Here is a 57,671-nt window from a genome sequence, read left to right as displayed (position 1 = left end):
ATAATACCCGATATTTATTCAGATGTTATTTCAATAGGGGAGACCCAACTTATTGATGATGTACGTGGAATTCAATACATCATAGTGGGGTTATTAATTATTTTGTTATTCGAAAATTCGGAACAACTGCGAGAGAAATTTAAGCCAACATGGTACACGGCATTGTTTACAATAATTATTTTTATGTATGCACTATTGAGTTTAACAAAAGAAAGTATATTCCTATACTTTAATTTTTAGAGGTGGATATGAAAAAAAAATACAGAACTTGGAACTTAGCGGTAATTATACTATGTATGTTGACAATAGTATTCATCGTTGCAGTGAATTATCTAGTGAATCCTTATAATATTTTCGAATCTCCTACTTACGAAGGATTTAATGAACAAAAAATAGAAACAAAGGAATACATATTGAAGGAAAAAGATCTTGTTAACCAGAAACCTGATACGATATTTTTAGGGTCCTCTCGAACGTTTCTAGGATTAGATCCTAGTTATTATAAAAAAATGGTTGGAGAAAAAGCTTATAATGTTGGACTTGCGGGTGCGTCTATGGATGTGGAGTTGAAATACTTTGAGTATGTATTAAAAAGTAATCCTAAGTTAAAAAGGGTGATAATTGGCTTAGATTTTGAAGCCTTTAATATATTCGGTACTACCCCACTCGGGTTTAGTGAGGAACGTTTATCAAGTAAACGATGGATAAAAGAAGATTTGTTTTTAAACTTATTTACAATTCAAGCGTTTATCGATAGTATGCGAGTAATTCATGAAAATAGGAATAATATTTCTAATTTAACTCAAGATACTTTATTAGAAGATGGTAGTTTTAACGAATCAGTTCAATTGAATATTCATCAAGAAATGCTCAACAGTGGGCACAATCGTTTTTATGAACATCTACAAGAGTATTTAGTAAGTGAGCAATTATTAGCGAAATATGAATTGTCAAATAAAAATATTAGTTACTTTAAGCAATTAGTTGATTTATGTGAGGAAAATCAAATTGAATTAATTGCTTTTATTCAGCCAGCGCATGCTCTCCAATGGACAGGTATTGAAAAGGCTGGTCTTTGGGAGCAGTTGGAGCAATGGAAAAAGGAAATTGTTCATATAACACCTGTTTGGGATTTTTCGGGCTATAATTCAATTACAACGACTTCAGCGGAAAATTTTGATGTTTATTTTGATCAAGCACATTATCGGAAGAAGGTTGGTAATCTTATATTGCATAAGACTTTACAAATAGATGCTGAAAAAGTACCATCCGACTTTGGCGTATATTTGACAGAGGAAAATATACAGTCTCATTTATATAAAATAAGAGCAGATCGTGATGCGTGGATGGCAGATAATCCTCTTATTATGCAAAGAATTGACGAACTATTACCAGAGTGAAGATGGTTCTGCCTTTATAATGGTGCTATAATAACGTTACAGTATTCGTTTTGAAAGGAATGTTCCAATGTTTAAGCCAAATAAAGCATCTCAATCAAAGGCATCAAATACATCAAAAACAATGTTAGAGTTTAGTGATCTGTGGAATCTGAATGAGCAAGAACGCTATGCTTTCGAAGTTGCTCACAATAAGTTAAAAGGTCTAATTCCAAACCAGCTTAGTATTCACGGAGTTAAGCTTCACAAAACAAACGATGGATTTATCCTTACAGCAATCATTCGCCAGTCTTTGCAAAAGAATTTAGCTTTAGGTGATATCCGTTTAATTGTTCGTGATACAGCTGGAAAGGAAATTGCAAAGAAAGAATTTAATATGGAATATTTCGGTGAGTTAGGTCCACTAAGAGCTCGTCCATGGATGTTCGAGTTCGATCCTGAATCTTTATTCGTACCCCATGATGAAATAGTGGATCAAATGGAATTCGAAGTAGTGTTCGAATACGAACAAAAATCTGTATCTGAATTCACTTTACAATTAGATGAAAAGTCGTCTAAAGAATTAACAGACGTTCAAAAAGAATCTTTAAAGAAAATGCTTGATTCTTTAGGTCCACTAGCAGTTAACGATGTATCATTTTCTGCCGTTAGCTTAGTAGAACAAGACAGTGGTGTTACCATCAAATTGCTAATACGCAATTCTTTCGATAAGGTAGCGACGATTAACAATCTGCCTTTACAATTGTCCGATGCGACTGAAAATGTAGTAGTACAACATGATTTCCAATTAGAAAAATTTGACGTTCATGCAAGTCATGGTCGACTGGTGAGTTTGTTCTTCCCTAAAAAACTATTTAAAAAAGCAAATCCAGACTGGTCAAAATGGAATGTGAAAACTGTTTCGAATTAATAATGAATCCCCTACAATCGTGTAATTTTGATTGTGGGGGTTTTTAGTTTTCACTAGTATAAATCCTGTTTTGAATTCTTTCAGATTTCTTTCATTGGACTATGTTAAAATGTTTTTATAGTAACTATTCGAATCAATTACGACATGATAGATAATAATAACAAGGCGTGATACACATATATGAATAATATAAGAAATTTAATAAAGCTGTTTAGTAAAAGAGAGAAACGCAATCTCTTTTTTTTATTTTTGCTAATGTTAATAGCTGCTCTTTTGGAAACGATTGGTATTGGGTTAATTGTCCCATTTATAGGAATTGTGACGAATCCAAATATAATGGAAGAACAAGAGGTATTGTTGTTTGTATACGAACTATTTAATTTTCAATCATCAAATGGATTTTTAATCTTTGCAACTATTTGTTTGATTCTTGTGTTCGTTATAAAAAACTTCTATTTATTATTGTTTTATTATATCCAATATCGTTTTATCAATAATCAGCGTGTAAAAAAATCACAAAAGTTATTAAACTCTTATTTAACGAAGCCATATGAGTTTCACTTGCAACGAAATACTGCTGAGCTTCTTAGAAATGTTAATCATGAAGTGAATCGGGTGTTCGAACATGTGATGATTCCTTATTTTTTACTTGCAACTGAAGCTTTAGTTATCGTTTGTATTTTAGCATTACTAATTATTATTGAACCTATCGCAACTATTTTTTCCGTCATCTTACTTGGTGCAAGCGTAGTTGTTTTTTTTAAAGTGTTTCGCACTAAAATAGGTAAACTAGGACAAATTCAACAACAGTCGAATGGACAAATGATTAAATGGATTAACCAAGGACTTGGTGCTAGTAAGGAAGTGAAAGTTTCCGGGAAAGAGAGTTTTTTTATAAATGCATTCACTATGCAAAGTCAAACATATGCAAAGGCTCAACGCTTTTTTCAAATGCTAACTCAAGTGCCTCGAATGTTTATTGAAACGATCATAGTAGCAACTATACTTGGAATGATGCTGCTAATTATCTTACGCGGTGAGGAGTTGTCTGCGTTAATTTCAACGATGGCACTTTTTGCAATGGCTGCTTTCAGACTTATGCCGTCGATTAACCGTATAGTAGGAGCTTTAACAACGATTAAATACAATTCACCAGCATTAGATGTAATTTATGAGGATTTAAGCAGTAATGAAGAAATAAAACAAAATATGAATGTGAGAACTAGTAAACTGCAAAATAAATCGTCACGAGCATATAACCAGAGCATTGAATTAAAAAATGTTTATTATCGTTATTCTAATCAATCTAACTATAATATTCAAAATGTTTCTCTTCAAATCCCAATTGGAAGTTCGGTTGCTTTTATAGGAACTTCGGGCGCTGGGAAGACAACAATTGTGGATATTATTCTTGGTTTGTTAGAACCAGAAAAAGGAACAGTACTAATAGACGGTAAGAATTTGAAAACAGAGTTATCACTTTGGCAAAAGAAGATTGGCTATATTCCACAAACAATCTATTTATCTGATGATTCTATTCGTCATAATGTAGCTTTTGGAATTGATGACAAAGAAATTGATGATGCGGCAGTGTGGCGAGCAATTGAAGATGCGCAAATGAAAGAGTTTATTGAAGAAATGCCAGATAAACTAGATACTTTTGTAGGGGAACGTGGGGTAAGATTGTCGGGAGGTCAGCGCCAAAGAATTGGTATTGCACGCGCACTTTACCATGATCCAGAAATTTTATTTCTCGATGAAGCAACTTCAGCTTTAGATAATGATACCGAAAAGGAAATTATGAAAGCCATCAATCAATTAAAAGGGCAAAAAACCCTTATTATTATTGCACATAGACTTAGTACGATTGAGAATTGCGATATTGTGTTTGAGATGGAGGCTGGAAGACTTATTGCACAGAAAGTTTAGAGTGAAGGTTTAATTTTTTTATAAAAAGATGGAGGAAATTATGAGTGAAATCATTTCAGTTATAGTACCTATATATAAAGTTGAAGACTATTTAAATCGTTGTGTTGATTCTATTTTAAAGCAAACTTATAAGAATCTTGAAGTTATCTTAATAGATGATGGTTCCCCTGATAAATGCGGAGAAATCTGTGATGAATATGCAAAAATAGATGAAAGAGTAAAAGTAATTCATAAAAGAAATGGTGGTATTTCAAATGCTCGAAATGCAGGGCTTGAAATTGCTAAAGGTGAGTATATTTCGTTTATTGATGGTGATGATTGGATACATGTTGAATACTTTGAGAAGCTATACCAACTACTAAGAAAAACGGATTCAGACATTTCAGTATGTTGTTTCATCAAAACTTCAACAGAAGATACTCAAGGTGAAAATTCGAAGGAAATAATTTATGAGTATTCCAATATTGATGCATTAGGGCAGTTTTCAGATAGATTCAATGTGGAGATGGTTGTAGTATGGGGTAAATTATTTAAAAGAAAGTTACTAGAGGAAATACGATTTCCAGTAGAAAGGGTACACGAAGATGAGTTTACGACTTACAAATTGATTTATAAGGCTAAGAAAATTGTACTAACTACGGAGCAGTTACTATATTATTGGCAAAGAAAAGATAGTTTTATGGGAGTTGGATTTAAAATTAAGCATCGACTAGATGCAATAGATGCCTTTAAGGAGAGAGCTGAATTTTTTGAAGAGATTGGTTTGGAGGATTTAAGTTATAAAACATATAGGCAATTGTTTTTTATTTATATGGATGTAAAAAAAAGAAAGAATGTATTTGAAAGCGAATTAATGAAAGACAACTTTGATAGAAACTTCAAAGGCTTGAGGGAGAATCTAAGGAAAAATAAAAAGAATACGAAATTTAGAATGTTCTACGAGTTGTATTATATACAACCAAAAATAATGAGTTTATTTTTAGAGGTTTATGGAAAAGTAAGGGGAATTTAAGTGGAATTCTAACCTTAGGGGTGTTTTTTAATTCTTTCAGATTTCTTTCATTGGATTATGTTAAAATATTTTTATATAGCAACTATTTGACTACATAAAGTGACGGTAGAAATTAAGCATTTTTTAGGAGCAAAATTAATGACGAATATGATGGTTAGTATTAATTGTGTTACTTATAATCATGAAAATCATATTGCTAAAGCGATAGAAAGTTTTTTAATGCAAAAGACTAACTTTGACTTTGAAATTCTAATCCATGATGACGCTTCTAGTGATAATACCCCAGAAATTATTAAAGAGTATGCTACAAAGTATCCTGGAAAAATCAATATTATTTATCAAACAGAAAATCAGTACAGTAAAGGAAAGCGTATATTTAGTCTAAATGCATTAAGAGCTACTGGTAAATATATTGCTATTTGTGAAGGAGATGATTATTGGATTAGTCCTTATAAACTACAAAAACAAGTAGATTATATGGAACAAAACAGTAATTGTAGTTTATGTGTACATGCGGGGAACATTATGAATTCTTTAACTGGAGAAATTATTAAGCCTCATCATGATTATTTTGAGAATAAATACTTTTCTGTAGAAGAAGTAATAAAAGGAGCAGGGGCAAATTTTTTAACAAATTCTATGTTCTACCGTGCTGAATATAAGGACGATAGCCCATCTTTTTTAACAAATGCACCTGTTGGAGATTATCCTCTAGCTATTAACTTGGCATTAAAGGGCGATGTTTATTATATAAATGAAATCTTGTCTGCTTATAATGTAAATGTTGAAAATTCTTGGACTAATCGAGTCTCCAATAATAGATCTAAGCGGATTTCGCATTATTACAAACTTCTCAATATGTACGAAGAGCTCGATGCATATACAAAATATCATTATAAAAAAACTATTAGAAAAATGAAGTTTAAATATTATATTCATTTATTGTATTTTACTTTTGGGGGACCTTTCTTTTTAAGAAATCTCTTTGTGAAAAGAAAATCCCAAAAAATTTAACTGTTTGAAGGACTGAACGATTTGATTTTAAAAATACTTATAAAATTAAAACGTATTTCTGTCAATTATTTATTTATGATATATGAAATGATTACTTTTAAAAAGTTTATAAAGAGAAATATGCCTATTTTTACGTATGATATACGGCAAGCAAAAAATTATGCCGAACAATTTTGGGCTACCAAAAATTCAAAATATCCTTATTTTGAAGAAAATGATTGTATAAACTTTGTATCCCAAATATTAGTCGCTGGTGGAGTATCTATGACAAAACCTGCTTCGAATATAAAAAAAGGAGTTAATCTTCTCCATACAAATTATTGGTATAGTACAAGCGATTCGATAAATTTTTCTTGTTCTTCATCGTTTACAAGTATTCGACAATTTAATAATTACTGGTCAAAATATGTTCAAACATACATATGTCAAAATATCGCGGAAGCTATTAATGTTGCAGATACTGGCGACGTTATTTTAATGCAGCAAGATGATCTACCTTATTATGCGCATGCGGTATTCGTATTTTCAAAAGAACATAATACTTTAAAGCTATCTAGCCATACGAAAAATTATTTAGACAAAGATATAACAACTCTGGATCGGTATTTGGAGTTCAAAATTTTTAAATTTAGTATACATTAAAGTTAGTACATGGAGGAAATATGGAATTATTTGCATTACTACTATTATCATCTGTAAGTATAATGTACCTTTACAGCAGCTTTTTAATAATAAAAAGTGCAAAAACGACAGCTGATGGGGAATTTGAGTATGTAATTATTTTAGGCGCTAAAATTTTAGCAGGAGGCATACCTACATATTCGCTTAAAAACCGCTTAGATGTAGCAATACCCTATTTAACAAAATATCAACATATTAAAGTAATTGTATCCGGTGGCCAAGGAAGTGATGAAGATCAGCCGGAAGCTTTAGCAATGCAAAATTATTTATTGAATGCTGGAATTGAGCCATCAAGAATTATTTTAGAAGATAAAGCGATAACTACATATGAAAGCTTTCAATTTTCTAAAGGTTTATTGCCAAATAACATCCATGAAATTACAATCATTTCTAATGACTATCACTTAAGGAGATCAAAATATTTAGCAAAACTGAACGGCTTTGAATCAGATGCAATTGCTGCTAAGACACCCAATTCTGTAAAATTAAAAAGTTGGCTAAGAGAAGGTATAGCACTAATAAAATCTTACCTTTTAAAAAATTAATCGTGAGGATATTAAACATGAACATTGCAATTATGCAACCGTATTTCTTCCCTTATCTTGGCTATTGGCAACTAATTAATCATGTGGACGAATTCGTCATTCTCGATGACGTGAATTTCATAAAAAAGGGTTGGATTAATCGAAATCACATTTTAATTAATGAAAAAAAAAAATGATAAACTTACCTTTAAAAAAGATAAGTCAAAACAAAAAAATTAACGAATTATCTATTTTGAAAGGTGAAGACTATAATAAAAAAATTTTGAAAAAAATTGAATACGCCTATAAACAAGCACCTTATTTTAATGTAGTATACAACCTAATAGAAGATATTATTTGTTATAAAGAGGGTAATTTAGCTGACTACTTAAGTTATTCTATTCACAAAATATGTACCTACCTTAATATAACAACTAAAATTAGCAAATCCTCTGATATACAAAAAAATAATACTTATCAAGGGCAGGAAAGAATTATCGAGCTATGTAAAAAGCTTTCGGCATCGACATATACTAACCCAATTGGTGGAAAAGCACTATATAGTAATGAGCTCTTTTCACTAAATAATATTGAATTATGCTTTTTTGAACCTAAGTTAGTTGAATATAAGCAATATAACAATGCATTCATTCCAGCTTTATCTATTATTGATATTCTCATGTTCAATAGTGTAGAAAAGATTAGGGAAATGCTTACTATTAGTTAAGAACAGCCCCCATTCTTAACGTTTCATATTTGGATTTTTTACTTTGTTTTACTAATCATATTTAAATTGTGAGGGATTCAAAATTGAAAGAAGAAACTATTACCGTTACTCGGCCATTTATTGCACCCTATAACGATTATATAGAAGAAATTAAAGATTTATGGGATACGCGTTCTTTAACGAATAATGGTATAAAGCACTAGCAACTTGAACAAAATCTTTTAGCCCATCTTGATGCGCAGAATCTTGCACTTTTTTCACATGGTCATATCGCTCTAGAGGCTGCAATTCAAACATTGGAGTTAACTTGAGAAGTCATTACTACTCCTTTTTCATTTATTTCAACAACATTAGCTATTGTTCGAAGGGTCTTAACGCCCATTTTTTGTGATATTAATATGGATGACTATACGATCGATGTAACAAAAATAGAGGCGTTAATTACAGAAAAGACTACAGCAATTATTCCTGTTCATGTATTTGGAAATGTATGTAATATTGAAGCTATTGAACAATTAGCCAAAAAATATAATTTGAAGGTTATTTACGATGCTGCACATGCTTTTGGAGTAAAATATAAAAATAAATCTATTGCAAACTATGGAGATATATCTATGTATAGTTTCCATGCTACAAAAGTATTTCACACGTTAGAAGGTGGCTGCCTAACTTTCAATAATCCTATATACAAAGAAAAATTAGAGTCATATAAAAACTTTGGGCTCTCGGAAGATTATTCGATAAAATACATTGGCACTAATTCCAAAATGAATGAATTTCAAGCTGCAATGGGTATTTGCAACTTAAGATACATTGATGAAGAAATAATAAAACGTTCAAAAGTCATAAATAAATATTACGAAAAATTACAGCTTATTAGTGGTATAAAATTATTACCAGACATAGTTGATACCCCAAAAAATTTCAGCCATTTTCCGGTCATTTTTGATGGCTTCAAAAAATCGAGAGATCAAATATATGATGAATTAATGGAATCTAATATTCACACGAAAAAATACTTTTATCCATTGACGTCAGAGGCAGATTACTTTAATCAAGAATATGATATAAATAAAACGCCTATCGCTAAATTTATTTCAGAAAGAGTCTTAATATTACCTTTGTACGGGGATTTAGAATTAGATATTGTTGAAAAAATTTGCAACATCATCTTAAGCTAGTATTTTCGCTAACTACTTAGGTACAACAATTTGTTTTCTCATAAGGGGATAGAAATGATCTACGAGGATTATAATGTATGAATCAATAATGAACTCCTTGCTAAAGAAAGGGGGTGTTCCAAAAGTCATTTTCATGACTTTTGAGACACCCTCTTATTTTATTATTCATGAAACCTTCTCCACCATTACACGTACTAATAAACATCCAGTAAAAATCGGTATTACAACCAAAAAATACCCAAGATAAAAAGGGATACAGGCACAACTTGTAGAATAACTATATAGGTAGTGCAATTTAGAAAATAACTGAAAATTGTCCATGTTTTTATACTATAATAAAGATAGAGCTAAATAACAAATGGAAATGAAGGAGAGATTTTATAATGAATAACAAAACGGCGAAAATTATTGTATCTTCAGTGGTGGCTGCATCAGCATTTGTTTCAGTTGGTGCAACTGGGCAGGTGGATGCTGCGACAAATATTGATAAATTAGTAACGGAAGCACAAAAGGCTGGGACTGTTTTAAAATGGGCTATCTCTATTGAAGGGACTGCGGATGGAGTGACTCAACCATGGGCTCAGTTTAATGCAGCAAAAGATGCGATTGCTAAAGTGGATGCTGCTTTGAAAGGCGTAAGTTATTCAGATAAGCTGAAATACGATGCTTTATTAATTGAACCGAGAACACAGCTTCAACGTGCGCAAGGTTATTTGGATGCAATTACAGCTAGCACGAAGATTAAAGAGAGAACAAAGGCACTTTCAGAAGCTGTACCTACAAATAATTTAGATCAAGTGGAAGCTCAATATCATGCAATGACTGCTGAATTCCGCAAGCAAACGATTTTATTGGATCGTGTATATGGTCAATCGACTCGTGATCGAATCCGTAATGTTGTAAAAGGTCCAGCAGAGGATTTGATTAAGTATCTAAAAAATGATGTGACTGTGCATATGTTTACAAAAGCTGCAGCAGTGGATCTTAATAGTGGTAGAAATTCAGAAGCAACAAAAAATATTAATCAAGCACAGGCTCTTATCAACACGAATACATTAATTTGGGGAAGCTTGTTGAAAAAAAATCTGGATGCAGTTAGTTCAGCACAGCCAGTACAAATGACTTCCGTTTCTCGCGTGGATAGCACAACTGTGACTGTGAAGCTAAATCGAGCTGTTTCGAGTGTTCCAGTTAACGACTTTGTATTCGATAACGCTTTGTCCGTATCGAGAGCAGTATTAAGTACGGATGGAACAACTGTAACATTAACAACTTCTGTTCAAACTCCAGGGGTTAAATATACTCTCAAGTACAAAGGTCACTCTGCAAGCTTTACAGCTCCAGGAAGCATTGCATCTATTAATGTTGACAATCAAACGGTTCAACAAAGAGAAACGACGGAAGTCATTTCTATGATTGCTAATTTCGGGGCATATTATAACCAAGCATCTAGAGCTACAGTTCGTGTCGATATTCCGGCTGGTATTAAAGTAGTATCGATCAATGGAGTGGAAAATAATATTTCTGGTGCAAGAAGCATCAGCGTAACTCCTGAACAAAATGGAAATGTAATAATTGCTTTCACTGCTAAAGATGTAAATGTCCCAGTAGTGGATACTATTATGACTTTCAATAGAATGGAAGGAGGTACAGTAGTAGAAACGAAATCATCTGCTAAAATGAACTTCTATGCACCTGCTAGAGCAGGAAGCTTTTCTAATAAGAAAATTCATTATGTAGATGTGTATAATAATTATTTTATTACTACGGATGGTATGAAATACAAAGTGAGAACTTCAGGGGATATTTATCGAAATGAAGGAATTTCAGTAGGATTTGATTCGTTTAGAGCATCGTTAGACGTGGGTGATACAGTTGCTGGAACATATCAACCATCTGCTGTTTCCACATTTGAAATCACAACGAATTTCTACTTTGTTGATTTATATATTGATTCAAAGTTTGCGCATAAATCAGGAACTGCTGGATATCGCGTGGATGCAAGCAGAATTGAGTTAAAAGGTATTGCGCAACCAAACTATGACATTGTCATTTATAAAAATGGTGGATATGTTAGCAAGGTGAGAGCAAATTCATCTGGAGCATGGAACTATTCGCCAAACTTAGATCAAAATGCAATCAGTGATTATGCATTTATTCAACAAGAAGCAGGTAAAGCTGTTGCACCAAACCCAGGCTGGGCAGCAAAAACATTAAGAGTTATAGAAGGACCAATGGATCTGTTATCCGTTAGCGCTGGAACAACTCCAGACAACAATTTAACGAATGAAGCACTGATTTTTACAGTTGCTCCTTTAAAGAACAAAAGTGGAGTAGGCCTTGTCCAAGATCAAGTAGTCGCTTTGGCAAATGCATCCATCATAGTGCAAGATAACGACGGAACAAAAATTAGATTCACAAACAACCAAGACGGCACTAAGTTTACGCCAGTAAACAATGGCTTCCAAGTGAATTTCGGAACAATCGATCCAGGTAAAGGTAACGCAGTCATTATGCATCCTGGAACAGACAACGGCGTACTAACAGGACCATTAAAAGTCATCTCTATCGAGGGCATCCAAAATGCATACGAAATAGGTATGCAAGTAGCACAAGGATTCCAGATTACGGGGTATTAATAGGGTAGAATGAGTAAAAGCCGTTGTTTGAGTGCTTGGCACCCAAACAACGGCTTTTTTTTACGTATGAGCAGGTACCGAAGCTATCAAACTTTCTAGAAGTAGTAAGTGAACAGCTGACAGCTCACGGATATGATATTAAAAACGAAAATGCAGCATAAGTTAGCGTTATTATTTCGAAAATAGGAGCCGTTGAAAAAAATGACATTATAAGGGTGCAGTTAAATTAAATAATATATTTTGAAAGTGGTGTAGAAATTGAAATTTTTAGAGTGTACCGATGAGAAATCGAACGATTTAAAAGAAACATATAATCTAACATTAGCTTGGGAAATGGTTGTAGAACCTTGTATGGTAGAAATAGACGATGAAATTGTCGCTTTAATCGATATGTCCCAAGGGGGAATGTTTGGGGAAAATAGTATAGAGATATATAAATTCGAGGTTTTCGAAAAAGGAAAGGGAATCGGTAGTAAAATTATTACTGAAGTACTTAAGAAATCAAAAGGTAAAGAAGTTTATTTATATGCCGAAGACAGAAAAAGCAAGAGTTTTTGGGAAAAACATGGATTCGAAGCAATTGATGATGGAAGTGGAACAAAAGTAATGCAGTTTTCATAAACGCCCAAATACCTTCGTTTTGGAACATATTGCGTCTCAGTATGCATAAATAAAGATATGCACTTTTTCCTCATTCATCCAAGATACACTCATTTGAATACAGCCTCGTAAAAAGGAGATAGCGATTGTGGTTCTGGAACTTGAATTGAATAGTACTAATGAGAAAATTTAAGCAGCTTATAAGTGAATTTTTCACTTGAAAGTTGCTTTTTTTGTCAATTAAATCTGTTGTTTGGGTGCCAGGCACCAAAACAACTCCCTCCAAGTTTATTGAATTCATAAAAACAAAAGTTACTCAATAGAATGAACAAGCTGCGAAATTAAATTGGAGGGAAAATATGAAAAAGAACACGATGAAAAAGTCTGTTATTGCAACAGTCCTTGCAACATCTTTATTTACTTCTACAAGTGTTGGCTTTGCGAGTAACTCATTACAAGATTTGGTCGATCAGGCGAGAAAAGACATGAAAGAGGCTGCTTATGCTTATGTAGTACCATCACAAAATGGACGAGTAGCTACGAGTTTGGAATTATATCCGGCATTGAATCTTGCAAAAGCTAATTATCAAAAAGCAAAGAAAGCAATTGAGAAATCGAATGCCCCGAATAAAGATGCTTTGTTAAGAGATCTAAATGATTTGTATTATGAACGAATTACAAAAGGAATTATTCCGTATATCGATGCTTACAATTATGCGGACAAGTATTTGACCCCTATAATGGCTGATCTCAAAAAGGCTGAGTCAGAAAGAGATTGGGACAAGGTGGAAAACTTGTATCATAAGCTGTCTGTTCAATTAAAAACTCGCACGGATATTTTGTACCGTTTTACTGGGAAAGCTGCAAGGGATTTATTGCTAGAGCAATATAAAGATCCGGCAAATCTAAAACGGGATCAGCTAATGGTACCTGTAACTTTGTACATGAAAGTGAAAGAAGCAGATAGGTTATTAAATGCTGGAAGACAAGCTGAAGCTATAAGGGTTTTAGAAACGATTAAACCATTGCTTTATAGATTGCCATCTACAGCTAGTCTGCCAATGATGAAAGAGCTACTTGAAAAGCTGGAAGCGGTAAGCATAAAGGCTGGAGTTATTATAGTAACCCCACCAACTACGCCATCTTCTGGTGGTGGCGGTGGTGGCGGAAACTCTGGTTCCAAAAACTTCAACCTGTCTATCATGCACGTAAATGATATACATGCTAATACGGACAAGGCACCAAAGCTTGTTACAGCAGTAAAAGAAGTACGCAAAGTTAAACCAAATGCATTGTTATTAAATGCAGGGGATACTTTCTCTGGTACTTTATATTTTAATGAATTCCTCGGTCAAGCAGACTTAGCGTTTATGAACTTAATGAAAGTAGATGCTATGACATTTGGTAACCATGAATTTGACCTAGGCTCATCTGCTGAAGGGCATCAAGCATTAGTTGATTTCATAGAAGCGGCAAAATTTCCGTTTGTATCGGCAAACGTAGACTTCTCACAAGATGAAAAATTTAAAGGGCTATTTAATACGAAGATTCCTTCAAAAGCGAGCAATGGAAATATTTATTCGGGCATTGTAAAAGTAGTAAACGGAGAAAAAGTAGGTATCTTTGGACTTACAACTGCTGAAACGAAAGATATTTCAAGTCCAGGAAAAATTACATTCTCTAACTATATTGAAGATGCAAAAAGAATGGTTGCAGAATTTGAAGCAATGGGAATTAATAAAATCGTTGCACTTACACATATTGGTTTTGATGATAATGCCGCTATGGACAATGACCAAGAGCTAGCTGCAAAAGTTGCTGGAATTGATGTAATTGTTGGTGGACATAGCCATACTCAATTACCCGCACCTGTAGTTGTAGTAAAAGATGACAAGGGAAAAGCGAAAGATAAAACAATTATCGTACAAGCTTATCAGTATGCAGATTACCTAGGTACTTTAGATGTTGAATTCGATAAAAAGGGTGTCGTAGTAGGGCATAGCGGGAAGTTAATTAAGACTGCGGATAAAGCAGAAGATGTTGAGGCAGCTGCTCTTTTGAAACCTTATAAGGATCAAATCAAAGCCGTTAATGAAGAATTTATTGGAGTAACACTTGAAAAAGAGCTTTTAAGTCCAAGAACAACTGATAAAGACTTTGTGCCAGGCACAAGTGTAAGAGCTAGTGAAACAATTCTAGGGAACCTAATAACGGATGGGATGCTTGCTAAAGCGAAAAAGTATGTAAAAGATAAAAATATAATTATGGCATTTCAAAATGGTGGGGGTATTCGTGCGAGTATTAATGCGGGGCCAATTACGGTAGGTGAAGTAATTACGGTCCTTCCATTTGGTAACACACTAGCAACAATGGATCTTACAGGTGCAGAAATAAAGGAGACATTTGAAATTAGCTTGAAAGATTATCCGAAAGAAAGTGGCGGTTTCTTACATGTATCAGGTGCGAAAGTAGAATTTGATTCCTCTAAACCTACAGGAAAACGTGTAGTTTCCATTGCATATAAAAATGCAGATAATACGTACACTGAAATCCAAAATTCTGAAACGTACACAATAGCAACAAACGCATTCACCGCTAAAGGTGGAGACGGCTATGATGTTCTTAAAAAAGCATATGAAAAAGGTCGTGCAACCGATCTTGGACTTTCAGATTGGGAAAATTTAAGGGAACATTTAGTATCTGTAAAAGATTCTATTCCAACTAAAATTGAAGGGCGTATTGTAGATGTTAAAGGTGATGGTTCTGGTACAGAACTACCTGGTGGCAATATCGAAGCAAAAGATTTCTCAGGTACACCAGATGCACTAAAGGTATATAAAGGCGACGTAACAGTATCGATTACGGACGTATCTTTACTTGAAAATGCTGTAGTCAAAGGAAACTTAACTATTATAGGTACCCCAACTGGAAGCATCTCATTTAAGAATATTACTGTAGAAGGTGACTTTGATATTTCATCATTGGAAGGAAAAGCCTTCGATCTTAATGACTTAACTGTGGCTGGGGATACAAAATTATAAAAATAGAAAAGGATAGGAGCTAAATAATGAAAATTAGTAAGAAGAAAACCATTAATATTGGTTTAATATTTCTTTTGATTATCAGTTTAATTTCTCCGGTGAATATTCAAACAGCCAGTGCAGCGGATCTATTAACCGTAGATGAGGCAATTGCACAATTTGATGTAGCTGGAAAGAAAAACGTATCGGTTGAAGGGTACATTGTAGGGCATGTAAAAAGTGAAACATCAGTAGTTGGCGTTGCTGATAATGATGATAACTTTGCTATTGCTAGTTCTCCAAGTGAAACGGATTTATCCAAAATAGTATACGTTCAGTTAACTACAACTTACAAACCTAAATATGGACTTAAAACGAATCCCGGAAATATTGGGAAAAAAGTAAGCATTTCTGGTTCTCTTGAAAAATACTTTGGTAATCATGCAGGTTTAAAATCACCAACCGCAATTTCTTTTGTCGATGGTGGTGGAGAGCCTCCAGTAGATATTAAAGTTGAGATTGTAACTGCTTCTATATCGTCTTCAGATGTTCCAAAAGGTACTGAAATCACATTATCAACAAAAACTGATGGAGCTACCATCCATTATACTACAGATAATTCTGATCCAACTGTTGCTAGTACTAAATACCAAACTGCGATTTCTATTGATAAAGATATAACGATTAAAGCAATAGCAGTTAAAGAAGGAGCGGTGCCTAGCGAAATTGCAGTATTTGCTTACAAAGTGTTAACTGAGTCCAATGCAATGACCATAGCTGAAGCCATTGCGAATAATACGGGAACAGCGACGGTGGAAGGATTCATCGTAGGTACTGCAAGTTCTGGAACTTCTTACGATCAAGTAGCTCCTTTTACAGTAAATACAAATATTGGCCTTGCTGATTCTCCAGATGAGACAGATGCATCAAAAATTTTACCAGTTCAATTGCCAGGTAATTCTGCCATTCGAACAGCATTAAATTTGGTGGATAACCCTACTCTTTTCAAAGCGAAAGTAACAATTACTGGATCGCTAGAAAAATATTTTTTAGTTCCAGGTTTAAAGAACCCTACTGCATTTACAATTTTAACAGAGGGGGAACCTGAAACCCCAAACCCAGAAGTAGAAGTAATGGATAATGTAGCTGCTGCCCGTACAATAACGGATAAGACAAAACTTATAAAAGTAACAGGAACCGTTACAACAGGGACTGGATTCTGGGGGCAAAAAGGATTCTACATTCAAGATAATACTGCGGGGCTATATGCATTTTCATCTGCAGCTGCTGTAGCTCCAGGAGATAATGTTGAACTAGTAGGGAAAGTAAGCCTCTTTGGTAGCGAGCTTCAAATACAACCAACTGAAATTACAGTTAAATCTTCTGGAAACCCATTGCCTGCTGAAAAAGTAATTACGCCTGCTGGGGTAAACGACAGTATTCAAAGCGAACGTGTACTAATAAACAAAGTAACAATTACGAATTTAGATGAAAAAGACACGTATGGTACATTTGAGTTTACTGCAACTCACGAAAATGGTGAGTCAGTTATCGTCCGAAATGATAATCGAACAGGACTTGATTACGCTACATTTATCCAAAGCTATAAAGAGGGGGATATTGTAAACGTTTCTGGTATTGCATCTAAATTCGGGACAGTATTCCAATTAAAAACACTAGGCTTAGGAAGCTTCGATCTAGTGAATAAACCTGCTGTTTACACGGATATTAATCCAGGAGCAGTATCTTTGGGAACAGCCGTTCAATTACTGACACAAATCGAAGGAGCTACAATTCATTACACATTAGATGGTAGTACACCAACGAAGTCGAGTGAGGTATATAGTAATCCAATTGTCTTATCAAAAGATGTAACAATTAAAGCAATCGCAGTAAATGGCGAAATGATTTCCAATGTAATATCATTCACGTACACCGTTATGAAAACAGATGAGTTACGTATTCGTGATATTCAAGGTAAAGGACATTTCTCGGCTTATGAAAATAAGATTGTAAAAAATATTACAGGTGTAGTTACACATATATACAATACAGCAAACTTTGTCATTCAAGATGTTAATCAAGATGATGACATCACAACTTCAGAAGCAATTATTGTTAATAAAGCTTCAAACGGTGTGGCAATTGGTGACGTTGTAACAGTTGAAGGAACAGTCGAAGAATGGAATTACGAAGGATTTTCGGACATGAAAACAGCGGATTTACCGGTTACACGTATTCGTGCAACAACAACTACTAAGTCTGGTACAGCTTCACTCCCAGCGCCGTTAACTATCGGAGTGGACATTCACCCACCAACTTCAATTATTGATAACGATGGATTATCGTCATTCGACCCAGAAGAAGATGGAATTGACTTTTGGGAATCGATTGAATTAATGCGCATTGCGGTTCCAAATGCAAGAGTGGTTGGCCCACAAAAAGATGGAGAAATTGTTGTTGTAGCAGAAGGGGTTACAAACAATGTATTTAACGCTTTAGGTGGAATAAACATTGCAGCTGATGATTATAACCCAGAGCGTATCATTGTAGACATTGCAAATAGATCATACGATGCTAAATCAGGTGACTACTTTACAGGAAGCATAGTTGGAGTAGTTGGATATGGACATGGTAACTACAATTTATGGACAAAAGAAACTAGTCTTCCAACTATTACGCGTGTGAAAAAATCGGAAATCGATTCGAGTATTGAAAAAGTAGACGATAAACTGACGGTTGCAACATACAATATCGAAAACTTTTCGGCGAATAAAACAGAAACGACAGATGAAAAAGTAGAAAAAATTGCGAAATCATTTGTGAAAAATATGAAGTCTCCTGACATCATTACACTAGTAGAAGTTCAGGATAATGACGGTTCAACAGCTTCTAATAATTCAGATGCAACAAAGAGCTATGAGCGCTTAATAGCGGCAATCGTTGCAGCGGGTGGCCCAACGTATAAATGGACGGATATTGCTCCTGAATACGATCAAGATGGTGGGCAACCAGGTGGTAATATTCGAGTGGGCTATTTATATAACCCACAACGTGTGACATTAAGTGAAGGGACAAAAGGAAACTCGACAAAAGCAGTTCAATGGGTTAATGGAGAGCTATCTCTAAATCCAGGTCGTATTCTTGACATTCCACAACCAAATACTCGTAAGCCGATTGCAGCTCAATTTGACTTCAAAGGTGAAAAAGTAGTTGTTATAGGCACTCATCTAAACTCTAAAAGTGGAGATCAACCATTATTCGGGAAAAAGCAACCTCCATTCTTAGGGTCTGAAGCAGAACGCATTGGTCTTGCAAACATGATCAATGAGTTTATTAAAAAAGGCCAGGCGCAAGATCCAGATTTAAATGTAATCGTAGCAGGTGATATGAATGATTTCGAATTTACTTCAACACTTGCGGCACTTAAAGCTGGCATCCTTACGAATATGGTTGAAAAAGTACCTGTTGGGGAACGTTTTTCTTATTACTACCAAGGAAACAATCAAGTATTAGACCATATATTAGTGACAAACAACTTAGCATCAAAAACAATCGTAGACATGATTCACATCAATGCAAACTACATGGAAATTCATGGACGTGCAAGTGATCACGATCCAGTACTAATTCAAATTGATTTACTTGCTGATGATGTAGTTGAACCGATTAAGGCTGAAAAAGCATATGATATTAAAAAACTTTCAACGAAGAAATTGACGATTAGTAAACCAAGCGTATCTGTATCACTTGATGATCAGTCGGTTATAACAGATGGCGTTCTATTTACAGGAGCTTATGCTGAATTCTATGGAGCGGGCTTTGCGAAGCATTCTGTCACAATCAAACCAGCAAATGCTGGGGCAATTGTTGATTTCAAAGGAATCAATGTACAAAAAGTTATTATTGATGGTACAAATGTGAAGGAAATCCGAGGTGCTGAAGGTATCCAAGCAATTGAATTTATGAATGGAGCAAGTGCTGCAACAATTAAATTCACAAATGTGAAAGGGGAACCCATTGTGGTTCCTTCTTTACCTAATGGAAACCAAGCACCAGTAGTGAAAAAGGCGATTCCTAATGCGACGATTAAAGCGGGGGAGTCCCTTTCGATTTTATTAACAGATCATTTTTCTGATCCTGACAATGAAAAGCTGACTTTCACTTCTACTAAAGGAACGATAACGCAATCCACTTTAAAACTTACCCTTGAAAAGGGAAGTCACATCGTAGGAGTGACAGCTTCAGATGGAGAAAAAAGTGTAACAGCAAGTTTTACAGTCAATGTTACTTCTGTTGAGTTACCAACAGATGATTATTATAAAGATGCGATAGGGAAACAGGGGCAAGCGTTAAAAGCTGCTTTGCACGAGATTATTGATGGGAATAGGGAACTTTCTTACGCTCAAGTATGGGATGCTTTGAAAGAAACAGACCAAGATCCGAAAAATCCGGGTAATGTCATTTTGTTCTATTCTGGAGTTTCCCGTTCTAAAACGCTGAATGGCGGAGACAAAGGCGAGTGGAACCGAGAGCATACTTGGGCTCAATCACACGGAGGTTTCGGCACTAGTAATGGCCCAGGGACAGACATTCACCATTTGCGTCCGACCGATGTACAAGTAAATAGTTCTAGGGGAAATCTTGACTTTGATAATGGAGGAACTCCTGTTAACGGATGCAATGGGTGTAAAAAAGCAACGAGTTCATTTGAACCACCAGATCGTGTAAAAGGCGATGTTGCACGAATTCTATTTTATATGGCCACTCGTTATGAACAAGGAGATCGTGTGGACCTTGAACTAAATGACAAGGTTAACAATGGAAGTACTCCTTACCACGGGAAGCTGTCAGTACTTCTTAAGTGGAATGAAATGGATCCAGTTGACGATTTCGAAAGAAACAGAAACAACGTCATTCAAAAATGGCAAGGCAACCGCAACCCATTTATCGATCATCCAGAATGGGTAAATCTGATTTGGAAGCAAGTAGGCTCAATGGATATGCAACGAGCTTCTTGAGTTGAGTTGTTTGAGTGCCTGGCACCCAAATAAGATAGTGGAAAGGCTTTTAATCAAGAAATTGATTAAAGGCTTTTTTGTATGTAATGATTTATAGTAAGTTTGAAAATCAGTTTTAAAGTATATTGATTTTTCAGAAATCTTAACGTATAATGAATTAAATACATGTTAAATACATGTATTTAATTTAATGATAATAGTTCTTATACGGTACTTTCATATATCTAGAAAGGTGATGAAAATATGAAAATGGCTAAAATAGGTGTAGTTTTTGATAAAGAGGAAGCTGAACTGCAATGGTCGTTAGGGAGAAATATTTTTGAGTTTTTTTTATTTGAAATTCTGGATCATTTTAGACTCCCATATGAAAAAATAGATGTTTTTGATGAATATGATGCATTTGATGTGCTAATTGTTAATTTGTCACGAGATAGTGTAGAGGCAAGTATGAAAATATTAGATTATGTACATTCCGGTGGAACAGTTATTTCTTACGGGGGATTGGAATCTGTCAGAAAAAAACTAGGTTTCTCGAAGATGTTTGATACCCAAAAGGGATATGCAGATTTGTCTACGTTCTTAAATCAAAGTCAGCCTTTGCGTTTTCTTTTTGCTGAACCTTGGAAACAAGATGGTGATCTTGTAGGTGTAAGGGAATTGGGATCTGTAGTTGCTGAGGATAAAACATGGCAAGGTGCATCAGCCCTACAGCAAGTTAAATATGGAGCAGGCACAATCGAACGTTGGTCAATAGCAATACCTCAAACAATCGTAGGTCTTCAGCAAGGAACACTGCCTGTTACGGAAGATGGAATAGCAGCTCCAGACGGCTCTGCAAACCTGGATGAGGGGATATTAAAGGCAGAAGATGGATTTGAATTGGATTGGGTTTTAGATAGAACACTTACAGAAACAGGGATGTCCTATTTTCCATATCCTTATGCGGACTTATGGAAAGAAGTAATAATGGAGCATCTATTAAAGAAGATTCTAGAAAAAGGTCTGACAGTTCCGTTCCTAGATTATTGGCCAGCTAATATAGAGCATGTAGCAATGATCTCCCATGATAGTGATTTAAATGTGGATGAATCAGCGCAAATTACATTAGATACGCTGAAGTCAGAAAATGTCCAATCCACATGGTGTATGATAGCTCCAGGTTACAGTGCTCCGATTTATGAAAAGATAAAAAAGGATGGCCATGAAATTGCATTTCATTATAATGCGCTAGAGCAAGAAGATGGAGTATGGTCTGAAGATGCTTTCCAAACGCAATTAAAGTGGATAGAAAAAGCAACGGCTACAGATAATATTGTTTCAAATAAAAATCACTATACACGCTTTGAAGGTTGGGGAGATTTATTTTCATGGTGTGAAAATAATGGTATACAAGTGGATCAATCAAGAGGACCAAGTAAAAAGGGGAATATTGGTTTTTTATTTGGCACCTGCCATCCATACTTTCCAATCGCATGGTCAGATGAAAAAAATCGCTTATATGACGTATTAGAGATCGGTTTCTTAACACAAGATTTAAATCACAATACGTTAGCAGACTCTAGTGTAATTCATCCATTTTTAGATGGAGTGAAAAGAGTAAACGGAGTCGCGCATTTTCTATTCCATCAATATCATATTTACCATCAGCCGAAAGTTCAAGAGGCAATCATTCAACTAATAACAACTGCAAGGGGTCAGGGATTTACATTTTGGACTAGTAAACAAATAAATGATTGGGAGAGAGCGCGTAGAAAACTATCCATATCAGGTATTAGTCATTTGGGAGATGTTGAAGTAACTGGTGATGTCGAAAGAAATGATTTTATGTTACTTATTCCTTTAGCAGATGAGCAAATAACAGATGAAGTAGGGTTAGTTAAAAGGTTAGGCATTAGTTGTAAGCAAGTCAAGGTGAAAGAGTCCTAATATGGGGGGATTTTAATGGAAGGAAGCATACTAGCCGTAAATGGTGGACCGAAAGTGAAAACTACCTCTTTTGGTACAGGGCAACGTTTTGGACTGGAAGAGGCAAAGGAATTACTAGAGGCTCTTGAACAAAATACATTGTTTTATCATTTTGGGCATAAAGTAAAGCAATTTCTCCAAGATTTTAATAATCTTTATGGAGTAAAATACAGTGTTGCTACGTCCTCGGGAACTGCAGCACTCCATGTTGCACTTGGAGCGGCTGGAGTTACTGTTGGAGATGAAGTTATTACAAGTCCTATTACAGATCAAGGGACGGTAGTTGGGATACTTTATCAAAACGCGATTCCAGTTTTTGCAGATTTAGATCCATATAGTTATACGTTGACTGCTAAATCTATCGAAGAAAAAATAACAGCTAAAACAAAGGCAATCATTGTTGTGCATTTAGCAGGTAATCCTTGCGATATGGACCCTATTATGGAACTTGCAAAAAAGTATAATCTGAAGATTATTGAAGATTGTGCTCAAAGTTATCTAACGACATATAAAGGGCGGCTCACTGGAACGATTGGGGATTACGGTTGTTTTAGTACTAATGATTTCAAACATATTTCCACTGGTGACGGAGGTATCGTAACCGTAAATTCGGGTGACGAGTCAGATTATTTTACCACTCATGCATTTGCAGATAAAAATTATCAAAGACAAGAAACTACTGTAGTGAAGGATTTAGAATACTTAGCGCCGAACTATCGTATGACGGAATTACAAGGTGCTGTTGGCATTGCCCAGTTAAAAAAACTAAACTGGATCTGCACAAGACGGAACGAATTAGGGGAAAAGCTAAACAAAGGACTCAGTACCATACCTGGTATTCACCCAATGAAAATTACGGATGAAGGTTGGTGCAGTTATTGGTTTTACATGCTCACCTTAAACATCGAGGAGTTATCATGCTCAAGGGAGGAGTTTTCAGAAGCTTTGGCAGCAGAAGGAATTCCAAACCAGTCTGGTTATATTCCAAAGGTGTTATATGCCCAGCCTTTATTTCAAAAAAAGCAGGCGTATATAAATAGTCATTATCCATTTGAACTAGGGTCCTATGATTACTCTATAGGTAGTTGTCCAAATGCCGAGGTTATTTTAGAAACGGCAATTCGATTGAATATAAATGAATTTTATACCGATCAAGATATTGAAGATATGATTGCTGCGATAAAAAAAGTTTCTTCTTATTATTGTATATAAATATTTCTGGAAGGAGGGTTACAGTGCGTAAAAATTTGTTTACCGACCATGGTATTCCTGTTTCGGCAGAGGAAGAAAGAACTGCTGCTATATGTATAAATGCAGAAGGGGACTGTAGGTTTGTAATTGCTGCAAAAGGATTCGTCATTATAGTAAATCTAGATAATAGTATGACAAAACAAGTGTTATTTCCTGAGAATAACATAGAATACCCTTATTCTTCATTTAGTAGTAATGGATTGTTCTATACTGGTGCAGGAAATATGTTTATGGTATTGGACCCTTTTTTAGAGCGCTTTATTAATTATACAGTTATTGAAAACGGGGAGGAAATTCTAGGCTTTAGTTTTGCAGAGGATAAACGAGGGGATATTTATTTCACCTCGTATCCCCACTGCCATTTACTCCGCTATTCTCCACATACAAAAGAGCTACTGGATTATTGCTCAATGGATCATTCGGAAAAGTATCCGGGGAGTCTAGCGATTGATCAAACTGGTTGGGCATATATAGGTATTGGAACTGAAAATAAAAATATAGTTGCCTTTCATATGGAAAAAAGGTTAAAGAAAAATCTCATACCTGAATCTCAAAGGGTGAAAGGTACTGGCTTTGTATATTTAGGGGAAGATGGATCTGTATATGGAAATATGGAAGCTGAGAATCCGACCAATTCAGCAACCTGGAGAAAATTTTCAAATGGAGATTTTGAAAATATCGAAGAAGGAGAACGATCAGCCTCTCTTTACTTTGGAACGGGATTTCAAAAGATCCATAGAAGTCAAAACTCTAATTACAACGTAGAGAGCTATAGCCTATCTGAAGGATTTATTCGCCTTATGCACAAGGAAACCCGTCAGACAAAAAGCATAAATTTCAGTTATACCTCTGATGGAGCAAAGTTATCAACTATTTGTCTTGGACCAGATGAGCATTTATACGGTACATCCATGCACCCCCTACAATTTTTTCAATTTGATTTCACTACAAATAAAATAACTAATTTTGGTGGAGAAGTTATTGAAAAAGGAGGGGGAGGCAATATTGCAGCTTATGCGACCAGTGGGGATTTACTAATTGGTGCGGCTTATGCAGGTGGAAAGCTATATGTATTGGATACTACAAAGAAACTCGTGAAGAGCGAAAACCCAAAGTTAATATTGCAGGAGGAGAGTATTCATCGACCACGCTGTGCTATTACTCTAAGTGATAAGGAACATTTTGTTTGGGGAGGATTCCCGGGATATGGGATGGTTGGAGGATCATTAGGGATTTATCATGCAAAAACAGAAAAAAACAAACTGCTGACACATGAAAAGGTAGTGATCAATCAAAGTACGGTTAGTCTTTCTCAATTGAATTCTGGTGAGATCCTAGGTGGAACAAGTGTTGAGACACCGGGTGGAGCAGAGTCACGAGAAAAAGAAGGATGTCTATATGTATTAGACAAAGAAACTCATACTGTGAAAAATAGCTTTGTTCCTATAGAAGGTGCTCGTGAGATTTCTCAACTATTTGTTGATCAATTCGACCGTGCACATTGTCTGACCAACCAGAGTATTTACTTTGTATGTAATCCAAATACGGAACAGATACTTTTCCGAAAGGACTTATCCAGTTTTGGTCAAATAGTTCGAAATAGTTTTGCATTTGATATGTCCAGTAATACGCTCTTTTGTCTCTTGAGTAATACACTGCTCAGTATAGAGATAAGTGAAGAAAAGTATGCAGAGCCGAAAGTAGTTCGTTCACTACCTATGAAAGCTAGTAGTGGAATTGTTCATAAAAATAATCGGATTTATTATGGTAGTGGGAGTCATTTATGCAGTATTGACACTGGGAAAGTGGAAAGTGATTAAGTATTAAGTATTGACTGGAAGGGATGAAGACCGTGTATACATTAAAAATGCTGGAGCAAGAAGGTGCTCCACCTTTGTTAAAGAGTGTGAGCGAGTTGAATGATTGGAACCTAAAGAAATCAGAGATACTCGATAATTGGCTAGAATGTATTGGTGGTCTTCCTCCTTTAGTTGAAACGAGTTTTAAGATTAAGTCTTGGAAGGTCCATATTGACCATTACCTCATCAACATTTTCTATGCAACCGTTTATATGGATTCGGTATCTGCTAATCTCTTAGTTCCAAAATCTGATGAAGATGATGAATTAATAACAGAGAGTGATGTACTTAATTTAATATATTCAAACAAGAAAAAGGGTTTTCCAGCGGTAATCGGCATGCATCCAACTAGTGATAATGGAAAAGGTGACATAAGCTCTGCTGCAGGTAGGGAAAATAGACAATACGGACTTGAGCTTGTAAAAAGAGGATATGTTGTTTTAGCTCCTGACACAATAACTGCAGGAGATAGAGTATTGGATAATGACAAGCCTTTTCAAACTGCTTCTTTTTATAAAAGCCACCCCGAATGGTCTGCGGTTGCCAAAATGATTGTTGATCATAAGCAAGGGATTAGTTTATTAGAAAAGCTTAATATAGTAAATAGCTCGAAGATTGGTGCTATAGGCCATTCCTTAGGGGGATATAATAGCTTCTTTCTAGCTGGCGTTGACAATAGGGTTAAGGCAGTAGTTTGTAGTTGTGGATTCTCACCTTTTGCACAAGATCCAGAGGAGCATCGTTGGGGAAAGCGGGAGTGGTTTAGTCATATACCTAGTATTAGTGACTACATCAATGAAGGGAATGTACCGTTCGAGTTTACAGAAATCGCTGCTCTTGTGGCACCAACGCCATTTTTTATATGGATGGGTCAAAATGACAAAATATTTCCACACTGGAAGCCAGCAGCAAACGGATTAGCTGAACTTAATTCTTTATACGAATGGATGGGGGAAGGGGAAAAGTTTAAGTCCTTAATAGGAAATTCCGGACATGATTTCCCTACGGAAATTCGTCAATTCGCCTATGCCTTTTTAGATAAATGGTTAAGTTAGTATGGTCTTCTGAAGTGTCTTTTGCAAAACATTTGTTATTCCTATAAAATAGGACGATTAATCAGTAGGGAGTTGTATGTGTTGCTAAAACGAAAAAGTGAATTTGAAAACCGCTACCATAAATTTATTCATGAATTAAAAGAAGAAATTATTTCTGGAAAGATTAAGCCTGGTGAATTTATTCTCCCGGAAAATACCTTAAGTAAGGTATATGAATTAAGTAGAGTTTCAATTAGGAAAGCTTTGGCAGAGCTTGTTGAGGAAGGTCTTATCGAAAAAATACCTGGAAAAGGAAACAGAGTAACTATTCCAAATGAAACACAAAAACAGACTATTACCTTAGGGTGGTTTTCCAATTCATATGAAATAGAGATTATTAGAAAAATTATCAAGCGCTTTGAACAACTCAATCCGTTTACGAAAGTAAATCTTCAAATCTTACCGAATAGCCAGTATATCTATAATCTAACACAATCGTTAAAGCATGATAGTGGTCCAGATGTATTTATCGTATCTGACTATCACTTCCGTGAGCTAATGGAAACGAATTGTTTAGACATCCTAGATCCTTTTTTACCGGAGCATATTGACGTAGAAAAGGATAGCTATAAGCAAGTGTTTGAAATGTTTACATACAATCAAACGATTCCTGTAACTCCTTTTGTATTTTCACCAGTGATGATTTGCTATAATCGCCGAATATTTGAAGAAGCCGGAATCGCAAAGGATTTCCAAATGGACACTTGGGATGACTTACTGGAGTTATCTATTCGGACGACAAAGGGGCTAGATGACAATAACCTAATAAACGAATATGGCTTTTGTTTTTCATCATCTACTAATCGCTGGCCGGTGTTTTTATTGCAAAACGAAGGAGCATTTATGAACAATAAGCGCTCTAAGTCTGTCATGAATAGCAAAGAAAATATTGAAGCACTAAATTACTGTGGAGATTTAATGTACAAATATCATGTCTCGCCAATTTTCTCACATGGAAGTAATGAGTTAGCTGAAAACCTTTTTATGCGAGAAGGTGCAGCAATGATTTTGACAACCTATTATTTTATGAATGAATTTAGAAATCACAAGATTAAATGGGATGTTATGCCACCTCCTAAAAATAGTGCCTCTGCTACTTTACTTTTAGGTGGTGCTTTAGGAATTAATACGAATAGTAAAAATAAGGAATCTGCACAGGCGTTTGTGAGTTTTATGGTAAGTATAGAAGCACAAACATTACTTAAGCAAGATGGATGTACAATTCCGATGCTTCGCAATGTAGCAGAGGATAACAATTTACTGCAACCTGGAATTCACCCAGAGCAATATAATGCGTTTAAAGAAGTAATGGAAACTTCCAAGACTATTAGAGACCTTCAGTTGACAATTGAGGAGTTTGAACTAGTAGAACGTGAGATGCAATTTTTCTGGGCCAATATGGAAAAAGCAGAGGTTACATCTAAACGAATAGAGGAGCTTTTAAATTTAAAACAAGCAACTAATAATGGATAATGAGTAATCTAAGGGGTGTACTTGTGATGGAATTTACTCAACTTCTTAAGCAGTTAAAGCCAAATCCTAGAATCTTATTTAATGAAGAAGAAATAAATGGAATCAAAGCAAGAGTGATAGATAACGGAAGAGGAAATCGAATTGATTTTAAAGGGGCATGGGAAAATACTCTTCAACTTGCAGAGTCGTATGTGGTGGAACAAGAGTTCACAGTAATTTATTCAGGTTGTTCAGTCCAACTAAATATCCCTTTACCACTAGTGCAACTGGACCCCATCGATGATCCACCAGGATATATTGATTATCCTTTTTGGACGATGTATTCTCGGGCTGTTGAGGATAGAATCCGATATTTAGCATTTGCCTACGGAATGACGAAGGAGAAAAGGTTTGCTGAAAAAGTAAAAGAGTATCTGATTGCGCTATCTTCCTTTACAAGATGGTTCGAATTTTTACCACGAGGGGCAGAAGGGAATTTAAGTAATGCTCATTTCACTATAGGCGCAGCGATTGGGTATGATGCAATTTTTCATACACTATCCAACGAAGAGAAAAATGCGATTAAAAAAGCTATTTTAGTGAAAGGTTTACAACCATTCGGCATTGATTTTAACAATTATGACAGCCATAATATCATTGCTTCAAAACGAGTTGCGATGCTAATTGGATCACTTGCTATCTTAGATAATGATTGCAAGGAAGAAGTAGAACCATTTATTTTGAATTCCTGTGCCTACATAAAAAATTATTTAGATAGTAGGATGAGGGATCCAGGTATTGAGGGACTGTTGTATTTAAATGTCGCTGCAAGACATATCTTAATGGCAGTAGATACGTATCATCGTTCAACAGAAGACTATGAATTTCTCAAACACGCATATTTCAATTTTCTGCCGGATATTTTCATATACACACTTGGCACAGCTGGAAAATCTAGTTTTGTTAACTTCTCGGATTCATTTTATAGTTTAGATATTTCTTATCTCATGGCTATAATTGCTTCCAAAAATCAAAACCAGATTGCAAGCTGGTATATGAATAAATTCTCTGAAAGTCATTTGGAAACATTGCTTAATTCTAATAATATTCCAGAGCCAATGGAACCAGAAAATTATTACGAAAACAAGTATTCAAATATATTTCCTACAATAGGATGGGCTTCACTAAGAAGTGGATGGAAGGAAAATGACCATCTCTTGGCTTTCAATGCGAGTCAGTCAGCAAAGAATCATAACCATTTTGACCAGAATAATTTCATTTTGCATGTTGCCGGAGAATGGTTAATTACGAATCCCGGATATCAGGATTATGTAGAGGGTCCTAGAAGAGAGTTTACGATTGGAACAATAGGGCATAACAGCATGCTCATTAATGAAGTTGGGCAATCTCAAATGGGAAGAAGTAAATTTGTAGACTGGCATACTTCTGAGAACTTTTCTTTTGTTATTGGAGAAGCGACTGATGCTTATGACACGAGTATTTCACAATGGGAACGAAAAAATTTACACATCGATAAAAGCTATTTTGTTATCGTGGATAAGGTCGTAAAAAAGGATGCGGATGGCATTCTCAGCTTTCTGTTTCATACAACAGCACAAATATACGTTGGTGATCAGAACATACTACCAGGGGAAAAGATTGAGGAATCGCATATCGAATTTGTTGGTGACAAAGCTTCCGCATCGCTTTACATTTGCTATCCAAATGATATAAAGAAAAGTTTAGAACAACATGTGGGAGCAAAAGAGTACGGCTCTTATCTAAAGGTAGTTCCAAGTGAGAATGAACAGCTGCAATACGTAGTGACAATAATTGTTCCTCATATAGTAAAAAGTGAGTTCGACTACTCAATTACAAATGATGGTTCGTTTTTTTCTATACAAGTTAATCGGGAAAAAATTATAGATTATATTCTAGTAAATGAGGATAGAAAGAGTGTTTGGCAAACGACATCTAACGGAACGGTTACATTCCAAGGAGAGCAAGGATGGGTATCATTATTAAATGATGAGCCGATGCCAAGTAAATTTTCCGTCATGAATGGTAGTTGCTTAATTGTTCAGGGAAATACAGTTATTGAGACAACGGAGGCAATGAATATATCCGGCTTTTTTGAAGAAGATGAGGCTAAATTACAACTTGAGTTACAAAAAGATACCAAAGTATTGATAAAAACCGTGAATCCTACAAATATACTTATTAATGGCGAAAAGCATCAAAATGAGGCTGCTATCTATCATTCTGAAAAGGGTTTGCTTGAATTAAATTTGAAGCATGGGATGTATGTAATCGATCTATTTTTTTAATCTAGCGATAAGAATAAAAGAAACAATTGTAAAAGGAGAAGACTGAATTTTCTGTTTAAAAAGATATTATAAGAGGGTGATTTATATGGAGCTTACTGGATGGAGAGGTTCTTTATATTACTATATGGATTGGGCCTTAAAGCTCGCATATTTAAATATTCTATGGTTGGTAGGAATAGTCATTGGAATTGGATTTGCAGGATTTTTTCCTTCAACGGTAGCGATGTTCTCAGTGCTTAGAAAGTGGACGCAAGGTGAGGATGAGGAACTGAAGGTTTTAAGTCATTTTAAAAGTGAGTATAAAAAGGAATTCATCAAATCTAATAAATATGGCTACTTATGGGCCGGATTTGGATTAGTAATATACGTAGATTTACAATTTTTCCGTGGCATTCCTTCCATGTGGGCACTAATTGTTTCTTTATTCTTTTTTATGCTTGGTGCTATTTATATTGTTGCTTTGCTCTATAGTTTTCCAGTTTATGTTCATTATAAACTAACGATAAAGCAATATTTTAAAAACTGTGTACTAATTGTTCTTTCTAATCCACTATTTTCAGTGTTCATGGTTCTCGGATTTTATTTCCCATACTACCTCATGATGAAAATACCAGGATTATTATTATTTTTCAGCGGAAGTCTAATAGGTCTTGTATTAATGATTATTTCGAACAAAATGTTTACTATTTTAGAAAAAAATAAAGAGCAAAATAACCCAAAATAAGAAAAAAATACTATGAAAACATTGAATTTTCACAAAATTTAAACTATCATTAAATACATGTAGTATACATGTTGTTTGTAAAGTAATTTCTAATTTAATAGGAAGGGGAAATTAGTTATTAAAACTAAAACTAAAAGTATTGATACGCTTGATTCACCAAAAGTTGTATCAAAAAATATCCCGACTAATAGAAAAAAGAAGTCTTTAAAAAAAAGATTATGGCGAGATCGCTACTTATTATTACTAATCTTACCAGGTGTTTTATATTTCCTAATCTATCGCTACATTCCAATGGCAGGTATGCTTTTAGCATTTAAGGATTATAGTCCGTTCCGAGGATTTACAGAAAGTCCATGGGTAGGGTTAAAATACTTCAAACTAATATTTGAGGATACAGAGGTTATACAAGTTATTTGGAACACACTACAAATTTCGTTTTTACAAATCATTTTTGCCTTTCCGATTTCTATCGTACTTGCCTTAATGTTGAATGAAATAAGGCATCAGATTTATAAGAAACTCCTTCAATCCATTGTTTATTTACCACATTTTTTATCATGGGTTGTCGTTGTGGGAATAACGGTTATTTTTCTTAGAAGTGAAGGATTAGTAAATAGTTTTCTAGTGAATTTTTTGAACATAAATCCAATTCCATTTTTAACAGATCCGGCTATGTTTAAGCCAATAGTTATTTTTCAGGTTATCTGGAAGGAGTCGGGATGGGGGACAATACTTTTCTTAGCGGCATTGTCTGGCATTAGTCCACAATTATACGAAGCTGCTGTAATAGATGGTGCTAGCCGTTTAAGACAAATGTGGCATATCACTTTGCCCGCTTTAAAGAGTACAATTGTCATTTTATTAATTTTGCGTTTAGGAAATGTTATGGACAGTGGCTTCGAGCAAATATTTCTAATGTTGAATCCTTTTAATATGGAGTCTGGAAACGTTCTGGATACCTATGTGTATTTTAAGGGAATTCAGCAGGCTAATTTTAGCTTTGCAACAGCTGTAGGCTTATTTAAAGGAGTTATTGGACTAATACTTGTTGTTCTTGCAAATAGACTTGCGAAAAGGTTCGGTGAAGAAGGTTTATATTAAAGCACCTTCTTAATAGATTTATGTTAGGGGGCAAGATTATGTTTAAACTTACTGGCCGCGAAAGGGTAATGGATATTATGAATAACGTTCTGTTGTTAATAATATCATTAACTATGCTATTTCCATTTTTTTATATTTTTTCCGTGTCTTTTTCAAGTGTAAGTGATGTGCTCAATAGTGAGTTTCTTTTGTGGCCAAAGGATTGGGTAACAGATGCTTATAGTTATATTCTAGGGTCAGATCAATTCATTCGATCCCTTTGGGTAACGATCTATATCACTGTAGTAGGAACTTTTGTTAATCTCGTTTTTACTTCTACGATGGCTTATGGATTAACAAGAAATATTATTGGTCAGCGGGTAATCTTATTTTTAGTATTGTTCACAGTACTATTTTCTGCAGGGATGATTCCAACTTATATTATCGTAAAAGAAACTGGTTTATTGAATTCTTTATGGGCGCTAATAATACCTGTTGCGATAAGTCCTTTTAACTTAATCATTATGACACAATTTTTTAAAGGGATTCCTGAAGAACTAACAGAAGCTGCGCTTATCGACGGAGCCACTGATATACAAATCTTTTCGAAAATTATTTTACCTTTATCTAAACCTGCTTTAGCAGCTTTTGGACTGTTTTATGCAGTAGGGCATTGGAATAGTTATTTCTCAGGCGTTCTTTATTTAAATGACCCTGCTAAGTGGCCGATACAAGTTATTTTACGTCAAATTGTAATTGTGAATGAACCAAATGCTGCACTAGGCGGTCACGCAGCTATGTTAGAGGCACTGCCTCCTCCAGAAACTGTTCAAATGGCTGCTATTCTATTGGCGACTTTGCCGATATTAATTGTCTACCCATTCTTACAAAAACATTTCGCAAAAGGAGTGATGCTTGGGTCTGTAAAAGGTTAGAATATGACAGTTATCAGTAGTAAGAAAACATTGTTTTTTCTTTATAAAAAGATTAATGGAGGGGTTAATGTGAAAAAAAAGTATTTGATTATTAGCTTTCTACTTCTAGTCCTAAGTTTTATGATGATTGCTTGTACTTCGGAAGAAACCACCAATGAGAAGGAAACAGACAAAGAGAAAGAAACCGCAACGGAACCAGAGAAAGAAAAAGAAGTGAAAGTTGATCCATTTGATCATAGTGAAAAATATGCAATTACAGGGATGACATTTCGCTTTGGCGATCCACCCCCTTTAAGTAGTCCTGGACTAAACATGATAAATGAGCGATTCAACGTTGATTATAAACCTGAAATTATTCCTCAAGGAGATTATATTGAAAAATCTTCGGCAATTGTAGCTTCAGGTTCGATGCCGGATTTAATAGGGTTTCCTGGTACAGATACACGCTTCTATCAGTGGGCTGAAGAGGGTGCATTTTTACCGCTAGATGATTATCTATCACATTATGAAACTCTTGGTAATATTCCAGATTATATATACAATTCTTTTAAAGTGGATGGAAAAATATACGGAATTCCACGTTACTCACAACCATACCCTGTTACTCCAATTATTCGTAAGGATTGGCTAGATAAGCTAGGTTTAGAAATTCCAACGAATTATGAAGAGCTAGAGAAAGTTGCTATTGCATTTACTAAAAATGATCCAGATGGTAATGGTAAAGCAGATACGTATGGAGTTGCAATCGGAGAAAATATTAACCCGAACTTCAATATGGGAACTTATTGGGACTTTAATGCTTGGTATCATCAAAATAATAATGGTGATTTTATTCCTGGTGTGATTTCAGATGGAAGAAAAGATTTAGTTCAATTTTTTGCTAATCTTTACAAAGAAGGTGCAATGACAAAAGATTTTGCAGTACTAGATTGGGCGAGTACGAATACTGAATTTTATTCAGGAAAAGCAGGGATTTTTGTTGGAGGAGTTTCGGGTATGTCAGAGGCATACTTTGAGGGGTTACTAACGATCAATCCAGATGCGCAACTTGTAGCAATTCCTCCTTTTGAGGCGCCAGACAAATCTAAAGGATTTACAATTGGCTCAGGATATTCAGGGATTTTAGCATTAAACGCTAAGCTTGCTGGTGATGAAGGAAAAATTTATCGTGCATTAGAAATGGTCGATTTCGGTAAGAAATACTATCCGAGTGATACAAAAAATCCACAAAATGCGGATTTTGATTTCTATTTAGGTAAAGAAGGAACTGGATACAACATGGAAAATGGAGCAGCTGTCCAAGTTCCAACGTTCTCTTCTGAAGGACTTTCACCATCAACATATTTCTTAGATAACAGAGAACAAGTTCCAACGGATGCAGATATTAATTATGCAGATGCATATAAATTACCAGAGTTGAAAGAAATGACAACTACCTTACAGGAAATGTTTGAGTCAAACAAACTATATGTAGACCCATCTTACGGAGTTCTTTCGCCAACAAATCAAGAAAAGGGCACAGAATTATTGCAGTTTTTAATCAACGAGCAATCTAAAATGATTGTTGGTCAAAGAGCAATATCAGATTGGGAGACACTTGTCGAGGAGTACATGAAAAAAGGCGGAGAAGCGATTATTAAAGAAGTAAATGAAGGAATCAAGGCAAAAGGATACACAGAAAGAGAATGGAAATAATAATGAATGGCCTATTCGCTAATGCGAATAGGCTATTTTTTTATAAGGCACCCAAACTACTCTCCTAATCCCAAGAAATCACTTAGAAAGCCACAAAGCGCACCTCGAAAGCCCCAAAGACCATTTCGAAAGCCACAAAACCATCTCCGAATCCCTCAAACTCCTCCACAATGAATGAAAACGCATTCAACTTCACAACAATTCTGAAATTTGGTGTAGTTAATTTTGTCGAATGATGTATAATTGAAAAGGAATTATTATTCTAGCAAACTAAAAGGGGTATGTTTTATGAAGAAAAGTAAGTTAATGTGGCTACTAGGAATGATATTGATTTTCGGTATCTTTTTAGTTGCATGTGGTAAGGAAGAAAGCACGGACACTTCTGGAGAAACAAAAAACACAGAAAATACGGATGGTACTGAAGAAACAACAAGTAATAAACTTGATGATGAGCAAATATTAAATTTAGTAGAGCGTGCAGAGATTCCATCAATGGACTCGGTTCTTGCGGATGATGCTGTTTCATTCAATGCGCTAAACAATGTAGCGGAAGGATTATTCCGCCTTAATGAAGAAAATGTAGCGATTCCAGCTATGGCTGAAAGTGAGCCAGAAGTTAGTGAAGATGGTTTAACTTATACATTCAAATTACGTGATGCTAAATGGTCAGACGGTACACCTGTTACAGCTAAAGATTTTGTATTTGCTTGGCAGCGTGCAGTTGACCCTGATACAGGATCGACTTATGGACCTTATATGATGTCTGGAACGATCAAAAATGCAACAGAAATATCAACTGGTTCGATGGATAAAGCTGAATTGGGAATAGAAGCGAAGGATGACAAAACGTTGATCGTTACTTTAGAACGTCCAGTTCCTTATTTTGCATCTCTCATGGCATTTGGAACATTTTATCCACAAAAAGAAGAATATGTAACTGCACAAGGTACAAACTACGCAACCAATTCGGAGAGTTTATTGTCCAACGGTCCGTTTATCCTGACAAACTGGGATGGAAATGGACTATCTTGGACTATGGAAAAAAATCCAGAGTATTGGGATGCAGAAACAGTGAAGCTGGATACGATCAACATAGATGTTGTGAAAGAAGCAGCTACATCTGTTAACTTATATAATAATGGTGAAAAAGATCGTGTTGTGCTAACTGGAGAATACGCGATGCAATATGCAGATAACGAAGAAGTGGAACAAGTTCTAAAACCGACAGTATATTATTTGAAATTTAATCAAGAACGAAATGGAAATAAAACACCACTTTCTAATGTGAAGCTACGAAAAGCACTTGCTATGTCTTTCAACAAACAAGATATGGTTGATGTAGTTCTTGCAAATGGTTCAATTCCAGCAGATTTCCTTGTACCAACAGCGTTTGCTTACGATGAAAACAAAAAGGATTTCCGTGAGGTAAACGGCGATATGCTTCCATTTAATGCAGAAGAAGCTGCAAAACTATGGGAGGAAGGCATGAAAGAGGAAGGCTTGACTGAATTGAAGCTTGATTACATTAGTGGTGATACAGATCTTGCGAAAAACATGGATGCTTACTTGCAAGCACAGATGGAGACTAACCTTAAAGGACTTAAACTTAATTTGAAAAACGTTCCTTTTAATGTGAAATTAGATTTAGATGCTGCTCAAGATTATGATATCCAAAGTACTGGATGGGCACCTGACTTCCAAGATCCAGTTACTTTTGTGGATCTATTCCAATCAGAGTCATCTCAAAATAATATGTCTTACAATAATGAAAAATTCGATGCTCTTCTAGATCAAGCAAAAGGTGAGCTTGCATTGGATCCAGCAGCTCGTTGGCAAGTGTTAGCAGAAGCTGAAAAAATGATTGTCGAAGAGGATGCAGCGATTGCTAATATGTACCAAACTGGTTCTATGTCGCTACAAAAACCTTACGTGCATGGTATTATTGCACACCCATTCACTGGCGATTATAGCTACAAGTGGGCTTACATTTCAGGTAAATAGTTTTTGATGCCAGGCACCAAAACAATAACAATTAAGAATGTCCTTCAATCGAGTATTCGATTGAGGGGCTTTCTTTTTTTAGAAAAAACAGCATTCTCTGCTTAGCCTTTGAATTAAAGACATATTAAAGTCATGTCATAAATTAAAGTAGTACGATACTATAATTATAGAATATTCGTAATAATTAGTTATAAGAGGGGGATACGAAATGACAGGCAGTACGGAAAAGAAAAAGGGGAATATATTTAACTATCTTGGACCTGCATTAATTACTTCAGCGTTAGTGTTAGGACCTGGAAGTATAACGCTCTCTTCAAAGATAGGTGCAATTTATGGATCTCAATTAGTTTGGACACTTGTGTTGGCAGTTGGTCTGATGATGGTGTATACCGAAATGAGTACAAGGATTGGGATTGCTGCGAAGTCGAGTTTTATCGATGTCATTAAACAAAAATGGGGATTTGTTGCTGGATTGTTAATAGGGATAGGTGCATTTTTAGTAACAGCATCGTTCCAAGCTGGTAACGCAATAGGTACTGGAATAGCAATATCTGCAGTTACAAATATGAACTCAACTATTTGGATTATTATTTTCACACTAGTATCTATTGCACTATTATTTACAAAAGAGTTTTATAAAATATTAGAAAAAATGATGCTTGTTTTAGTAGTGATTATGTTACTCGCTTTCCTAATTACTGTAATTTTGGTTCAACCTTCATTAGGAGATGTATTTAAAGGGTTTATCCCAACTATGCCAGAGGGCAGTATCGGGTTAATCATTGCGTTATTTGCAACTAGCTTTTCTATTGTAGGAGCATTGTATCAATCATATTTAGTAAAAGAAAAAGGATGGACGATTGCTGATGCAGGGAGTGGGAGAAAGGAATCGTTTTTGGGGATTTTTCTTCTTGGATTTATTTCATTTCTCATTATGATTACTGCCGCTACAATATTAAAGCCTCAAGGACTTATTGTGAATAATGCTACAGAAATGGGAATGGCATTGGAGCCTCTTTTCGGAAGCTGGTCTACATTTGTCTTTATGCTTGGATTGTTTGGAGCCTCATTTTCATCTCTCATGGGGAACGCAACTATTGGCGGATCCTTAATGGCTGACGGTTTAGGAGTTGGAAATAACTTATCGAATATGAAAGTGAAGTTATTCATAATTCTTGTCATGCTTTTCGGATCAACTATAGGTATTGTGTTTGGATCAGCACCACTAAATCTAATTATTTTTGCACAAGCCGTTACTATTTTTGTTGTACCATTCATAGCGATTGCGATTTTAGTAGTTGCAAATGATCAAAAAGTGATGGGGGAACTAAAAAATAAATTATTTAGCAATATAGTAGGTATTATCGGATTACTTGTACTAATTTATTTAGCGTTTAATAATGCCAAAACAATCTTTTTTTCTTAAAGGAATGGAATAGGAGGACTTACATTGAAAACAGTTGAAGAATTAGAAAATTTAATGACAGAGCCATCTGAAGCGTTAGTAGGGGATATGCGTAAGCTTGAAGGGAATATAATTATTTTAGGTATTGGGGGAAAGATGGGTCCAACTCTTGCAGTTATGGCTAAAAAGGCAATTGATAGAGCAGGTGTCGACAAGAAGGTAATTGGAGTTTCTCGTTTTTCGAATGGAACTTTACAATCCGATTTAGAAAAAGAAGGAATTGAAACAATCGCTATTGATTTATTGGACGATGAAGAATTAAGAAAGCTTCCTATTGAAAAAAATATAATTTATATGGCAGGCAATAAATTTGGGACGACTGGTAATGAGCATTTTACTTGGGCTATGAATACGTATCTTCCTGGTAGAGTTGCGGAGCATTTTAAAGGTTCTAATATTGTGGCATTTTCCACTGGAAATGTGTACCCTCTAGTACCAATTTCTTTTGGTGGCTGTGATGAACTTCATCCAGTTGCTCCAGTAGGTGAGTACGGTCAATCTTCATTAGGGAGAGAGCGGGTTTTTACTTATTTTTCTCAAAAAGATAATACTCCGTTAACTATTTTCAGACTAAACTATGCAATAGACATGCGCTATGGTGTGTTGTTGGAAATTGCACGTTCTGTGTTCAATGAAGTTCCTATAGACCTATCTATGGGACATGTAAATGTTATTTGGCAAGGCGATGCGAATGAATATGCAATTCGCTCTTTACTAATAGCTAGTTCACCTGCAACGATTTTAAATGTAACAGGTCCAGAAACTCTATCTATTAGATGGCTTGCGTCAGAATTTGGACGAATGCTTGGCAAAGAGCCAATATTTACAGGAAAAGAAGAAGATAATGCATTATTAAATAATTCTAGTAAAGCACATAAACTATTTGGCTATCCAAGAGTTTCTATTCGTGAAATGATGGAATGGACAGCAGAATGGGTGAATAATGACGGTGAAACGCTTAATAAACCGACTCACTTCCAAGAGAGGAAGGGGGAGTTTTAAATGGTTTTATCACAAGAGCTTACGAAGCATTTGCAGGAAGGAACGTTCATCCCAGCTCATCCTCTTGCATTAACTAGTGAGAAGAAGTTGGATGAAAAAGCACAGAGGCGTCTAACTAGATACTATTTAGAGGCTGGAGTAGGTGGGATTGCGGTAGGTGTTCATACAACTCAATTTGAAATTCGAGACCCTGCTTTTAATCTTTTTGAAACTGTTTTACGGTTAGCGATAGAGGAAGTAGAGAAGGCGCAGTTACAGCGAGCCTTTTTAAAAATTGCTGGCGTGTGTGGAGGAACTGAACAAGCTTTGCAAGAAACAAAAATAGCCAAAAATCTAGGCTATGATATGGTATTATTAAGTAATGGTGGATTGAATGACTATTCTGAAAAAGAGTTAATTGATCGCACGAAAGAGGTTGCTAAAGAACTACCAGTGTTTGGATTTTATCTGCAACCTGCTGTTGGTGGCCGTGTTTTCAGCTATGACTTTTGGGAGCAATTTGCGAATATACCAAATGTAGTTGGGATTAAATTGGCTCCTTTTAATCGCTATCTTACTTTAGATGTCATTCGAGCTGTTAGCGCTTCCGCAAGAAGAGATGAAATTGCCCTTTATACAGGCAATGATGACAATATTATCGCAGATTTATTTACAACCTATGAGTTCGAACTAGATGGAAAAACAGTAGGAAAACAAATTGTCGGTGGCCTTCTAGGACATTGGTCGGTATGGACTCATGAAGCTGTAAAAATGTTTGAGCAATTAAAACTAGCAAGAGCTAATGAACAAGTAGACAAAAAGTGGTTTGCAATTGCTCAAAATGTAACCGACGCAAACTCTGCATTTTTTGATTCTAAACATGATTTTAAAGGAAGTATTGCTGGGATTAACGAAGTACTAACTAGACAAGGACTTCTAAATGGAAATTGGTGCTTGATGGATCATGAAGTATTGAGCCCTGGCCAGTCGGAGGAAATTGATAGAATTTATGCTACTTATCCTGAGCTACATGACGATGAATTTGTTCAGAATTTTTTAAAGAAGGAAAACGAACGATAAAAAGATGGAAGGACACATTCTGTAGGGTGTGTCTTTTCACGTTGGAAAGGTTGGATATGATGGAGACACATATAAAGGTTGGGGTAATTGGTCCTCTTTGGATTCGAGATACAATTATGCGATGTTTTGATCTCTTTCCTACAATCCAACCAACTTTCCGTTTGTCTGATGAAATAGAGGAAGCAAGAGATTTCACTGTTGAGCTAAGTGAAGAGGTAGATTGTTTATTATATTCTGGACGAATTCCATATTTAGTAGCGAAAGACGAAATCCCAGTTGATGTTCCTGCATTTTATATTCCCTTAAAAGGATCTGGACTATATAAAGCACTTTATAAATTAAATAAGAAAAACGACCTCACACATATAAGTTTTGATGGCATACAAAACGAATATATTGACATAGTAAAAACAAATTTAGAAGAAACTTTTGAATATAGTAATTTTAAAGAGATTGTTTCATTGGAAAATGTGGAGGACTTAGTTAATTATCATCTTGAAAATGTCTCAAGGACACCTGCTGCAGTTGTTATTACAAGTTTGAAATTAGTAAGTGAGTCTTTAACCGAAAAGCATATTTTGAACGAATGGCTGAAGCCTTCAGAGGAAGATATTGTAGTTGCTATTGAGAGAATGCTTCTCGCAACAAATCAGCGAAAGCAAAAAGAAATGCAAATCATATTAGGAAGAATTTTCATCGAAAATGTAGCTGTTACTATGAATGAATTCATGACAGAACAGCAAGTACAAAAACGAAACCATGAAATTTATCGAATGCTCCTACATTTTGCAGAGCAAATGAGTGGCTATTTAACTGCTTTAAGCAGTAATGAGTATTTATTTGTCACAAATCGAGGAATTTTTGAACGAATTACCGAAGGATATAAGTATCTTCCAATAGTAGATGAGGTAAAGAAGAAACTAGGGGTTCATCTATCCATAGGAATTGGTTTTGGTTTTACGGCATTAGAAGCAGGTTCACATGCGAGGGTAGCGCTCATCCAAGCTCAGGAAAGTGGGGGCTCTTGCTGTTTTATCGTAAGAGAAGACCGAAGTGTATTTGGTCCAATTGATTTGATGGCTCCGATGAAGTACCCGATAGCAGTTACTGATCAATTACTAATACATCAAGCTGAACTTATCGGAATGAGTGCAGCGAATATAGAAAAGACGATGGCGCTGATTAAACGAAAAAAGAAAAATGAGTTTACTGCGCATGAATTAGCATCAGTTCTAGGAATAACGCCAAGAAGTGCGCATCGGATTGTCCAGTCTTGGCTAGATGCAAATCTAATAAAAGTAATTGGGACTGAAAAAATATCAAGAAGGGGTAGACCAAGGCAAGTGTTTTCCCTTTTGAATAATAAGGAGAGCAGCGGATGAAAATTGGTTTAATAGGCTTAGATACTTCACATAGTGAAATCTTTACTAGATTATTGAATGATCATAATGATCCATATCATATAGAAGGTGCTAGGATTACACATACAATACCTACCTTTTCGGAGGATTTATCAATTAGTAGCACTCGCTTTCCAAATTTTTATGATGTAGTAAAAAATACGTATAATGTTATTCCAGTAGAAGATGTAGAGGAGTTAATGAGTGTTGTTGATGCTGTCATCATTGGAACTGTTGATGGAAGGAATCATTTAGAGTGGTTTAAAAAGGTAGTAGGGTACAGAAAACCAGTTTTTATTGATAAACCGATAGTGATGAGTAGCGTGGAGATGGAGGAGTTGCGAAAACTAAGTGTAAAACATAATACTCCCGTAATGAGTTCTTCTTCTTTAAGATTCTCAGAGTCAGTAATGCAAGCTAAAGAAGATCCTACTATTCATAGTGGCTATTTCTATGGTCCGACTCCATTGCAGGAACAAATGCCAGGCTATTTTTGGTACGGTATTCACCTGCTCGAAATGGTCGTAACAATTTTCGGAACTGCGATCGAACAGTTGAAGCTTGAAGTTCTCTCTGATTGCGAGCAAATACATTTAACTTATACAAGTGGTAAACATGTCATTATTCGAGGAGAAAACTCGTGGCATAATCGTTTTGGAGCAGTTCTACATGCACCAGAAAAAGTTCATACTCTGAATCTTTGGGAAGAAAAAAAGCCATACTATGCAGGATTAGTAGAGCAAATCGTAGAATTTTTTGAAACAGGAGAGCCCACTGTGACATTAGAAGAAACAGCCCAAATCATTCAGCTAATCGAAAAAATTAATCGGTTAAAATGAAAGAAATTTGTCTGACACCCAAACAATTAAGGTCTTAAAGGATATAGTCTTTCAATCGAGAAATCGATTGAGAGGCTTTTCTTTATTAAGTATTGTTGTAACCAAACAATTCGGGACATAGTACTAAATTGTGTGCGTGCCTGGCACCCACACAATGGAAGTTATGATATTATGTTTTCAAAGAGAGGAGATTGATCATGGACCAGTTTATGAAGCGGGCGGTTGAATTAGCTGTAGAGAATGTGCAAAATGGAGGCCAGCCTTTTGGAGCAGTTCTTGTAAAAGACGGTAAGATTGTTGCAGAAGGTGTGAATGAGCTACATATCAAGCAAGATATTAGTGGACATGCTGAACTACTAGCAATTAGAAGAGCGCAGGAGCAATTACAAACAAATGATTTATCTGGATTTACGATGTATGCTAGCGGATTTCCGTGTCCCATGTGTTTCGCTGCAATGAATTTTGCTGGGATTGAGAAGGCATTTTATTGTGCAAGTCTTGATGAAGCAAAAACTGTTGGTCTTGGGAAATCTGCTTTGATTTATGAAGAGTTACAAAAGTCACAAGAAGAGCGTTCGTTCGAGATGATTTATATGGAGCTCGAAGAAGGGTTAGCAGATCCAATGGAGTTGTGGTCCAAGGTACCTAAATAATTGTGTGGCTGCCTGTGAACGCATACAACTATTGGTCGTTCCGATAATCTATACAATACCTTGCATACGCAGGTGCAGTTTTTCAGTACCTGCTGGTAATATGCTTCGAAGTAAAGTTAACTGAAGGAACGGTTAATTACTTCTATAGTTGTGGTAATAATAAGGATAGGAAGAGTAAGGATATTGTTCCAGCGAAGCTACCATAGGAATTTTTGTTTCGATTTGATTCGTATGAATATAGCTACTAACATGTCAAAGGCCGGTGGAGTCGAGAACCTCTTTTGAAAAGTAGCGATGTTCATAGATTTGCCCTGTGTACTTAATGCGATAATAATCACTATATCGTTTATTAATACGACTCATCAACTTTCCTAATGGAACTATTTCGGAACGAAGTAATGAATAGAAAAAAGGGCCACAATTTGATTTTGGCCCTTTTTGTCGTGTTAAAATTTAATTTTTGTTTGGGTGCCAGGTACTCAAACAAATGTAGACAAACAATTCGGGACATAGTACTTACCGAAACATAGTGTATTCTTCTCAAGGAAATAGCACCAATACATGATATAATTGGGTAATGGAAATATTCGAACTACACAAATAATCAAAGAAATGGACGTAAATTATGATGAAAAAAAATCTATTTAAAACAGTATTATCAGTTGCAATGTCACTCATGTTATTTATTACATTACTACCTTTACAGGCGCAGGGAGCAGCCCTGACGCCGCCTAAAAACGAGATGCGTGCAGCTTGGATTGCAACGGTTACAAATATCGATATGAAGGCTGGGATGAATGAGCTTCAATATACTGCTTGGGCGCGACAAACATTAGACCATTTGAAGGCTAATAAATTCAATGCAGTCATTTATCAAGTAAAACCGACAAACGATGCTTTGTATCCGTCCAAACTAGCACCATGGTCATCTTACATAACAGGGGGAAAACAAGGGAAGAATCCTGGTTATGATCCATTATTAATCATGATAAACGAAGCACACAGTCGTGGAATGGAACTACATGCTTGGGTCAATCCTTACCGAGTAACAATGCCGGGGCAATCATTAGAAAGTCTTGCATCTAATAATGTAGCCCGCACAAATCCTAACTGGGTAGTTAAGTATGGCAAGCAATACTATTTGAATCCAGGACTGCCGGAAGTACAAAATTACTTCATTTCTACGATCGAAGAATTAGTAGCTAACTATGATATTGATGCTGTACATATGGATGATTATTTTTATCCTTATAAAATTAAAAATGAAGCATTTCCGGACCAAGTAACATTCGAAAAATACGGTACTTCATTCAAAAAAATAGAGGATTGGCGCAGAGATAATGTAACCCAACTTGTCAAAAAAATAAATACAACGATTAAAAAGACTAAAGCATATGTGCAATTTGGGATTTCACCATTTGGGGTTTGGCGTAATAAGTCCATGGATCCAACTGGAAGTGATACACGCGCCAGTGTTGCGAATTATGACGATTTATATGCAGATACAAGACAATGGATAAAAGATGGTAGTATTGACTATATTACTCCTCAAATCTATTGGTCTAAAACATTATCTGTAGCAAAATATTCCACTCTATTAGAATGGTGGAGCAAGGAAGTACACACGTATGCAAGCGAACATCCTGTCAACTTATACATTGGTGTTGCTGATTATAAAGTAGGTAGTGATGCAGATAAGGCTTGGAACAATAAAATGGAATTACCAAATCAAATAATTGAGAATAGAACAAACCCAATTGCAGCAGGTCAAATGCATTTTTCTTTAAGAAGCATTCAAAAAAATATACTAGGCTATGCAACAATTCTTCAGCAAGACTTATATAACTATCATGCACTAACTCCAGCAACTCCTTGGAATAACGGGGATGTTCCAGAAATGCCAACAACCGTAGAAGTTAGCAAAAGTGCGGATGGAATGAAGTTAGTGATCCTAGATCAAAATAAAAAACAACCTAGAAAATATGTAATCTATCGTTCTGAAGGAAATGAAGTAGAATCGTATGATACGGCAAAAAATATAGTAGGTGTTGTATATAATTCAGATGGGAATACGATATTTGTGGATAAGACAGCAGATTTGGAAAAACGCTATACGTATGGAGTTACTGCTGTGTCCGCAACTGGAGTAGAAAGTATAGGTACTAAGCTTCCAAACAATTCACCTACTGCAACGAAAGTAATGTGGGGAAAAACGGAGTTAAAACGTGGTCAAATCGGAAAAGTGACTATTATGGCTGATACCCCCTTAGTAAAACTAGAAAGTGATGGATCTTTGACGACTGTTCGCATATTAAATAAGGGTGATGAGTTCCGAGTGTATAGTTACAAAGAGGAGCAAAATGGATTGTATGGATTAGGTGGAGGTAGCTATGTTCAAAAAAACATAGCAAAAGTAAAGTATGAAACACCATCTAAAGCAAAACTAGCTCTTTTACAATAAGTGCCAGGCACCCACACAATTCAACAAAATAACCATCTATCAAAATAACTGATAGATGGTTATTAAAGTTGTTTTCATTTATTCCTTGTTAAACTAAAGTTCTTCTTTATCATCAACGTCGCCATTGTAATTGATAAGAATTTCATCCCCTGCTTTTATATCAGTGTAAGCAAAGAAGTCGAATGTATGGTTGTCAAAATTAATATCATACATGGGCACTAGGTTCATACGAATGATTAAACAACATTCCATAACCTAGAAGGATTTCAGAATGATTTATGCCATACTCAAAAGCATAATCCGCGAGCAAAGTTTGCTCGATATGCTGATGCTGTTCGTTAGGATATGAAATAACAGGTGCTTCATGTAAAAGTTGCCCTTTTTTAATATCACATGTAGCAAATACCCCTCTATTGAATTCTCCATCACTTAATGGAGATGTTTTTACCTCAATCATGTTTTTCGCCTACTCACTTTAAAATATTCTCTCTAACTGTAAGACTAATTTGGCTATTTGGCTTCTTTTATTTTCAAAGAGACTGATTTTCTTCCCAAAAATTGCTCCGTTTTTTTATTGGAGCATTTATCAAGTAGGAAAAAAGTTATCGACAAAACTTTTATAAGGTAAAACCATCCCTTTGATGAGATTTGTATGTTTGCGACAAGAAAATAGATTAATAGGTAGCGTAAGAAAGATTTTAACTTTTGCTAATAACCTAGGAATGATATTATTCAACAAAAACTATTTTATTGTCGTAAATGATCGTTCGAATTTTCTTGAAAAAGAACAGTTTCGGTTATAAAGTAACGTAAAAATGGAGGTGAGCAGGCACCCATATAATTTTAAATTGTCATAGCATCATAGATTAGGACATACATTAGCAAAGTATCATACTAGGCACAAATTGCTTCATTTGTGCATAAGGGGGAAAAGTATTGAGAAAAAGAATTGGCAGTAAATTTTTTAGTGCGTTCATGGTACTAGCTATGGTATTTTCATTGCTTGGTCCGATGTCGACTGCATCTGCAAACGCAGGTGTAAAGCCGTTCAAGCAAAACACTCAAAGCGAAAGTACTTTGCAACAAAAGTCAGCAATTGCTGAACAACTAAATGTGCTAGAAGGTGGATCTAAACTACACAAAGATCTGCAAAATCTTTCAGGCAATCAAGACGTAGCAGTAATCATTCATTTATCTGAAAAACCGGTCGCTCTTGAAAAAGGAATAAGTGAACTAAAAGGAAAAGCATTTTCCATCACACAAGAAAATGCAGTAAGAGCAAAAGTAAAAACACAGCAAATATCTGTGAAAAAAGCATTAACAATAAATAATATTGCCATTAAACAAGGCTATGCTTTCGATACAGTTTTAAACGGTTTTGCTGCGGTTGTAAAAGCGGACGACCTTGACAAGCTCCTTACAATCCCAGGGATTACGCTTGTAGAACCAGATGCAATTGTTTATGCATCGGAAGAAACCAAAAAGTCTAAACCGAATAAAACTACTATGCCAATAAAAGATACAATAATAGAAGCGAAGATGAATACAAGTAATTCCTTTCTAGGAATTGAAAAGCTTTGGAATGAAGGGATAGAAGGCCAAGGTATCAAAGTGGCAGTACTTGATACTGGAATCGATGCCGATCATCCAGAGTTTGCTGGAATTTATAAAGGTGGAAAGAACTTCATCCCGAACTCGTCTGTCTATACGAGAACTCGTGCGGAAGATGATGCATCGGAAACTTCTCCTGTAGAACGTCCAGCAGGAACTCCTGAGTTTAATGAAAGAGGAAGTGCGTTCTATACGTCACATGGTACGCATGTAGCGGGTACAATCGCAGCAATTGGCGCGAACGAATACGGCATTAAAGGAATTGCACCTAAAGTGGATCTTTACGCTTACCGAGTGCTTGGAGCATATGGAAGTGGGTCTAATTCAGGTATTGTAAAAGCGATTGACACAGCAGTGATAGAGGGTATGGATGTTATCAACTTATCTCTAGGCGGAGGATCAAATACTGAAACCGATGCCGGATCTTTTGCGATCAACAACGCTATGATGGCGGGAACAATTGGTGTACTTGCAACTGGTAACGATGGACCTAACCGAGGAACAATATCTCCTCCTGCAACATCACGTTTAGGTATTGCAGTTGGTAACACAACGAACCCAGAAACAATGTACAACGGAGAAGTAAAGGTTAAGGTTGGTGACTATAATCTTACTAAACAATTGCAATTGATGGGTACTACTTTTGGGAAAGATTTAGCAACACAACTTCAAGGTGAATTTGACGTAGTTGCAATTCCTGGAAATGGAGAAGCAAAAGATTATGTTGGGCTTGATGTAGATGGCAAGGTTGCACTGATTTCACGTGGTGGCATTGCATTCGTCGAAAAAATTGATTATGCAGTGCAAAATGGAGCAGTAGCAACTATTATCCATAACTTTGCTGGTGGTACGAATGCACCTAATGCATCAGGAACATTCCTTGGCGATTCATTCGCATTTGTTCCAACGTATGATATGTCCCAAACAGATGGGGATGCAATTAGAGCAGCTTTAAAAAATGGAGAAGGAAAAGTTACGTTTGGTAATTTTAGCTCTACTAAAACAAATGGAGACGAAGTAAACGATTCAAGTTCACGTGGACCGACTACTCCGAACTTCGATATCAAGCCAGATGTAAGTGCACCTGGTACGAATATTATGTCTACAATTCCAATGTACAAAAAAGATTACCCAGATGCTGTTTACAATGAAGCATATGACCGAAAAACAGGTACATCAATGGCTACACCACATATCGCCGGAATTGCAGCGCTTGTTAAACAAGCAAACCCTAGTTGGAGTGCATTTGATGTAAAAGTTGCACTTTCTAATACAGCAAAAGTTCTTAATACAGCAAAATACGATGTATTTGCGCAAGGTGCTGGACGAGTAAATGCATATGCAGCAACTCATCCAAATGTACTTGCTTATGCACTAGACACTGCTGTTCAAAATGGAAACGGAACAATCGTTGAAAATTTAAAAGGAACAGTAACATTCGGTCCACAATCATTAAAAGAAAATCTTACTGTTACAAAACAAATTCGAGTAAAAGATATGAAAGGCACTGGAGGAACTTATACTGTAACGGTAGATAAGACAAAATCATTCGGTGACGCTAAGGTTACTGTTGATAAATCTTCATTTACACTTAATGGTGAGCAACTATTAAATGTTACACTAACAGCTTCAAAAGTGGCTACTACAAAAGCTGGAGATGAAATTCTTGGCTATATTAACATTGTCGGTAATGGTAATGAAATTTCATTGCCATATGCAGCTGACTTTGGTATAGCTAACACGACAGCAATAACAGATATGTCTATTACGGAAACAGACTTATCCTTTGACGGCGACGGTGTACAAGATACAGCCGAGCTTAGATTCACATTGACTGGTAATGTTGGTCAAAACCTTGTCGAACTTTGGGACATCATGAACCCAGATGGTGGATTGTATGGAGATGGCTACATCGGAGCAATATATGGAAGTGCCTCACTTGCGAAAGGTTCTTGGAAACTAGATATTGATGGTCAGTACCAAAAATGGGGTACTACAGTTTTATCGACGATTCCAGACGGCCTATACACAGTAGACTTTAGTGCACAGCCACCTACTGGAGCAGTTATTGGTGATTATGTTGGACCGGTTGTTGTAAAAACAACGAAACCGGAAATTGCTGGCTCTGTGAAAGATGGAGTAGCAACAGGGCAAGTAACGGATAAATATATCACGTATAACGATGAATTATATTTGTATGGTTTAGAATTTGAGTTGAATGAAAAACTACACGCTTCTTATATTGCAACACAAAACGGCGTAGCTGCGGCTGCAGTGAACTTTAATTTGGCAGAAGACGGATCGTTCACATTCCCTGTAACGAATGAAACTGACTCAGTGAAAGTTATCATTACAGATGAAGCAGGCAATGTTGGCGAAGCGTTAATTTATGAAAAAGAAGCAGTAGAGGCAGTAGTAACGCTGTCTGTTAACCCAACAACATTGGATTTAACAACAGGTCAAACAGCACAACTTACAGTTACCGAAACTACAACACCAGCAACAGGAACTCCTACAAATAAAGACGTAACGGCAAACTCTACGTATGTTGTTGCAGATGAGTCTGTTGCAACAGTGAAGGACGGATTAGTAACTGCAGCAGCAAAAGGATCTACAACGATTACAATTACCAATGGTGAAAACAAAGCAACAGTAAACGTAACTGTAAAAGATTCAGTAGTTATCGTACCAGGAGTAAAACTGGTTTCAAATAAAACGGAACTTGTGTTAGAGCCTAAAAAAGAAGCGAAGTTGACGATTAAAGAAGTAACAACAACAGCAGATGGAAAAGTAAAAAATGTAGACGTAACAAAAGCTGCAACGTATAAAGTTGCAAATACTAAAGTAGCTTCCGTAAAAGATGGCTTAGTAACAGCAAAAGCGGAAGGAACTACAACAATAACAGCTAAATACGGTAAAAATGAAGTAACAATCCAAGTAACTGTTGCAAAATCTGTCATTACACTAACTTCCAATAAAACAGCAGTTAATCTGGGAGTAGGAAAAAATGTACAATTAACGATTAAAGAATCAGTAACAACGCCAGATGGAAAAACTAAAAACACAGACGTAACAAAAGCTGCAACATATAAAGTAGCAGATGGCAAAGTAGCTTCTGTAAAAGATGGTTTAATCACAGCAAAAGCTGCGGGAACGACAACAGTAACTGCTAAATACAATAAAAACGAAGTAACTATTCAAGTGACGGTTACTCAATCAGAAGTGACGTTAACTACCAATAAAACAGAAGTGAATTTGGAAAAAGGAAAAGAATCACAATTGAGCATTAAACAAGTAACAACAGGAGCAGATGGAAAACCAAAAACATTAGACGTAACAAAAACTGCAACATATACTGTGGCAGATGCTAAAGTGGCTACCGTAACGAAAGGCTTAATCACAGCGAATGCTGCTGGAAATACAACAATCAGCGTAAAATACGGTAATAATGAACTAACTGTATACGTGACTGTTACAGAGCCAGTAGTGACACTTACTACAAACAAAGAACAAATTGACTTAGAACCAGGAAAAGAAGCACAACTAACGATTAAACAAGTAACAACAGGAGCAGATGGAAAACCAAAAACAGTAGACGTAACAAGTTTTGCAACATATAAAACTGCAAATGCTAAAGTGGCTACTGTAGCAGGTGGTTTAATAAAAGCAAAAGCGGACGGAGCTACAACAATTAGCGTAAAATACGGTGGAAATGAACTAACTATACCTGTGAATGTTGCATCACCAGTAATGACATTGTCAGCAAACACAACACAAATTGACTTAGAAGCTGGTAAAGTAGCGAATCTAATCATTAAAGAAGTAACGACAGCACCAGGTGGAAAAGATACAGTAAAAAATGTTACAGTAAATGCAACATATAAAACAGCGAACGCTCAAGTAGCTACAGCAAGTGCAGGTGTAGTAACAGCGAAAAAAGCAGGAACTACAACAATTACTGTGAAATACGGTAAAAATGAAATACCTGTCAATGTGACGGTTACTGAACCAGAAGTAACTTTAAACGCAGACCAAACAGAAATTAATCTAGAATCAGGAAATGAAGCACAACTGACAATTAAAGAATCAACAACATCAGGTGGAAAAACAAAGGTAAATGACGTGACGGTAGCTGCAACATATAAAGTAACTGATGGGAAAGTAGCTTCCGTAACAGACGGTTTAGTAAAAGCAAAAGCTGCAGGAAGTACAACAATTACTGTTACTCACGGTAAAAATAAAGTACTTGTAAACGTGACAGTTACTGAACCAGTATTGACACTGATCGCAGACGTAACACAACTTGATTTGGCATTAGGAAAAGAAGCACAACTAACAATTAAAGAAGTAACAACAACATCGAGCGGATCAACAGACAGAGATGTTACAACAGCTGCAACGTATAAAGTAGCAAATAATAAAGTAGCAACTGTAACGAATGGTTTAGTGAGACCAAAAGCAGAAGGAAGCACAACAATTTCCGTTAAATATGGCGGAAAAGAAGTAGTAATCACGTTGAATGTTGGGAAATCAGGAAGCCTAGTAACTCCTGAAATTCAATTAACACCAGAAATTAAGGAAGTCCCAGAAACTCCAGAAGCACCAGCTATGACGATAGGCTATAGCAAACTAGGAGACTTGTATTTGTAAGGTGTATCAACGCAAAAAAGCAGCCGATTGTTTTCGGCTGCTTCAGACTGTAGGCAAACTCGAGTTTGCCTACGGTCTTTTTATTTGGCTTTCCAGTATATTCTCAAAATGTAGCTTAACTTGCGCGTAATGAAAAAGTTGCGAGTAAACCCTAAAACATTCCTTCAAAACTCACCTCTCACTTCATACTCTCCCTCAACTTTTCCAGCATTCGTTCACGTCGTTTTTTTATACCAGGTATCGTAATTCCTGCTCGGGTTGCAGCTTGTTGGAGTGAGATTCCTTCGACGAAAATCCAAGAAATTAGTTCTCGCTCGGTGCTCGTCAATTTTTCTAGTGCGAATCCTAAATTTTCATTTTCAAAGTTGCAAATGAGTGCATGATCTATTAAGATGCTCAATTTTTCATCTTCGACGGGGTTAACTGTTTCTTCCACGCGCTTTTCCTTTTTTAATTCGTCTAAAATTGCACCGTATATTGTCCGGTAAGCGAAAGGGGCAAAATCACCTTTTGTTGCATCGTATTTAACCCATGCTCTCCACAATGCGATCCGTCCCGCTTGTTTGTAAAACTCATGATTTTTGTAAATATTCAGTTTGCGCATGCAGGCAGAAATCATTGGCTCGTATTGTGTTAAAACGTTCTCAAATACATCCACTCCGTGATCCTTTTGACTCGTGCACGATTCGGTTATTCCTAGGTAGCCATAGCATAAACGCTTTTGGAATGAAGTTCGAATGAGCGAACAGGAAGTTTTTCTAGTGGAAACGGAGTATTTATATATGGATAATATGCTGTTCAGTAGAGAAAACATCCAATTCCATGCATTATTCCACCCTAACTTCTATATACATAGATTAGAAAGGGGCTAGGAGATTGAGAAAACTTTTTTCGATGTTACTACTATTATTCATTATTTCTATTTTTATTTCTTTCAAAGCTTTTGCCGCGGAGCAGCCTGTGAAATCCATTGCACTGCATGATGAAGTGTTGTCATTTGACGAAGGGGAAGTGCTTTTGCAGGATGGTCAGGTGTTCGTTCCTCTTGTTAAAATAGTGAGTTATTTAGGAGCAAATTTAGAATTCTCGGAAGATGGAATGACTCTCGCGATAACGAAAAATAAAAGCGAACTGACGTACAAACATTTAACGAAGACGACTTTACTAAACGGCAAAATTGTACAATCTCATCCAATTCGCTTTATCGAGCGAAATCTATACGTTTCCATTCAATTTTTAGGAGAAGCAACTGGATATAAAGTGGACTACCTACCAAGTATCCAAACGATGAGGCTAACAAACGACGTGGAAAAGTCGCTGGGCAACAATGCTTTTATTGAAAAACATAAGCCGAATACTGTCAGTACCAAGCCCACAGTGTATCTTACATTCGATGACGGTCCAAATAAATTCACAATCGAAAACATGCAAACTTTAAGCAACTATAAAATAAAAGGGACATTTTTCTTTGTTGGCAATCAAATAAAACACTACCCAGAAATAGTGAAGAAAACTGCACTTGAAGGGCATGCACTTGGACTTCACAGCATGACCCATAATAAAGAATCTTTGTATGCCTCAAGCAAGGCATTTATCAAAGAAATGAACGAAGTAAAAGCGTTAACGCAAAAACTAACAGGGCAATCTATCGTAATCACACGGGCACCATATGGTAGTTACCCGAATGTAACGAAAGAAATGGCAGGAGAGTTGGTGAACACAGGGTACAAGTTGTGGGATTGGGACGTCGATACACTCGACTGGAAGTACACAGAAGCAGAGTATAAACAAATTGTAGCCAACGTAAAAGCGGGCGTACAAAAAGCAGTAGCTGCGAAGGATCCACATATTGTCATCCTTCTCCATGATCGTGCTCAAACGGCAAAGGCATTGCCTGAAATAATAGCGTGGCTTCAAAAAGAGGGGTATACTATTTTGCCGTACGACCGATCAGACCATATTATTCAAAACTTTTTAAAGGACAAAAGATTATAGAGGATCTAATCGATCTTTCTGAAGAAGCTTGGCAAATTCAGTAGCGGGTAGGGGTTTGGAGAATAAGTAACCTTGAATTACATTGCAATTGTATTTTTGTAACACTTGGAGCTGTTCGTTTGTTTCAACTCCCTCAGCAATAACACTCATCTTTAACTGGTGAGACAATTGGATAATCATATTTACAATAAAATTGGAATCATCTTCATGTGAATTACTTAAGTTGTCAATAAAAGAACGATCAATCTTAAGTATATCTAACTTTCCTTTAAATCGATTTAAAGTAGAAAGAGATGAGTAACCTGTTCCAAAATCGTCCAATGCAATTTTAATGCCTAAACTTTTAAGGTCATCTAAAATGGAAAAAACAATTTCTTCATTTTCCAATAGAGACGATTCAGTAATTTCTATTTCCAAATACTGCGCTTCTAAATTTGTTTGCTTTAATGTTTCCATAATATTGGTAATTAAATCACGTTCTAAAAAGCGAGTAGCCGATAAATTAACGGAAACCGGAATGAGTGGTAGCTTTGCGTCTTGCCAAGCTTTATTTTGTTTACAAGCCGCATATTTAACCCATTTTCCAATTTCATTAATCAACCCAGTACTTTCAGCTAACGGAATAAATTCATTTGGCGAAACAAGGCCCCATTGTGGATGATTCCATCTTAAAAGAGCTTCCGCACCAATAATTTGATTCGTTTTTGCGTAAATTTTTGGTTGGTAATACAATTCTAATTGGTTTTTCTCTATTGCATATGGAAGACTAGATTTCAATGATTCTAGTTTATTTGTTTTGGATGTTGTAGGATCATTTACTTTTAAATGCATAACTTTTCTCCTCATTTATGTTAATATGAAAGCTCTCTCTATTAGAATTTCCAGTTGGCCTTACGCTTAGGTGAGAACAACTGGATTTTCAATAAGGGTGGGAAAAAACTTTTTATTTTTAGAAAAATCTAATAGAATTAATGAGCATATGGTAAATCATAAGTAGTAATTGGCCCTTGTACTTTTGTTAGAGCAGTTTCATTACTTGTATTTGCATAAAATACTACTGAAAAAACAAACAGAACAACTAATAATTTTTTCATCGTTTGTACCTTCCTTTCATAATAAGATGAGGTGATAGTTTTGGAAATGAAATACTTAGGTCTCGAAATTAGTAAGCTTCGAGTCGATTTAGGCATGTCTCAAAATGAGCTTGCCAAAGATATTTGCACACAATCGACGATTAGTCGGATTGAAGCAGGAGAAGTGTATCCAGCAATAGATACTTTATTGAAAATCGCGTTAAAGCTACAAGTCCCAATCGAATATTTGATCGAAATGTTATTTCATAAAAATGTCTTAGAAAGTGAAATGTTAATAAAAGATATAGAATTTCATTTGCGAGAACATAGATATCAAAAAGTTATTTCGATAATCAAAAGAAATGATATAGTTTCAGATAATATTTGGTTGAATTATTATTTAAAATATATTTTATATACAGCTCAATACGCATTGAAAATTATTACACCTGAAGAGTGTATAACAAATTTGAAGAATATTTTAAACTATTCTAACCAAACAACCATTCAATTTCGTTTTTTACATATAAAAATTAATAACAGTATTGCAAATATATACGGAGAAAACGGGGAAGCTCACAAAAGTTTATACTACTATAATAAAATTTTAAAAGAACATATTAGTAAAAATTATAGTGATTCTAAAATTTATGAAGCCCTTATTACCGTACTATTCAATAAATGTAAAACTCTTTATGATATAAACGATATTGAAACTGCACTCGAAACAGCAAACCAAGGGATAAAAAAATCGAAAGAGACACGTTTATTTATCCAAACTGGACAATTTTTATACTATAAAGGACAGTGTTTAGAAAAGAAAAACGCTCCCTTTATAGAAATCCAAGAAGTTTATAAGCAAGCTTTGTTCATTTTTGAATTCCTTGATTTTCCTTTTTTTATCAAAGCGATAAAAGAAAACAAAATACATTTCTTAATATAAGAGTTGGAAGTACCGATCTTAGTTTGCGATTCCAAAAAGTTTTCAGTAGCTGTGACTCCTCACGTCCTTCCCTTTTGGCACAAGAACGTAATAGTACAATGTAATCACTATGATGTGAAAACAAATACTTTGTACATATAAAATATACTGAACTTTCTCTGAACAATCATCAGATTATGCACAAATGGATATTTATTTAGTTTTTCTCAGCAATCCCATTAAGCTTTTAATAGCCTAATGGGATTTTTTAGTGCCAGGTGTTACAGGCACCCAAACAAATTCCAAGCAATTTATAGGTGTTTTTCTATGCACTATTAACATTCCTCAGTATTGTTACTACCCAATAATAATAGTATAGTAACCTTTAATTGATAGTTACTTTCAATTTTATTGCTTTTAAATACTTTATTTAACAATAATATTGTAAGTAATCATACCAAAAAGTAATATGGTTAAAATAGAGTAACGTTTATAAATGAAGACTAACATTCACTGTAGTGTTGAGATGCCACTGTGCATTTACAATAAATATTATTATTTGAAAGGAGAGAAAAATGAGAAAAAAACTATTAAAACAAACAGCTGTAGCGGTATTGCTAACATCTTCACTTCTATCTTTTTCACCAAGTGCATACGGAAATACTACTTCTATTCAGCAATCGGTGGACGAAGTGAAAATGGAAATGAAACAAGCACCAATGTACTACGTTACACCAGCACTAAAGAGGGAGCTTGTGTCTAGCTCTCAGTTATATTCGATTTTGAATAACGTAAAGAAGCATTATCAAGAAGTAAGAAAGATGATACTTGCATCTAATCTTTCAGAAAAAGAAAAGCAAGCGAAGCTGAAAGAACTAGATGCATTATATCAAGAGAAAATAGTTAAAGGGCTCATCCCGTATATCGACGCTTATAACTATGCAACGAAATATTTAGATCCTTTGCTTAAGGAAATAAAAGAAGCAGAAGCGAATAAAGACTTCGCAGCAGTCGAAAAAGCATATCATAAAATTTCTTTGCAACTAAAATCTCGAACGTCTATTTTATATCGCTTTACTGGAAAAGCACCTCGTGATTTATTGCTAGAAAAGTATAAAAGGCCAGCAGATAATAAACGTGATGAGCTAATTATTCCTGTAACTATTATGATGAAAGCTGCGAATGCACAACAGTTATTTCTTACAGGCAAAAAAGAAGAAGCGCAAAAAGAGATAGAAGATATCCTTGCTCTAGCAGCCAAACTATCTAGTGCAAATGCATTCCAACAAGCATTATTGAAAGAGTTGGAAAGAGTACAAGCCATTGTTTTTCCGACACCAGTGGTACCAGTAGTTCCGACTCCACCAGTAACACCTCCATCAACAGGTGGCAGTGGAGATAGTGGAGGATCGTCCGAAACTTCTGCTCAGCGAGCGTTACGCTTAGCGAAGACAGATGCGATAAAGGTGTTAACAGATTATAAAGTGGAAGCAGACTATAGTG

General features: G+C 35.7%; 39 protein-coding genes and 2 pseudogenes (1 of these 41 running past the window's edge). 37 read left to right on the top strand and 4 right to left on the bottom strand.

The window, feature by feature from the left end:
* From RUH95_RS15350 to RUH95_RS15190, 33 genes and pseudogenes are all read left to right on the top strand, one after another.
* Positions 1 to 240 carry the 3' portion of an MBOAT family O-acyltransferase gene (locus RUH95_RS15350; RefSeq protein WP_313893770.1) on the top strand. It extends 1,245 nt beyond the left edge of the window, so only the last 240 of its 1,485 coding nucleotides appear in the window; its start codon lies off the left edge, out of view; its stop codon occupies positions 238 to 240.
* An 8-nt stretch (positions 241 to 248) separates the two neighbouring features.
* Positions 249 to 1,400, top strand: a complete 1,152-nt coding sequence (locus RUH95_RS15345) for a hypothetical protein (RefSeq protein WP_313893769.1) — start codon at positions 249 to 251, stop codon at positions 1,398 to 1,400.
* A 67-nt stretch (positions 1,401 to 1,467) separates the two neighbouring features.
* Positions 1,468 to 2,307: an SLAP domain-containing protein gene (locus RUH95_RS15340; protein WP_313893768.1), complete on the top strand. Its 840-nt coding sequence runs from the start codon at positions 1,468 to 1,470 to the stop codon at positions 2,305 to 2,307.
* Between the two features lie 180 nt (positions 2,308 to 2,487).
* Positions 2,488 to 4,236 (top strand): ABC transporter ATP-binding protein, encoded by a 1,749-nt coding sequence (locus RUH95_RS15335; RefSeq protein ID WP_313893767.1) that lies wholly within the window; start codon positions 2,488 to 2,490, stop codon positions 4,234 to 4,236.
* A 40-nt stretch (positions 4,237 to 4,276) separates the two neighbouring features.
* Positions 4,277 to 5,248 carry a glycosyltransferase family 2 protein gene (locus RUH95_RS15330; RefSeq protein WP_313893766.1) on the top strand — a complete coding sequence of 324 codons (972 nt, stop codon included), beginning with the start codon at positions 4,277 to 4,279 and terminating at the stop codon, positions 5,246 to 5,248.
* Between the two features lie 138 nt (positions 5,249 to 5,386).
* On the top strand, positions 5,387 to 6,262 hold the full coding sequence (locus RUH95_RS15325) for a glycosyltransferase family 2 protein (protein WP_313893765.1): 876 nt from the start codon (positions 5,387 to 5,389) through the stop codon (positions 6,260 to 6,262).
* A 21-nt stretch (positions 6,263 to 6,283) separates the two neighbouring features.
* Positions 6,284 to 6,904, top strand: coding sequence for an amidase domain-containing protein (locus tag RUH95_RS15320; protein WP_313893764.1), 621 nt, complete (start codon positions 6,284 to 6,286; stop codon positions 6,902 to 6,904).
* Between the two features lie 20 nt (positions 6,905 to 6,924).
* Positions 6,925 to 7,488, top strand: coding sequence for a YdcF family protein (locus tag RUH95_RS15315; RefSeq protein ID WP_313893763.1), 564 nt, complete (start codon positions 6,925 to 6,927; stop codon positions 7,486 to 7,488).
* A gap of 17 nt (positions 7,489 to 7,505) precedes the next feature.
* A pseudogene (locus RUH95_RS15310) lies at positions 7,506 to 8,194 on the top strand (WbqC family protein).
* A gap of 317 nt (positions 8,195 to 8,511) precedes the next feature.
* Positions 8,512 to 9,375 (top strand): DegT/DnrJ/EryC1/StrS family aminotransferase, encoded by an 864-nt coding sequence (locus RUH95_RS15305; protein ID WP_313893807.1) that lies wholly within the window; start codon positions 8,512 to 8,514, stop codon positions 9,373 to 9,375.
* A gap of 383 nt (positions 9,376 to 9,758) precedes the next feature.
* Positions 9,759 to 12,014 carry a hypothetical protein gene (locus RUH95_RS15300; RefSeq protein ID WP_313893762.1) on the top strand — a complete coding sequence of 752 codons (2,256 nt, stop codon included), beginning with the start codon at positions 9,759 to 9,761 and terminating at the stop codon, positions 12,012 to 12,014.
* 23 nt (positions 12,015 to 12,037) lie between these two features.
* Positions 12,038 to 12,175 (top strand): hypothetical protein, encoded by a 138-nt coding sequence (locus RUH95_RS15295; protein WP_313893761.1) that lies wholly within the window; start codon positions 12,038 to 12,040, stop codon positions 12,173 to 12,175.
* Between the two features lie 97 nt (positions 12,176 to 12,272).
* Positions 12,273 to 12,635, top strand: a complete 363-nt coding sequence (locus RUH95_RS15290) for a GNAT family N-acetyltransferase (RefSeq protein ID WP_313893760.1) — start codon at positions 12,273 to 12,275, stop codon at positions 12,633 to 12,635.
* Between the two features lie 338 nt (positions 12,636 to 12,973).
* Positions 12,974 to 15,655 (top strand): 5'-nucleotidase C-terminal domain-containing protein, encoded by a 2,682-nt coding sequence (locus RUH95_RS15285; protein ID WP_313893759.1) that lies wholly within the window; start codon positions 12,974 to 12,976, stop codon positions 15,653 to 15,655.
* A gap of 26 nt (positions 15,656 to 15,681) precedes the next feature.
* The gene (locus RUH95_RS15280; protein WP_313893758.1) at positions 15,682 to 20,655 is read left to right on the top strand and encodes a DUF6359 domain-containing protein; all 4,974 of its coding nucleotides are present in this window, start codon (positions 15,682 to 15,684) and stop codon (positions 20,653 to 20,655) included.
* A 243-nt stretch (positions 20,656 to 20,898) separates the two neighbouring features.
* Positions 20,899 to 22,581: a polysaccharide deacetylase family protein gene (locus tag RUH95_RS15275; RefSeq protein ID WP_313893757.1), complete on the top strand. Its 1,683-nt coding sequence runs from the start codon at positions 20,899 to 20,901 to the stop codon at positions 22,579 to 22,581.
* 15 nt (positions 22,582 to 22,596) lie between these two features.
* On the top strand, positions 22,597 to 23,832 hold the full coding sequence (locus tag RUH95_RS15270) for a DegT/DnrJ/EryC1/StrS family aminotransferase (protein WP_313893756.1): 1,236 nt from the start codon (positions 22,597 to 22,599) through the stop codon (positions 23,830 to 23,832).
* A gap of 23 nt (positions 23,833 to 23,855) precedes the next feature.
* Positions 23,856 to 25,691: a ligand-binding sensor domain-containing protein gene (locus tag RUH95_RS15265; RefSeq protein WP_313893755.1), complete on the top strand. Its 1,836-nt coding sequence runs from the start codon at positions 23,856 to 23,858 to the stop codon at positions 25,689 to 25,691.
* A gap of 32 nt (positions 25,692 to 25,723) precedes the next feature.
* Positions 25,724 to 26,785 carry an alpha/beta hydrolase family protein gene (locus RUH95_RS15260; protein ID WP_313893754.1) on the top strand — a complete coding sequence of 354 codons (1,062 nt, stop codon included), beginning with the start codon at positions 25,724 to 25,726 and terminating at the stop codon, positions 26,783 to 26,785.
* An 81-nt stretch (positions 26,786 to 26,866) separates the two neighbouring features.
* The gene (locus RUH95_RS15255; RefSeq protein WP_313893753.1) at positions 26,867 to 28,297 is read left to right on the top strand and encodes an extracellular solute-binding protein; all 1,431 of its coding nucleotides are present in this window, start codon (positions 26,867 to 26,869) and stop codon (positions 28,295 to 28,297) included.
* A gap of 26 nt (positions 28,298 to 28,323) precedes the next feature.
* Positions 28,324 to 30,603 carry a heparinase II/III domain-containing protein gene (locus RUH95_RS15250; protein WP_313893752.1) on the top strand — a complete coding sequence of 760 codons (2,280 nt, stop codon included), beginning with the start codon at positions 28,324 to 28,326 and terminating at the stop codon, positions 30,601 to 30,603.
* An 85-nt stretch (positions 30,604 to 30,688) separates the two neighbouring features.
* Positions 30,689 to 31,327 (top strand): YesL family protein, encoded by a 639-nt coding sequence (locus tag RUH95_RS15245; RefSeq protein WP_313893751.1) that lies wholly within the window; start codon positions 30,689 to 30,691, stop codon positions 31,325 to 31,327.
* Between the two features lie 177 nt (positions 31,328 to 31,504).
* Complete coding sequence (locus RUH95_RS15240) at positions 31,505 to 32,428, top strand: ABC transporter permease (protein ID WP_397469515.1); 924 nt, start codon at positions 31,505 to 31,507, stop codon at positions 32,426 to 32,428.
* Positions 32,429 to 32,466: 38 nt separating this feature from the next.
* On the top strand, positions 32,467 to 33,342 hold the full coding sequence (locus RUH95_RS15235; RefSeq protein ID WP_313893749.1) for a carbohydrate ABC transporter permease: 876 nt from the start codon (positions 32,467 to 32,469) through the stop codon (positions 33,340 to 33,342).
* A gap of 69 nt (positions 33,343 to 33,411) precedes the next feature.
* On the top strand, positions 33,412 to 35,037 hold the full coding sequence (locus RUH95_RS15230) for an extracellular solute-binding protein (protein WP_313893748.1): 1,626 nt from the start codon (positions 33,412 to 33,414) through the stop codon (positions 35,035 to 35,037).
* A gap of 288 nt (positions 35,038 to 35,325) precedes the next feature.
* A complete protein-coding gene (locus tag RUH95_RS15225) occupies positions 35,326 to 37,038 on the top strand; it encodes a peptide ABC transporter substrate-binding protein (protein WP_313893747.1) in 1,713 nt (570 codons plus the stop codon).
* Positions 37,039 to 37,246: 208 nt separating this feature from the next.
* A complete protein-coding gene (locus RUH95_RS15220) occupies positions 37,247 to 38,464 on the top strand; it encodes an Nramp family divalent metal transporter (RefSeq protein WP_313893746.1) in 1,218 nt (405 codons plus the stop codon).
* Between the two features lie 24 nt (positions 38,465 to 38,488).
* Positions 38,489 to 39,505 (top strand): NAD-dependent epimerase/dehydratase family protein, encoded by a 1,017-nt coding sequence (locus RUH95_RS15215; RefSeq protein ID WP_313893745.1) that lies wholly within the window; start codon positions 38,489 to 38,491, stop codon positions 39,503 to 39,505.
* Entirely contained in the window at positions 39,506 to 40,564 is a 1,059-nt protein-coding gene (locus RUH95_RS15210) for a dihydrodipicolinate synthase family protein (protein ID WP_313893744.1), read from the top strand. It abuts the gene before it with no gap.
* Between the two features lie 56 nt (positions 40,565 to 40,620).
* On the top strand, positions 40,621 to 41,946 hold the full coding sequence (locus RUH95_RS15205; protein WP_313893743.1) for a GGDEF domain-containing protein: 1,326 nt from the start codon (positions 40,621 to 40,623) through the stop codon (positions 41,944 to 41,946).
* The gene (locus tag RUH95_RS15200) at positions 41,943 to 42,803 is read left to right on the top strand and encodes a Gfo/Idh/MocA family oxidoreductase (RefSeq protein WP_313893742.1); all 861 of its coding nucleotides are present in this window, start codon (positions 41,943 to 41,945) and stop codon (positions 42,801 to 42,803) included. Before RUH95_RS15205 ends, RUH95_RS15200 begins: the two co-directional genes overlap by 4 nt.
* Positions 42,804 to 43,000: 197 nt before the next feature.
* Positions 43,001 to 43,456: a nucleoside deaminase gene (locus tag RUH95_RS15195; protein WP_313893741.1), complete on the top strand. Its 456-nt coding sequence runs from the start codon at positions 43,001 to 43,003 to the stop codon at positions 43,454 to 43,456.
* 625 nt (positions 43,457 to 44,081) lie between these two features.
* Complete coding sequence (locus RUH95_RS15190; RefSeq protein ID WP_313893740.1) at positions 44,082 to 45,917, top strand: glycoside hydrolase family 10-like protein; 1,836 nt, start codon at positions 44,082 to 44,084, stop codon at positions 45,915 to 45,917.
* A 93-nt stretch (positions 45,918 to 46,010) separates the two neighbouring features.
* On the opposite strand, the pseudogene RUH95_RS15185 reads toward RUH95_RS15190, so the two are convergent.
* Positions 46,011 to 46,374 (bottom strand): annotated as a pseudogene (locus RUH95_RS15185) (SET domain-containing protein).
* Positions 46,375 to 46,853: 479 nt separating this feature from the next.
* Between RUH95_RS15185 and RUH95_RS15180 the strand changes: the two are divergent.
* Positions 46,854 to 52,178, top strand: coding sequence for a S8 family serine peptidase (locus RUH95_RS15180; protein WP_313893739.1), 5,325 nt, complete (start codon positions 46,854 to 46,856; stop codon positions 52,176 to 52,178).
* A gap of 178 nt (positions 52,179 to 52,356) precedes the next feature.
* On the opposite strand, the gene RUH95_RS15175 is transcribed toward RUH95_RS15180, so the two are convergent.
* Positions 52,357 to 52,836: a sigma-70 family RNA polymerase sigma factor gene (locus RUH95_RS15175; protein WP_313893738.1), complete on the bottom strand. Its 480-nt coding sequence runs from the start codon at positions 52,834 to 52,836 to the stop codon at positions 52,357 to 52,359.
* 218 nt (positions 52,837 to 53,054) lie between these two features.
* Between RUH95_RS15175 and RUH95_RS15170 the strand changes: the two genes are divergently transcribed.
* A complete protein-coding gene (locus RUH95_RS15170) occupies positions 53,055 to 54,173 on the top strand; it encodes a polysaccharide deacetylase family protein (RefSeq protein ID WP_313893737.1) in 1,119 nt (372 codons plus the stop codon).
* Here RUH95_RS15170 and RUH95_RS15165 read toward each other — a convergent pair.
* Together RUH95_RS15165 and RUH95_RS15160 are read right to left on the bottom strand one after the other, a co-directional pair.
* Positions 54,168 to 55,004: a putative bifunctional diguanylate cyclase/phosphodiesterase gene (locus RUH95_RS15165; RefSeq protein ID WP_313893736.1), complete on the bottom strand. Its 837-nt coding sequence runs from the start codon at positions 55,002 to 55,004 to the stop codon at positions 54,168 to 54,170. The two genes, RUH95_RS15170 and RUH95_RS15165, sit on opposite strands and share 6 nt — an antisense overlap.
* Before the next feature lie 137 nt (positions 55,005 to 55,141).
* Positions 55,142 to 55,267, bottom strand: a complete 126-nt coding sequence (locus tag RUH95_RS15160) for a hypothetical protein (RefSeq protein WP_313893735.1) — start codon at positions 55,265 to 55,267, stop codon at positions 55,142 to 55,144.
* 46 nt (positions 55,268 to 55,313) lie between these two features.
* On the opposite strand from RUH95_RS15160, the gene RUH95_RS15155 reads away from it, so the two are divergent.
* Both RUH95_RS15155 and RUH95_RS15150 read left to right on the top strand, forming a co-directional pair.
* A complete protein-coding gene (locus RUH95_RS15155; protein ID WP_313893806.1) occupies positions 55,314 to 56,189 on the top strand; it encodes a helix-turn-helix domain-containing protein in 876 nt (291 codons plus the stop codon).
* Positions 56,190 to 56,743: 554 nt separating this feature from the next.
* Positions 56,744 to 57,671, top strand: a 928-nt coding sequence (locus RUH95_RS15150) for a hypothetical protein (protein WP_313893734.1), incomplete at its 3' end; no start/stop codon positions are given.

Source organism: Psychrobacillus sp., assembly GCF_032154225.1.
Taxonomy (GTDB): Bacteria; Bacillota; Bacilli; order Bacillales_A; family Planococcaceae; genus Psychrobacillus.
The sequence above is the reverse complement of the archived record's forward strand: the minus strand, read 5'-3'. Positions and strand labels throughout refer to the sequence as shown.

Bases quoted from the DNA above. Each gene is read 5' to 3' on its own strand.
- RUH95_RS15335 (WP_313893767.1), top strand. From the start codon at position 2,488: ATGAATAATATAAGAAATTTAATAAAGCTGTTTAGTAAAAGAGAGAAA.
- RUH95_RS15340 (WP_313893768.1), top strand. From the start codon at position 1,468: ATGTTTAAGCCAAATAAAGCATCTCAATCAAAGGCATCAAATACATCA.
- RUH95_RS15250 (WP_313893752.1), top strand. From the start codon at position 28,324: ATGGAATTTACTCAACTTCTTAAGCAGTTAAAGCCAAATCCTAGAATC.
- RUH95_RS15210 (WP_313893744.1), top strand. From the start codon at position 39,506: ATGGTTTTATCACAAGAGCTTACGAAGCATTTGCAGGAAGGAACGTTC.
- RUH95_RS15165 (WP_313893736.1), bottom strand. From the start codon at position 55,004: ATGCATTTAAAAGTAAATGATCCTACAACATCCAAAACAAATAAACTA.
- RUH95_RS15235 (WP_313893749.1), top strand. From the start codon at position 32,467: ATGTTTAAACTTACTGGCCGCGAAAGGGTAATGGATATTATGAATAAC.
- RUH95_RS15200 (WP_313893742.1), top strand. From the start codon at position 41,943: ATGAAAATTGGTTTAATAGGCTTAGATACTTCACATAGTGAAATCTTT.
- RUH95_RS15285 (WP_313893759.1), top strand. From the start codon at position 12,974: ATGAAAAAGAACACGATGAAAAAGTCTGTTATTGCAACAGTCCTTGCA.
- RUH95_RS15190 (WP_313893740.1), top strand. From the start codon at position 44,082: ATGATGAAAAAAAATCTATTTAAAACAGTATTATCAGTTGCAATGTCA.
- RUH95_RS15300 (WP_313893762.1), top strand. From the start codon at position 9,759: ATGAATAACAAAACGGCGAAAATTATTGTATCTTCAGTGGTGGCTGCA.
- RUH95_RS15280 (WP_313893758.1), top strand. From the start codon at position 15,682: ATGAAAATTAGTAAGAAGAAAACCATTAATATTGGTTTAATATTTCTT.
- RUH95_RS15245 (WP_313893751.1), top strand. From the start codon at position 30,689: ATGGAGCTTACTGGATGGAGAGGTTCTTTATATTACTATATGGATTGG.
- RUH95_RS15225 (WP_313893747.1), top strand. From the start codon at position 35,326: ATGAAGAAAAGTAAGTTAATGTGGCTACTAGGAATGATATTGATTTTC.
- RUH95_RS15275 (WP_313893757.1), top strand. From the start codon at position 20,899: ATGAAAATGGCTAAAATAGGTGTAGTTTTTGATAAAGAGGAAGCTGAA.
- RUH95_RS15160 (WP_313893735.1), bottom strand. From the start codon at position 55,267: ATGAAAAAATTATTAGTTGTTCTGTTTGTTTTTTCAGTAGTATTTTAT.
- RUH95_RS15315 (WP_313893763.1), top strand. From the start codon at position 6,925: ATGGAATTATTTGCATTACTACTATTATCATCTGTAAGTATAATGTAC.
- RUH95_RS15345 (WP_313893769.1), top strand. From the start codon at position 249: ATGAAAAAAAAATACAGAACTTGGAACTTAGCGGTAATTATACTATGT.
- RUH95_RS15270 (WP_313893756.1), top strand. From the start codon at position 22,597: ATGGAAGGAAGCATACTAGCCGTAAATGGTGGACCGAAAGTGAAAACT.
- RUH95_RS15205 (WP_313893743.1), top strand. From the start codon at position 40,621: ATGATGGAGACACATATAAAGGTTGGGGTAATTGGTCCTCTTTGGATT.
- RUH95_RS15325 (WP_313893765.1), top strand. From the start codon at position 5,387: ATGACGAATATGATGGTTAGTATTAATTGTGTTACTTATAATCATGAA.
- RUH95_RS15155 (WP_313893806.1), top strand. From the start codon at position 55,314: ATGAAATACTTAGGTCTCGAAATTAGTAAGCTTCGAGTCGATTTAGGC.
- RUH95_RS15220 (WP_313893746.1), top strand. From the start codon at position 37,247: ATGACAGGCAGTACGGAAAAGAAAAAGGGGAATATATTTAACTATCTT.
- RUH95_RS15195 (WP_313893741.1), top strand. From the start codon at position 43,001: ATGGACCAGTTTATGAAGCGGGCGGTTGAATTAGCTGTAGAGAATGTG.
- RUH95_RS15330 (WP_313893766.1), top strand. From the start codon at position 4,277: ATGAGTGAAATCATTTCAGTTATAGTACCTATATATAAAGTTGAAGAC.